This window comes from Chryseobacterium vietnamense, from assembly GCF_031454475.1.
Taxonomy (GTDB): Bacteria; Bacteroidota; Bacteroidia; order Flavobacteriales; family Weeksellaceae; genus Chryseobacterium; species Chryseobacterium vietnamense.
Genome location: NZ_JAVDQX010000004.1, coordinates 57672 through 115342 on the forward strand (window position 1 = coordinate 57672; position 57671 = coordinate 115342).

The window sequence follows — 57671 nt, forward strand, 5'->3', positions numbered from 1 at the left end:
CTTTTAACAAATTCTATCAGCTCTTTTACACGCTTAGGATTGTTATTGTATCGTTTTATGGTATCGAAATAGTATTTTCTATCCTTTTCATTGGCTATTTTCAGGGTATGAATCAAAGGCAGTGTCATTTTCTGTTCTTTAATATCAATTCCTACAGGTTTACCGATCACGTTAGAACTTAAATAGTCGAAAAGGTCATCTTTGATCTGGAATGCCATTCCGGTAAAAGTACCGAAATCCATCATCTTCTTGGCAAGAGCTTCATCTGCATTGTTGGAAAGAACTCCTATTTCGCAACATGCAGCAATCAGAGTAGCTGTTTTCTGACGGATAATTTCATAGTATACATCTTCCGTAATATCCAGTTTTCTGGCTTTCTCCAGCTGAAGAAGTTCTCCTTCAGACATTTCACGGATCGTTCTGGAAATAACCCCAAGCAGATCATAATCTTTGTGATCTGTAGAGAGTAAAACTGATTTTGACAAAAGGTAGTCCCCTACCAAAACTGCAATTTTATTTTTCCACAGCGCATTGATTGAGAAGAAATTACGGCGTTTAAAGCTTTCATCCACTACATCATCATGTACCAGAGTAGCCGTGTGGATCAGCTCGATCATTGAAGCACCGCGATATGTTTTTTCCGTCACCTCACCTACCAGCTTGGCACAAAGAAACACAAACATAGGACGCATCTGCTTTCCTTTGGTGGTAACAATAAAACGGGTTACTTTATCCAATAAAGCTACTTTACTCTGCATTGATTCATAAAACTTCTGTTCAAAAAGTTTCATTTCATCATTGATCGGTCGTTTAATCTCTTCTACTGTATTTGCCACAATCTGCGATGCTGGGTGAATAATTATTAATTCTCACAAAGATAATTTTTTTCGCTCAATTTTAAGGCAAATTAATCTTTGAGTTGATTTTTCGGAATAAAATAAAATGAAGGTTTTGCAGTTCCCAGTGGAGACCTGAACTTTTCTCCTGAAATATAAATTCCTGTTTCATCTACACTTATTCCCTCAATCTGTGCCAATGAAAGCGCAGACCCAAGGTAATAATGCCTGGGTTTTCCTTTAAAAAATATTCCGGGTTCTGTTTCCGTAAAAATATCTAAAAAGACTTCTGTTTTCTTGGTATATCCTATCAAATAAAGTTTTTTATCAAAATAAGAGGCATCGGTAACTACAAAACCGGTTTTATAAGTTTCTATTTTCTCTGCCTGTTGCAGTTCTGAAATTTCAGGATCTACGGTATAATGTGAGGTTGCTTTTGAGGCCCATTCTTTGGTAAATATATGAAGCTTTCCATTCAGATAAATCATGGCTTCTGCATCAAAGTCGTTCCTGGTATTTTTAGAAATAAACTCAGTCTGCTCCGGATAATAAAAAAGAACCTTTGTTCCGTCTAAGGCTCTTTCTGAACCGGGAATTTTAATGGCATTAGACTCATCCAGACGTTGGTATGGGACTTTGTAAATCATCAGATCCTTTCTTGTTCCGGTATTATTCCCGAAATCTCCGATATAAAAATTTTCTCCATCATTGGCTAAGGCTTCCCAGTCCGTATTGATTAAATTGGTTTTCAGAGTTCTTATAATTTCTCCACTTTTTTTATCAATCTCAAAAAGCTCGGCAGCATTTCCACTGTCATTGAATGTATACAGTTTTCCATTGAAAATATTCAGTCCTGAAGTTTCTTCAATCCTGTCATCAAGATAATTAACTCTGTATTTTTTTATTTTCAGAAAATCAGTCTGCTGGGAAAATGCAGGTTGGATAACAAAAAGAGCAACAATCAGGAGGATTTTTTTCATAAGACAAAAATAGGGTTTTATTGTGAGTTTGAAGATTGGTGGGTTTGAGGGTTTGAGAGCCTGAATGAGATACTAGATTTTAGGTTTCGGGATTCGAGTTTGAGGTAAAATCTAGATTCCTACAGAATGGACAAAGTGTTGTTGCTACTTTAAAAAAGTCTCCTTCAAAAATAGAAAAACGGACTAAAGCAGCCCGTTTTTCACTTAGATTTCTATTGGTTTTAAATCAGAAGTTAAGCCGTTTTCTGCTCTTTCTGATTTTGCTGTTGTTCTTTCTTTTGTGCCTGTCTGGCAAAATACTCTTTCTGATATTGTCTTACCGTCTTTCCGGTTCCGTCATGTCTCCATCCCGGAGAATTGAAAATATAATTGATTCTGTCTGTAAATTTTAATCCCGGCTGCTTCAGATCTTTCCAGATTTTTCTCCATTCATAAAAAAGTACAGTATCCGGTCTGTTATCCGGCATTTTTGGATAGATTCCATATTTTACAGGTACATTCGGATCTTCTTTTTGGAAGGTTCCAAATATTTTATCCCAGATAATGAGACACATTCCCATATTTTTATCCAGATATTTCACGTTACATGCATGGTGCACACGGTGATGGGAAGGTGTTACCAGGATATATTCCAGGAATCCCATAGTTTTCACAGTCTGCGTATGTACCCATGTTCCATACACCTGTCCGATAGCGTATGCTACCATAATATGCCATGGATTGAATCCTAAAAATGCAAGCGGTGAAAAATATAAATATCTGTAAAGAGGCTGTAATACGGGACTTCTGAATCCTGTTGTCAGGTTAAAATATTCTGAACTGTGGTGCGTAATATGAACTGCCCAGAACGCTCTGGAGCGATGGTCTACATAATGCAGCACATAATAAGCAAAGTCTGTGATGATAAAACAAGCCAGCAAATACCATACACTAAGATCCCATGTAAAAAGTCTGTGATGGTAAAAGAAAAACATCACTCCCATGGCAAATGCCTTCATGATAAGGTCAAGGCCAAAGTTCATCAATGCAAGATAAACATTGGTGGCAAGATCTTTCCCGCTATACAATTTAGCTTCTGAAACGTGGCTGTAAATCATTTCAGCTAAAATAACAGTAGCATGCAATGGGATCGCCCATGCATACACATTTTCCAGCCCGTCCTCGCTCATAAGAAAATCCATCATCACAAAATAATTTGTGCAAAGGTAGGGTTTTAACCTATTTTTTAAGAAAGTTTTAGGCTTTTTTTAAGGAAATTTTAATCTGTTGTTTTGTTGGCTAACTGTCCGCAAGCGGCATCAATATCACCTCCACGGCTTCTTCTGACCATTACCGTTACTCCTGCATTTTCAAGTTGACGGATGTAATTTTCTTCCGCCTGTTTATTGCATTGATCGTATTTTCCATCCCCGATCGGGTTGTATTGAATCAGATTTACTTTTGAAGGAACCTGTTTGCAGTATTTAATTAAAGCTTTAATATCTTCATCACCGTCATTGATTCCTTTCCATACGCAGTATTCAAAAGTAATAACAGAACCGGTTTTCTGATACCAGTACTGAAGAGCCTCCATAATATCCGTTAACGGGAATTTATCAGAGAAAGGCATGATCTCATTACGTTTGGATTCGATAGCAGAGTGAAGGGATAAAGCCAGCTTCACACGCAGTTCGTCATCTGCAAGCATTTTGATCATCTTAGGAATACCGGATGTAGAAACGGTAATTCTTCTTGGAGACATTCCCAAACCTTCCGGCTGGGTGATTTTTTTGATGGCTTCCACTACGTTTTTGTAATTCATCATCGGCTCTCCCATTCCCATAAATACGATATTGGAAAGCGGTCTGTCGAAATACATTCTGCTCTGGCTGTCAATCAGGGCTACCTGATCTACAATTTCAGCGACTTCAAGGTTTCTCATTCTTTTCAGTCTTGCTGTAGCACAGAATTCGCAGTTTAATGAGCATCCTACCTGTGAAGATACACAGGCTGTAGTTCTTGTTTCTGTAGGAATAAGAACAGATTCCACCATCAGTCCGTCGTGAAGTTTCACTCCGTTTTTGATAGTTCCGTCAGCGCTTTTTTGAAGAAGGTCTACGGAAACAGGATTAATGGTATATTCTTCCGAAATTCTCTCACGAAGTGATTTTGAAAGATTCGTCATTTCGTCAATCGAATGGAGGTTTTTACTCCATAGCCAGTCATAGACCTGTTTCGCGCGAAACGGCTTTTCTCCTAAAGACACAAAGTAGTCTTTAAGCTGGTCTAATGATAATGTACGGATATCTTTCATAATATTAAAGAGCCAAGTTAAAAGTAAAAGGTTTAAAGTTTAGTATTGTTAACTATTGCAGCCAAAATGTTTTTCAATTCATTACTTTCATTCAATAAAGCTTTAAATTCCTCAGAATCATAACCATCTAATCCTTCTAAAACCCGAAGCCAAAAATGACTTTCTCTGGCTTCTCTTAAAGCAATTTTTACTTTATTTTTAAAATCTGCTTTAGAGGATCCTGCTTGGGATTCTTCATAATTAGCGCCTATTGAAGTAGCTGATTTTCCGAGCTGAAATCTTATTAATTTACTTTCAGAATCATTGGGAAGCGTTCTTAAAAACTTAAGACAATCAACCCCAAATGTAAAAGTTCTTATAAGTAAATCATTTTGTCTCATTTCTACTTGTATTACCTTTAACTTGGCTCTTTTTACTTTTTTTTATAGAATTAACATTGCGTCACCGTAAGAATAGAATTTATACTTTTCTTTTACGGCTTCTTCATAAGCGTGCATTACGAAATCTCTTCCCGCAAATGCAGCAATCATCATGATCAGAGTAGACTTCGGCGTGTGGAAGTTCGTGATCATTGAGTTCGCTACTCCAAAATCGTGAGGAGGATAAATGAATTTATTTGTCCATCCGTTGAAAGCAGAGATTTTTTTGTTTGAAGAAACAGAAGTTTCCAGTGCTCTCATGGTAGTAGTTCCTACTGCACATACTCTTCTGTGAGTTTCAACTGCTTTATTAATGATGGCAGCATTTTTCTCATCGATGATAATTTCTTCAGACTCCATTTTGTGTTTGGAAAGATCTTCTACCTCAATCGGGTTGAATGTTCCCAATCCTACGTGAAGGGTAACTTCAGCAAAATTGATACCTTTGATCTCTAATCTCTTCATCAAATGCTTTGAGAAGTGAAGACCTGCTGTAGGTGCAGCTACTGCTCCTTCTACTTTTGCATAGATCGTCTGATATCTTTCTGCATCTTCAGGTTCTACTGCTCTTTTGATATATTTTGGAAGCGGAGTTTCTCCCAACTCTTTTAGTTTTGTTCTGAATTCGTCGTAAGAACCGTCGAATAAGAATCTTAATGTTCTTCCTCTTGAAGTTGTGTTATCAATAACCTCAGCTACCAAAGACTCATCTTCTGTGAAGAATAATTTGTTACCAATTCTGATTTTTCTTGCCGGATCTACCAAAACGTCCCAGACTCTGGTTTCTTTATCAAGCTCTCTTAATAAGAAAACTTCAATTTTAGCACCTGTTTTTTCTTTATTTCCGTAAAGACGTGCAGGGAAAACTTTTGTATTGTTGAAGATGAACAAATCCTCTTCATCAAAATAATCCACAACATCCTTGAATAATTTGTGCTCGATAGTTTGTGTTTTTCTATCCAGTACCATTAATCTCGCTTCGTCTCTGTGCTCTGATGGGTGTTCTGCTAATAATTCCGCAGGAAGATCAAAATTAAAATCTGATGTTTTCATTTTTTAAATTACGGTTTAAAAATTATTGAAATTACAAGGTGTAATTTTCGGAGTGCAAATATACGACATTGAACACCCCTTTGTCAAGTATTATTTACAATCAAATATAAAACCGTGATTTTACGGGCAGTTTCAAGGTATAAAAAGAGTATTTTTGGGAAAATTAAAATTCAATATGGAATCTGTAAGCAAAATATACTTCATTGATAATCCGTATCCTGAAGGTCATGCAATTGAAAATTTCAGCTGGAGCGGGCGGATTGATGAATATGGATTTATCTGGTTTGATTTTCATTTAAAAACTGAAAATTATTATGCCAATGACGATGAAAACAATGAAGACGAGGACGAAGATCTGTCCGACTGGGACTCCAAAATCGTATGGAGAAATTATCACGCCTGTACACTTTCTTCCAATTATTGGGGTGAACAGAGAGGCATCAGAATTAACAACCTTGATGAAAAGCTGGATTTCGATGCTGTTGTTAAAAATGACCTTTTCAGTAATGATCTCCCTTCTGAACAACATTCTGATGATGATGATCTTGCTTTCAACATCTACCTGCTGGGACATGACAGCTGTGCCGGGCATCAGATCCGGTTTTCAGAAACAGATCATAATCGGTATAATATTACATGGACGGGCAAAATAGCGCTTACCTACGCAGGCGATCATGAGTTTGCACATGATTTCAAAGCCAAAATTTTCAATGCTGAATTTGAAGGCTTTCACTATCCCAAAACCTGGTCGCTGGAAAAAGCAACTGAAATGTTCAAAGCCAGACTTGCCAATTTTGAAGAGTACGAATTTGTAGATCTGAATCCTAAAAGTAACAAAAGGGAGTATAAACTCGACAAACTGAAATAATAACACTATAAAAGCAACAAATAAAAATATATCATTATGAGCAAATATTCGATAGAAGCATTTATCAACGAAACGAAGGAAAACCCACAACAAAGAGATTATTTTGAACTGGAAACAAAGCATCTTCTGGAAATCAACCTTAACAATCAGGCAGTGTGGACGAAAAGAGGAAGCATGGTAAGTTATGTGGGAAATATCAATTTTGAAAGACAGGGAATGCTGTCCGGAGGACTTGGAAACCTTTTAAAGAAAGCTATCAGTGGTGAGGGAGCCAGACTGATGAAAGCAGAAGGTACCGGAAAACTATATGTGGCCGATTCCGGGAAGAAAGTCCGTATTTTATATCTGAATAATGAATCTGTTTGTGTAAACGGAAATGATATTCTTGCTCACGAACAAAGTGTGAAAAGTGATATCACCATGCTAAAAAGTATCGCAGGAATGATGTCCGGAGGTCTTTTTCAGGCAAAACTTTCAGGAACAGGACATATTGCCATTACCACCCACGGAGATCCTCTTACGCTTTTGGTAACTCCGGATACTCCTGTTTTCACAGATCCTAATGCTACTGTTGCCTGGTCCGGAAACTTAAGCCCGGAACTGAAAACCAATGTTTCTTTCAAAAGCCTTATCGGAAGAGGAAGCGGAGAAGAGTTCCAGATGAAGTTTTCAGGACATGGATGGGTACTGATTCAGCCTTATGAAGAGGTATACTATATGGAAAAATAAAACAGACATAAGCTAGAAGTGATTTAGAATTTTCGTAATAATTAAGATTTGCAGCCCATGAATATCCTTATAAAGCTATTTTTTGTGATCATCATACTACCTAACGTAATGATAGCGCAAACTTCAAAGAAAAATTACGAATACACTATAGATCTGCTTCATATGTCCAATGATGAAGTCCGGGTATCTTTTTCACCTCCAAAGAGTAATCTTAAACAGGGAAAATTTATCATTCCGAAACTGGTACCCGGATTTTATCAGGCTATGAATTTCGGACAATATGTTTCTGATTTCACAGCCACTGATAAAAACGGTAAAAAAGTAGTAACCGAACGTCTGGACAAAAACAGCTGGATGGTACACGATCTCAATCGGGTAAAGAAAATATCTTATCAGGTAGCTGACGGATGGGACTCTTTGGAAAAAGAATCTAATGAAGCCCGATCTGCTGGCAGTATGTTTATAAAAGACAGCATTTTTGTCATCAACTATAATTCTTTAGTAGGATATTTTGAAGAAATGAAAGATATTCCTTATCGGATTACGATTACAAAAAACAAAGATTTTTATGCTTCTTCCGCTTTAGATTATCAACAGAAAAATAAGAATACGGATATAGTACGGGCAAAGGATTACCGCGAACTGGTAGATTCTCCTGTTTTATATTCTGTTCCCGATACAACATGGCTCAAAATAGGGCACACCGATGTGCTTGTATCATTCTATAATAAAAAGGAAAGGCATTACTCCAAAACAATTGCTCACGAACTAGAAAACATTCTGAAAAATCAGCAGGCGTATCTTGGTGGAACATTACCGGTCAACAAATATGCATTCCTGATCTATTATGAATCATCCAACGAGAATGGATTTTTGGGAGACGGACTTGAGCATTCCCACTCTACGGTCTGCCTGTACCGTTCCGGAAGTATGAAGTTTCTTCCCAATGCATTACACAGGGTTGCTTCCCATGAGTTTTTCCACGTTGTTGCCCCACTCAATATTCATTCAGGAGAAATTCAGCATTATGATTTTCTGAATCCTGTCATGTCTGAACATTTGTGGCTCTATGAAGGGATGACAGAATATGCGACCATTCATATGCCTGTCAAACAAAAAATGATCAGTCTGGAAGATTTTGAAAGAAGTCTGGAAGAAAAGATCAAAGGCATGAAAGAATTTGACAACACTCTTTCTTTTACAGAAATGAGTAAAAAATCCATGGAAAGACAGGACCAGTATATGAACTTTTATATGAAAGGAGCATTGCTCGGGCTTTGTTTAGATATACGGCTAAGAGAACTTTCTCATGGGAAAACCGGAACCCAGGATCTGATGCAGATGCTTATGAAAAAATATGGAGCAGGTAAATATTTTAATGATAATGAACTTTTTGACGAAATTACAAAAATGACCTATCCTGAAATACGTACATTTTTCACAGATTATATAGAGGGTACCCAACCTGTTCCTTTGAAAGAATACCTGGAAAAGGCAGGATTCAATTATGATGAAACTACTGGAAAAGTAACTGCCGTATCCCATCCTGATTCAAAACAAATTGCATTAAGAAAAGCCTGGATCAATCAATAATTTTTCATGCAGATAACAAATATTAAAAAAATATAAATGAGCAAAACCGATAAAAAAGTGAAAATTAACAACCTGTAATTCAATAACTCAAAAACCATTCAACTTTAAAATCCACGAACCTGCAAATTCTTACAAACGCCTCCATTACTTCATTATCATATTGCCCATCACTTTATCGGGATTTAAAAAAAGTTTTAATATATTTAAAAAAAAATATTGATGAACAATAGTAACTCCCGCAGAACCTTTCTTAAGACTGCTGCTTTAGCAAGCTTTGGAGCATTGGTTTTACCCAATTCTTTATTTGCTTATTCCAATGATTTTAAAACAGATAAAAAAGTCCGCGTTGGTTTTATCGGCGTAGGTCTTCGTGGTCAGGAGCATGTGAAATTGCTGGCAAAACGTAATGATGTAGAAATTGTTGCGTTTGCAGATCCGGAGAAACGAATGCTTGCCGCGTCTCAAAAAATACTTAAAGACAACAATAAACCGGCTGCCCAGGAGTTTTCCAATGGGGAATACGACTATCGGAATCTTTTAAAATTAAAAACAATAGATGCTGTTGTTATTGCAACGCCATGGGAATGGCATCTTACCCAAGGTGTGGAAGCCATGCGCGCTAAAAAAATTGTAGGCATGGAAGTTTCCGGAGCTATTAAGCTTCAGGACTGCTGGGAGTTTGTAAAGGTATATGAGGAAACAAAAGTTCCTATCTTTATGATGGAAAACGTGTGCTACCGCAGAGATATTATGGCCATCCTGAATATGGTGCGTAAAGGAATGTTCGGGGAACTGGTACATGGAAGAGGCGGTTATCAGCATGATCTGAGAGGTGTTCTCTTCAATGACGGGGTTAATCCATACAATTCCGGTGCTGAATTTGGAGAAAAAGGATTCAGTGAAGCAAAATGGAGAACCGAACATTATGTAAAACGTAACGGGGAGCTTTATCCTACCCATGGATTAGGCCCGGTTGCCATGATGATGGATATCAACAGGGGAAACCGTTTAACAAGGCTTTCTTCATTCTCTTCAAAATCCGTGGGACTTCATAAATATATTGTTGAGCATCCCAAAGGCGGGGAAAACCATCCTAATGCCAAAGTAAAATTCAACCAGGGAGATATCGTAACCACTCAGATTGCCTGTGCCAACGGGGAAACCATTCTTCTTACTCATGATACGAGCTTACAAAGACCTTATTATCTTGGTTTCAGAGTTCAGGGAACAGAAGGATTGTGGCAGGATTTCGGTTGGGGAGATTTTAACCAGGGACATATTTATTTTGAAAAGACCATGAATCATACCCACCGTTGGGACAATACTGAAAAGTGGATGAAAGAACACGATCATCCGATGTGGAAGAAGTTTGAAACTACCGCTGCAGGCGCCGGACATGGCGGAATGGATTTCTTTGTGATGAATACTTTTATTGAATGTATTAAACGAAACATAGAATTCCCGATGGATGTATATGATCTTGCCCTGTGGTATTCGATTACCCCATTGAGTGAAGAGTCTATTGCCAAAGGCGGTCAGGTAGTTGACATCCCTGATTTTACCAATGGAAAATGGAAAACCCGCAAACCAGTATTTGGAATGACCGATGAGTTCTAAGAAAACATTACTCATATTGGCAGGCGGATTGGGCAGCAGATATAAAGGACTCAAGCAGATAGATGGAATACTTGATAACGGTTCGCCGATTCTTGAGTATTCTATCTTTGATGCGCTGGAAGCCGGTTTCCAAAAAGTAGTTATTATTGTCAACAAACTGATTCCTGAAAGTTATATTGAAAGACTCAATCAGATTTCAAAAGCTAAAAACTTTGAATTGCACTGGGTATATCAGGAGAAAGATACTATTCCTATTTCTCTGGAAGGTTTTGATTATCCTGATCGTGAGAAACCATGGGGAACTGCCCATGCCGTACTTTGTGCCAAATATTCAATACAGGAACCTTTTGTGATGATCAATGCTGATGATTTCTATGGAAAAGAAGCCTATCAGCTGGCTGCCCATGAAATTAATCATCACCATATTTCAGATACACAATTAGGGATGATTGCCTATCCTGTGGGTACAACATTGAGTGGAAATGGTGCTGTAGCAAGAGGAATCTGTACGCTGGATGCTGAAAATTATCTGATTAAAGTAGAGGAACAAACCTCTATCCAAAGAATCAACAGTTCAATTATTTATGTTGAAAATGGAGAAAATATAAAATTAGATCCCGAAACATTGGTATCCATGAACTTTTTTATTTTCCATCCTCATATTTTCTGTTATCTTGAAGCCTATTTCTATGATTTCATAGAATCTGATCCGCTGCCTAATCAGGAATTTTATATTCCTTCTGCGGTACAGAGAATGATGGACGAAAACAGAGTAAAGGTAAAGGTGAAAGCATCTCCGTCCCGATGGATGGGGGTTACCTATGCTGATGATAAAAAGGAAATTATAGATTTTCTGATTTCAGAGATTAACCATAACAGATACCCGGAAGATTTATGGAGATAAATGCTATTGTTGCTGAATTTATTACTACGGATAATTATAACCTTACTCCTATTACTGATGGATTAATTAATACAACCTATCTTTTGGAGGATAAAGATCAGAGCAGAAAGTTTATTCTGCAGAAAATCAACAATCATGTTTTCAAACAGCCGGAAGTGATCGTAAATAATCATTTGTTAATTAACGAAATTCTCAGGTCAAATGATTATCATTTTCAGATTATCGAACCTGTCAGGTCTCTGGCCAATAAACTTCTGGTAGAAGATATAAATGGCGAACCGTGGCGCATGTTAAGTTTTGTAGAAAATAGCGTTACATTCCTTACCGCTCCATCTTTACAGACGGCTTTTGATGCTGCTAAAACCTTCAGTTATTTTCTAAACACTGTTAATACTGAAAAACTGCCTGCTATTGAAGATTCTCTTCCCAACTTCCTTAATTTTGAGAAAAGGGTTGCAGATTATAAAGACTCACTAAAAAACGCAGCGCCTCATTTAAGAGAAAACGCTAAGGCTGAAATAGAAATCACCAACCAGCTTCTGTCCTTGCCTGATCACTGGATCAAAATGGAGAAAAACAATCAGATTCCTAAAAGAATTATTCATGCAGATGTAAAAATCAGTAATATTCTTTTTGATCAAAAGCATAACCCATTAGCTGTAATTGATCTGGATACTATGATGATTTCTACCATTTTATATGATTTCGGAACGATGATCCAGTCTTATACCAATACCACACAGGAAGATGATGGAACAGCCCGAAACAATTTCAATCCTGAAATGTATAAGGTTGTAAAAGAGGGATTTTTATTCTACTTAAAAGAAAAACTGACACCCGAAGAATCTGATCATCTTGATTATGCAGCGCAAGTCGCCATTTATATTCAGGAACTTCGTTTTTTGACGGATTACCTTAACGGAAGCACCTACTATTTTATCACGCATCCTGAACACAATCTGGACAGAACCAAAAACCAATTAGAGCTATTGAAAGGACTGAGGGAATATCTGGGAACTAGTTGAGAGTTGGAGAGTTTGAGAGCTGGGTTTATAAAGTGCATAGATTCCTACGGAATGACAAGGTGTATGGATAAATAAAGCGTACCACTTATCCATTCCGCAGGAATTTATTCGTTTACAATTTCAGCACTATAACCCTCAAACTCTCCCACTCTCAAACCCTCCAACTCCCCACGACTCTTCTCACCCTAAAAACTCCAGAACTTTCTTCCACTCTTCCAGTTTTTTTTCAAAGGAAACCGTATGAAGCGGACTTGTAGAAGGCAATAAAAAAATGGGAAGTTTATAATTTTTACCAAGAAGTTTCAGCAAGTTTTTATAAGATTTTCCACCATTGCAAAATATGGCTTTGATGTTCGGATGTTCTTCAAGCAATTCTTCAATTTGATTAGCTTCTTCATTCCTGATTTCAGAATCCAGGCTTCCTTTTCGCTCGCAAGAATCAATCACATCCCAAAGCGCAATATGATGTTTCTTTATCGTTTCAATTCTTTGGATATAATCATCAGTAAAATCCTCATTCAGCAATTCAAAAATGATTTTCCAGAATTTGTTTTGTGGATGCCCATAATACTGCTGCTTTTCCAGTGATTTTACTCCTGGAATTGATCCTAAAATCAGAATCTCAGACTGAGCGTCAATAATGGGTGAAAATGAAGAAATACGGTTTTGCATACCCAAATATAGAGATTTAATTTATTTTAATCAGGTTGGAAGCTGGGAGCCTGAAGAAGGAAGTTATTGAAGTTATAAAAAACGGGTTGACCATATTTTCATCTTTCTAAACAATGATATCATTAATTTATAACAGTCTCTATAAATGTTAAGATTAACAGCTACTTCCAGCTTCCAATAGCCTGAATTAAATTCCTTTAACCAACGTAGTTATTTAGGTTTTAGCTAAAGCTATTGGAATTTTTAATCATAAAAAAACGGGCTAAAGCCCGTTTCTATTGATGTTTTATATTATTGTTCTTATAAAGTTTCCTTCAGCCAATCGAAGAATTCTCTCTGCCATACCAGTCCGTTTTGCGGATGAAGTACCCAGTGGTTTTCGTTCGGGAAGTATACCAGTTTAGATTTTAATCCTCTTAATTTTGCAGCCTGGAAAGCTTCCTGCCCCTGCTCGTAAGGAACACGGAAATCGATTCCACCCTGAACAATCATGATAGGTTTGTTCCATTTTTCTACAAAGTTGCTTGGGTTGAATTCTGTATATGCTTTTGGAAGTGGTTTTTCCCATGGAGAACCAAGATCCCAATTCGCAAACCAAAGTTCTTCGGTAGTCAGGTACCAGGATTTCATATCAAATAATCCATCATGAGTGATGAAAGTTTTGAATCTGTTCTCATGGATTCCTGCCAGCATAAATACACTGTATCCTCCGTAGCTAGCTCCTACAGCAGCTACTCTGTCTCCGTCTACGTATGGTAAAGTTTTTGCAAAGTCTGTTGCTGCCAGATAATCTCTCATTGGCTGTCCTCCCCAGTCTTTTGAAATTTCTTCATTCCATTTTGTTCCCCAGCCCGGCATACCTCTTCTGTTTGGAGCTACCACAATATAATCGTTGGCTGTCATTAAGGCAAAGTTCCATCTTACACTGAAATATTGAGTAAGCGCAGACTGCGGACCTCCCTGGCAGTATACCAGCGTTGGGTATTTTTTGTTCGGATCAAAGTTCGGTGGATAGTGGAACCAAACTCCCATTTCCTTACCGTCTGAAGTTTTCACCATTTTAAGTTCGGATTTCCCCTGAGCTAACTTAGCGTATGTTTCTTTGTTGGCTTCAGTTACCTGCTTCATTTCTCCGTTTTTAACGTTTACAGAGAATAATTCTGTAGCATGGTTCACGTCTGTTCTTCCTACTAACAGTGAAGTTTTATTGTCTGTAAAGATTTCGTTTACGTCAAAATCTCCTTTGGTAATCTGCTGTACTTTTGCTGATTTTGAATCCAGCGAGAAAAGTTGTTTTGTTCCTCTGAATGCCGCTGTAAAGTAGATTGTTTTTGAATCTGCTCCCCAAAGCACATCTCCTGAAACACTTTCATCCCAGCCTGAGGTAAGATTAGTGGTCTTCCCTGACTTCCAGTCCAGGATTTTTACATCATTCTTGTCTGCTTCGTATCCATCTCTGGCCATACTCTGCCAGATTAAAGATTTTCCGTCCGGGCTGAATTTTGGGTTTACATCATATCCTTTATTTGCTTCTGTAAGGTTTTTGGTTGTACCTGATGCCAGATCGTAAGCAAAGATATCTGTATTGGTGCTTGTAGAATATTCTTTACCACTTTTAGGTTTGGTAACATATAAAAGCTGTGCAGAATCCGGGCTCCAGATAAAATCTTCTGCACCCCCGAAAGGTCTTTGTGGGGAATCCCATGTTTTTCCTTCCAGCAGGTCTTTAGCTGATTCTGCTTTATCAGAAGTATTCACCACAAATACATGGTTATATTTCCCTTCATTGAAATAATCCCAGTGTCTGTGGTTCAGGTCTGTATACACCTGAGCCGTTGTTTTAGGAGTATCACTGAATTTATCTTTGCCCATTACTTTCTCTACCAACACCTGCTTACTGAAGGCAATTTTCTTTCCGTCAGGAGAAATGACAACATTATCAGCTTCCCCGATGGTATAAAATTCCGTCCAGGTTTTTCCGGCATCTTTAGAAAGATAGATTTTATCACCTTCCTGAGCATAGATCCCGTTTTTATCCCACTGAATAAGTGCTTTTTTACCGAAATCAATTTTGGAAGACTGATGATTAAGAACATTTAGAAAATAGTTCTCATTTTTTGTTTTCTCTGTTTTCAGATCAACCTGTCCTACTTTATAGATAAGGGAACCCTGATCCGGTGAAACTGCCTGTACTCCAACTTTTTTCAAAGTCCAAAGAATTTCAGGCGTCATTACTTGTTGTGCATTCATTAAAAGCGGAGCTGCCAAAGCCAGCAGACTGTACTTAAGTTTCATATGTTGATATTCATTTTTTAACGGATGTACAAAATAAACTGATCTCCTACATCCTTTTATTAAATTCAAAGATTGCCAAAGTTAATATTTAAAATAAAAACGGACGAAAGAATTAACATTAAGTTTTAAAGTTGATAAATAATTGATTTATGTATGGCAAAAGTTTATTAGTTTTACAAAAGACTAAACTAATACCCATTCTTATATGAAAAAATTTATACTTTTTTCTTCACTCTGTGTATCTTCATACTTTTTTTCACAGCTTACGATGAGTCCTTTTCCAAGTCATTATGATAATCCTTATCTGGCCACCATCTCAGGAAACGGAACAATTTATTATACAACCGATGGAAGTACCCCGACACTGAACTCAGCCTCAGCAACCAACAGCGTACAAATCCTTATTAATCAGAATAAAGAAATCAAAGCCTTTCTTGTTAACGGACAGGGAAATTCTTCTGCTGTCATCAGTAAAAAGTACTACACCGGAGTGATTCCCTCTGCTGTCATTTATTTTAAAGCACCTTCCACATGGACGTCAGGAAGCTGTGTCATGGTGGATTTGGTTAACCCCAATGCCGTTAACGGTTTTGCTATGGATACCTTCTGGCCGGGAATTACTATGCAGCCTGCAGGATGTGAGTCGTGGTATAAAACAACCAGAAATTTTGAAAATGCCAATCTGCGTTTTAACAACTGTACTCTTTTTGAGAATATCCCTCAAACTATCAGCACCAGTCTGATTCCGGCGGGAAGCACTATTTACTACGATTTTACAGATGGTGTGATAACAACTCCGCCTTCCTGCTTATTTTTGGCAAGCGGTGAAACACCATCAAAAAATAAAAATGTTTTAATCAAGGTGTATCCGGATCCTGTTTCAGATATTTTAAAAGTACATACCGACCGACAGTTCCAGGACTATGAAATTATAGATGTGAGTGGAAAAGTCCTTCTTAAGGACCGGTTTACCAAAGAAATTGTGATCAGTCATCTTGTTTCAGGAAATTACTTTCTAAGAATGAAAGACCAACAAGGCGATTTGGTTGTAGTAAAATTCATTAAGAAATAAAAAATTCCGCTCTGAAAAAGGGCGGAATTTTTTTGATTGTTTATCATTTATTATTCTCCATCTGAGAACATAGAGTTCGCCAGAGAAGTTACGACTGACAATAATATACTGAAGATAAATGCCCACCAGAAGCCATCTACGACCATGCTGTCTATGAAATAGTCTGCAATCAGGACAATTGCGGCATTAATTACCAGGGCAAAAAATCCTAAGGTAAGAATGGTCAGCGGAAGACCAAACAGACTTAAAATAGGCTTTACAAATATGTTCAGAACCCCAAGTACAATAGCAAAGATAATGGCTGAAGAGAATCCTTCAAAATGTACTCCGGGTAAAATTTTGGTTAAAAGGTAAGCGACAATCGCGGTAATAAAAAGTCGGATAATTAAGTTCATTGTGATATTTTTTAATGTTTATGGGGTTTATGGAGCAAAAGCCATTCCATTCCGCTAAAAAGAATTCTCTGAAACCCTTTATTGAAGGAATATTTCGACTTTTATTTCCTTTAAATTCCTATTTTATTTTCATCATCGTGACCAATGAAGTTGCCACATGGCTTTCTGAATCAGATCCTTCGGTCTGGACATAGATTTCCGTTCTCACTACAATAATTTTTCCACCTCCTTTGATGACATAAGATTTTGAAACCAGGGCGTCTCCCATTGCCGGGCGAAGGTAATTCACTTTCAGCTCAACAGTCACTACATAACAGTCTTCCGGATAGTGGCTCACAGCGGCGTATCCTGAAGAAACGTCTACCAGAGAGGCGATCATTGCTCCGTTGAACATTCCTGCTTTTCGGGTCATCATTTCCATTTTAGGAATCTTCATGGATATAAAATCGGTTTCTACTTCCAGCAGTTCTGCTTTATAAAACTGTAAGGTTTCCGAACGGCCGAAGCTGTCTGTAATGAGTTTCTTTTTTTCTGGTGTCATGAATTTTATTTTAAACAAAGGTAAGCGCTACAACGTTTTTGATCTCCATGATCTTATATTTTTTCATTAAAAAACCGTTTCAACACTCGTGAAACGGTTTCTTTCTGGCTTTTTAAACCTTCTTACACAACAAACGATAACTTTTCAGATGAGTCTGACGCTTTCAGATGATGATCTTCTTTGATCATATCGGCTGCTTTTTCACCTATCATAATGGTAGGTGCATTGGTATTTCCGGAAACCACATCCGGCATAATGGATGCATCTGCTACCCTTAATCCTTTTATTCCATATACTTTCAGTCTGGGATCTACTACAGAATAGCTGTCGGTTCCCATTTTACAGGTTCCTGTCATATGATGATAGGTAGAGCATGATTTTTTAATATAATCAATGACTTCTTCTTTTGTTTTTCCTTCTCCGGGATAGATTTCACCGTCATTCCATTCTTTCATAGCTTCTGTTCTTCCCATTTCACGACATATTTCGACACATTTGTAAAGAGCTTCCAGATCGGATTCTTCAGAAAGATACATCGGATTGATTTCCGGTGAAGCTAAAGGATCGGAAGAAGTAAGTCTGATATATCCTTTACTGGCAGGTCTTATAAATCCTGCGCAGAATGTAAAAGCGTTTTCCGGTCCTGTGAATCCTGGGCTGTAATAAGGAAGTCCCATGAACAAAGGCTGAAGATCAGGGAAAGCCATTTCTTCTTTGCTCTTCCAGAATAACTGGGCCTCCAGGAGATTGGCTTCCGGAGCAGGAATTTCTTTTTTAGCTTTAAAAATAACACTTGTCAGAAGATGATCCTGAAGGTTTTTCCCAACTCCTTTCAAATTTTTTACCACTGGTATTCCAAGTGATTCCAGTTCCTTTTGATCACCAATTCCGGAAAGCATCAGAAGTTTGGCAGATTCTATGGTTCCACAGGATACAATGACTTCTTTTTCGGCTTCTACTTCTACTAATTCACCATCTCTCAAATACTGAACTCCAATACATTCGTTTTCTTCAAAAATTAATTTCTGAGCCAGCGCATTGGTTTGGATATGCAGATTGGAACGTGATTTTACAGGATCCAGAAATGCTTTTGCCGTAGAACATCTTTTGCCATCTTTTCCTACACTAAGGTGGTTAAGACCTGCTCCCCAGATTTCTTTATTAAAATCATCCGTCAAAGGATAGCCCAGTTCTTTACAGGCTTCAATAGCACTTACTGAAATGGCATTCGGCCGTTTGATCCTGCTAACAAACAGTGGTCCTGCCCCTCCATGAATATCATCTTCACCCTCTTCATGGGTTTCTGATTTTTTAAAATAGGGCAAAACACTTTCCCAGTCCCAGCCTACACATCCTTTATAAGCCCAGTTATCATAATCCTGCTGATGTCCTCTGATGTAAATCATTCCATTGATGGAACTTGAGCCACCCAATGTTTTACCGCGGGGCCAGTATCTTGTATTTCCTCCTGCATGTTCCTGCTCAACGGTATGATAGGCCCAGTCCCTCTCCGTATTCCAGATAGCGGGCCACCCTGCCTGTTCCTCCACTTCAGCCACTTTATCATCGGGACCTGCTTCCAGCAGGAGTACATTTATATTTTCGTTCTCACTTAATCTGTTGGCTATTACAGCTCCTGCCGAACCGGATCCGACAATTATAAAATCGTATTTCATGAGTTCTACCTTTATTTTTTAATGCTGATTACTTTAGGAACTGTGACTGCTTTCAATCCTTCAATTCCGAATTCTACTCCATAACCGGATTGTTTGGCTCCTCCGAACGGTACAAAAGGATGAATAGCTCCATGCTGATTAATCCAAACGGTTCCTGCTTCCAATTGTGCGGCTACTCTCTGTGCTTCATCAAGATTATCACTCCAAACGGAAGCTCCTAATCCGTTTTCAGAATCATTGGCTTTACTGATGGCTTCATCGACTGTTTTATATGTAATGATCGGCAGTACCGGACCGAACTGTTCCTCATCTACAATTCTGTCTCCGTTATCTACGTTTCCGATAAGTGTTACCGGAATGAAATATCCCTCAAGATCGGGTTTCTGACCTTTGAAAATAAAGTCTGCTCCAATATTTTCGGAATCACGAATCAGATCCTGAATTTTATCATACTGCATTTTATTCTGGATTGGTCCCAGAACAATACCCTCATCGGCTCCGTTCCCCATCGGAATATGGGAAGAGTAATCAGCCAAAGTCTTAACGACTTTTTCATAATCGTTTTCATGAACATATAATCTTTTTAAGCAGGCGCAGGTTTGGCCCATATTCAGGAAAGCGCCCCAGAAAATTCCTTCAATATGTTTTGCAATATCAAGTCCGGGTAAGATGATTCCGGCATCATTTCCACCGCATTCCAGCGTTAAACGGGCCATGTTTTTGGCAGAAGCCTCAATCACTTTCTTCCCTGTGGCAATAGATCCTGTAAACATAATTTTTCCGATTTCCGGATGTGACGTAAGGTAACCTCCTACTTCTCCTCTTCCGGTAACCACCTGTAAAATATCTTCAGGAAGCACACTGTTGATTACCTTTATCATTTCCAGACTGCAATAAGTTGTATATTCCGAAGGTTTGATGATGACCGCATTTCCCATTCTCAGTGAGGGAATAATCTGCCAGATGGCGATCATCAGAGGCCAGTTCCAGGGAGCAATAGCGGCCACTACTCCAATCGGATTTCTATAGACAACATCTTTACGGGTTTCGTCTTCAAAAACAATTTCTTCAGGTAAATCCAGTGATGCGGGCACCTGTGTCCAGCCCACGCAGCCCTGCATTTCAAAATTGGCACCCGGCCCGTTAAGCGGTTTCCCCTGTTCACGGGTAATCCATTCTGCCAGGTGTTTTGAGTTTTGCTGAAGCGCTTCTGCAACTTTTAATAAAATCTCTTTTCTTTCTGCATCGGGCCTTGCTGCCCACAGTTTCTGGGCTTTTTTTGCTTTCTCAATTTTAGTATCAATCTCCTCACGGGAAGTGTTGGTAACTTCCCCTATAACCTCTAAAGTAGAAGGATTTAAGGATAAAAACTGAGTATCGGGAGTATGAGTTTCTTGAGCTACTGATGTATTTTCCATTGTTTTAAATATTTTGTATTTTACGTAGTACTAAAATGGCAATAACATGATATAATTCATTTACTTATTCTCTATTTTTTTTAACCTAAACTCTACCTATCATGGAAAAGATCGAAGAAAGAACTGTTTTCAGCATTCCTTTCGGTGAATTGAATGTATTTGAAACGAATGTAGATTGTCATGATTTTCCTTTCTTTTTTGAAAAGCCTGTAATCACGCTGATGCTAAGTGGCAATAAGATCATCCGCAGTGAGGATGGAATTTTTGAGTTTAATGAAAGAAGGGTGTTTATTCCGCCTTGCAACAAGGAATTGAGCATAGATATCCATCCTGTTTTCAAAGAACCTACCAGGTGTCTTGTATTGAATATAGAACAGGAATATATTGACAGTGTATTTTCTGAAGTAATCGAAAACTGGCATCCGGACTGGGACAGAACAGGAATTATGATGAAGGAAAATGCAACGGAAAAGTTTGTAAGTTCAGATGAATCTTTGTGTAGAAGCCTTACCAATCTTTATAACAGAAGAATTGACGGAAATCTTCATGGTACCTCAGATTTTCTTTTAAGTTTAAATCTGAAAGAATTGATTTATGAACTGATGAAAACCAATGCAAAAAATATCCTGCTGCATTCTGACAAGAAAGAAAATATACAGAACGGACTTCAGGAGGTGGTTCATTTTATCAAAAACAATTACAGAGAACCGATTACCATCAAGAAACTTACTGTGATCGCAGGAATGAGCGAAGCCAATCTGTTCAAAAAGTTTAAGCATTCTTACTGCTGTACTCCGGTAGAGTATATTATCCAACTGAGAATAGAACATGCCAAGCAATTGCTGATCAGCAATCCTGAAATTGGGATTAAAAATATATGTTTTGAATCGGGTTTTAATACATTGGAGTATTTTTACAGAAAATTTACCCAGATCACCGGAAAGTCTCCGAAGAAGTTTAAGGTAGATTGATATCATTAGGGCTGGAAGATGGAAGCGAGAAGATGGAGGTTAGTTCCCGCCTTTTTATTTCTGAAAGTTGTCTTCATTTAATAAAATAATCATTCTATGTATCATTGTAAAAAAGTGTTTATTGTTTTAGGTCTTCTCTTATGCTGTGTCTTTCATGCGCAAACTCTGCATCTATATGGCGGCGCGGATCAAAAAGAATATCTGGGATGCTTAAACTGTGATAATTTTGATAAAAATTCAATATGGAATAAGTTCAGTGATTATGGAAATGTCTTCAGCTCAAAATCAATCTGGAACGCTTATGGAAACTATGGGAGCACCTATGGTCCCTATTCTCCATGGAATGCTTACGCTTCTTATCCTCCGGCGATCGTTGACCAGGATGGAAATTTCTTTGGATTTCTTACTTTGAATTCTTATCTGGCCGACAGATCTGAGCTGGAGCTGGCTGTGATTTTATGTAAGCATCATGAGGAGATTAAAAGCGATGTTGGCGGTTGGTATGAGAAATTGTTCCGGTAAACCACCAGTCAAAAAAAGTGTAAAGCCGGATTTCTTCGGAATGACAAATACGACGTGTAATTTATCCATAAAGCCATAGTTTGGTTGGAAAACGCAAAGTCGCAAATTGTTGCCAAACTATATGTTTTTAAGGCCTAAGATTTTATCTCCGATAAAATGTAGTTTTGCTTTACATTTACAGTGAAAATTTATTTAACTTTTCCTGATTATTGAATTCAAAAATTCACGAACTCCATTATGCTGAATGATTACAAAAAACATGAATTGTTTGGGAAAACCCTGATACAAAAAATTGATATGTCAGGAACTTTCAGATATGACTTCCCGGTTTCTGAGCAAGCCTGTTTTCTGTATGTGCTTAAAGGTGAGTTTCAGTATACAACAAAGGAACAGGAGTTTGATGTTTCTGCAAATTATTCTCTGTTTCTGAACTGTATCAGCTCCGGAAAACATATTCAGAATTCAAAGTCAGAAGATCATTGTGAAATTGTGATCGTCACTTTTTACCCGGATATCCTTAAAAAAATATATGACAGGGAATTACCATTATTGCTGCAAAAGCCGGCCAATATCGTTTCAAACCAATCCAATGAGAAAATAAATAATGACTTTCTGATTCAGAAGTATGTAGAAGGGCTGCTTTTTTATTTTGAAAACCCTTCCCTTGTAAATGAAGACATATTAGTTTTAAAACTCAAGGAAATCATTTTGCTGCTGGCTCAGTCACAAAATGCTGATTCTGTTCAGCTGATCCTGTCACAGCTTTTTTCTCCCACCACTTATTCTTTTAAGCAAATCATTGAAGCGAATTTATTCTCACAGCTTACCATCGAACAACTCGCCGGACAAAGTAATCTAAGTGTTTCCTCCTTCAAAAGAGAATTTACAAAACATTACAACGATACTCCCGCTAATTATATAAGGAACAAAAAACTGGAGAAAGCCGCCGAATTACTTTTAATATCGGATGAACGTATCAGCGATATCGCATTCGACTGCGGATTCAATGATCTGGCCACTTTCACAAAAAACTTCAGCGATAAATATCTTGTCGCTCCTTCAGGCTATCGTCAGGAACGGAAAGAAAAATAATTGAACCTATTTTATGATACGGCCATTCCTTATTTCGATAAGGAATGTTTTTTTTGGACCAAAACCTCAAATTCTTGAACTAAATCCCAAAATCTTTTCTTTGATTCTATCGCAAATTTGTACCATCAGTTTCAGGCAATACAAATATACCTGTTGCTCCAACTGAATAAGTATACATTTAAAATAAAATCAATATGAATCTATCAAGTTTAGGAATTTTTCATACCATTATTGGCATCACAGCACTGTCTGGTGCAATTATAGGGTTTATCAAGTATGGTAAAATCAATCTGGCTCAGCCGTCAGGAAAAGTCTATTTTTATGCGACTGCCATCACTTCACTTACAGCGTTGGGTATCTCCAAAAACGGAGGTTTTAATGCAGGGCATGTGTTCTCATTATTTATCCTTGTTTTGATTGCTGTGGCTTACTTTCTTTCTGTCAGTAAAAAAGAAAGTAAGAAAGCCAGGTATTTTGAGAATTTCCTGCTGTCATTCAGCTTTTTTCTGTCGCTGGTTCCTACTGTAAATGAGACTTTGACACGGGTTCCGCTTGGCCATCCTTTGGCTAAAGATATCAAAGATCCGGTCATTGGACAGACTCTTCTTGTTATTTTTCTGCTTTTTATTGCCGGATCTGTTTTTCAGTTTATCAAGCAGAAAAAAGAGAATGTTGGGATTTCCTGATGATTACGTGTTCAGAAAACGTATAACCACCCCGTCAAAAATTCTCTGAATTTTTACCACCCCTCCGGTGGAGGGGAATTTTTACGTCTTCATTTGGGGTATTTGTAAATAGGGTAACTATTCTAATTCTATAGATAAGTGTATGGTTGGGTTCCTGCTGAATGACAAATACAATGTTTAGTCTATTCGTAAAACTTATCCTTACGTAGGAATCTCGGTATAATTTGGTTGGAAAACGCAAAGACGCAAGTTATTTTCTAAACTGTTTTTTTAAGGCGCTAAGATTTTATCTTCGATAAAATAGGATAATGTCAAAATTAGATTAGCTAAGTTGTGTCTGAAAGTCATCACTTAAAGTCAGAACACCTTCTATAATGGCTTCCGGATGTGTGGTAAAGCCCTTTAATTTTGAAGTTTTTCCTTTTAAAACAAGATCAAGAAGCTGTTTATCTGATAATTTTTTGCCGAAAATTTCAAAGGTGATTTTAAAGCCGCAGTTTTTGAAATCGGAACAGCCTACGGCGGTTTTTCCTTTGATCAGGTTGTGGTCTTTACATTTCGGGCATTTCGTTTCTTCCCAGGACTGCAGTTCTTTTTTCTGTGCAGGTTCTCTTTTTTTCTTCTCCTTCACTTCTTCTTTTTCTTCCTCCTGAAGGGTAATCACTTTTCCTTTTCCGTAGACTACTTTTTCAGTCAATTCTGTCACCATCTGGATCAGTTCTTCTTTGAAAAGGTTAGCTTCGTACTCTCCTTTTTCAATTTTACGAAGCTTGGATTCCCATTCTCCGGTCAGTTCCGGGCTTTTTAACAGCTCATCTTCGATGGTATCGATCAGCTGGATTCCGGTTTGGGTAGCAATCAGATTTTTTCTTTTCTTCTCGATGTATTTTCTTTTGAAAAGGGTTTCAATGATATTGGCTCGGGTAGATGGTCTTCCGATACCATTGTTCTTCAACATTTCACGCAGTTCTTCATCTTCAACCTGTTTTCCGGCTGTTTCCATCGCTCTCAGCAAAGTTGCTTCGGTATAAGGTTTTGGAGGTGTTGTTTTTCCCTGGTGAATCATTGGATCATGTGGTCCCGTTTCTCCCACAACAAACTCAGGAATCGTTTGTTCTTCCTCTTTTTCTTTTTCCTTATCGGTGGCCTCCTCTTTAGGTTCTTTGGCGTAAACGGCTCTCCATCCTGCTTCAAGAACCTGTCTTCCACTGGTTTTGAAAGGAATGGTTCCTACTTTTCCTTCTACCAGGGTATTGGAAATTTTACATTCCGGATAGAATACAGCAATGAAGCGCTTTGCGATCAGATCATAAATCAGTTTTTCTTCCCTGCTCAGGTTCTGGGAAGGTGGAATTTCCGTAGGAATGATGGCATGGTGATCGGTTACTTTCGTATCGTCGAAAACCGCTTTTGATTTTGGAATCGGAGCTTCCAGCAACGGAGCGATCAGATCCTGATAAGGATACATCTTCTGAAGGATTCCAGCAATTTTCGGATATAAACTGTCTGATAAGTAGGTGGTATCAACACGCGGATAGGTTACATGCTTCTTTTCATAAAGACTTTGTACATAATTCAATGTATTTTCTGCTGAATATCCGTATTTTTTATTGGCTTCCACCTGAAGTCCGGTCAGGTCGAAAAGTCGTGGATTTTTTTCTTTTCCTTCTTTAATTTCGAAAGAAACGATTTCAAATGGATTGACTTTAAGGTATTCCAATCCTTTTTCTGCCCGTTCCAATGTCTTTAAACGATCGATCGCTGCACTGAAAAGGACGTCACGGTATCTGGTTTTCAGCTCCCAATATTCTTCTGTGGTAAAGGCATCAATTTCTTTCTGACGCTGCACCAGCATCGCCAAGGTAGGAGTCTGCACTCTTCCAATGGAAAGAACTGCTTTATTTCCTCCGAATTTCTTGGTAAAAAGCCTCGTAGCATTGATTCCCAACAGCCAATCACCTATCGCTCTGGCATTTCCGGCCAGATACAGATTTTTGTAATCTTCAGCAGGCTTTAAACTGGCAAATCCTTCTTTAATAGCATCTTCCGTCAATGAAGAAATCCATAAACGCTGGATAGGTTTGTTGCATTTTGCTTTCTGCAATACCCAACGCTGAATGAGTTCTCCCTCCTGCCCGGCATCCCCGCAGTTAATGACCTCATCACATTCTTCCACCAATCTTTCAATTACTTTAAACTGGTTTTCAACACCTTTATTCGGGATCAGCTTGATTCCAAAGCTGCTGGGAATAATAGGCAGTGAAAAAAGGTTCCAGGATTTAAACTGCGGACCGTAATCGTGAGGTTCTTTCAGGGTGCAAAGATGTCCGAACGTCCATGTTACGCAATAGCCGTTCCCTTCCATATAGCCTTGTTTAGGCATGGTAGCGCCCAATACTTTGGCGATATCTCTGGCAACACTGGGTTTCTCGGCAATACATAATTTCATGAACTCGGGTTTATTGAAGGAGTGCAAAAATCGGGATTTTTTTTGACTTTTCAAATTTCGTTGAGGATTGAGGTCTTAAAGTTGAGAAAGAGCAAATTACGTTTTTATATTCTAAAGAACTAAAGTTTTACAACATATGTAAACGCAAAGTTTATTGGATTCTATTATTTATTTGAGGGAGCAAAGAATTGCGACTAAAGTCGCTGATGGAGCAGAAGGATAATCCATAAGCTTGGAAAGAATCAATTTCATTGATTCCATCTTTGCTTCCTTAGAAATTTAAAAAAGGGATATTAAACTTTGCGTTTAAAATTACTTGTCAGATATGTAATCGTGATCATATTTTTTTATACAAAAAGCCCCCTAAAAAAAGGAGGCTCAATCAACAATGTAATGAAACAAGGTTCATTATTTCTTTTATTTAAAATGGCATTGGCCATTCAATGTAGAATAATTTTAAAGCGTCATAGGTACATCCATTACAAGGATTTCTGTGCCTTCTTTAAGGGATTTGATATCGAGATCCTGAATATCCCATACTCCGAAGCCGTCGCGTTCTTCCAAAGTCTCACTGCCTATTTCTGCGCTTCCCTTCAAAATGAAAACATACACTCCGTTTCCTTTTTTTCTGATCTGATAACGTGTTTCTGTATTCTGGTCAAAAGTTCCCAGGTGAAACCAGGCATCCTGATGGATCCATACTCCTTCATCATCTGCATTGGGAGAAAGGATCTGCTGAAACTGATTGTGGCTTTTCGTTTTGTCTAAAGTGATCTGATCATATCTTGGCGTCACATTTCTTTTTTTCGGGTAAATCCAGATCTGAAGGAATTTTACAAGCTTATCGCTGTTTTTGTTGAACTCGCTGTGCATAATTCCTGTCCCGGCACTCATCACCTGAATATCTCCGCTTCTGATCACTGCTGTATTTCCCATGCTGTCTTTATGTTCAAGATCGCCTTCCAAAGGAATACTGATGATTTCCATATTGTCGTGAGGATGTGTTCCGAAACCTCTTCCTGCTTCTACTTTATCGTCATTCAGAACTCTCAGAACTCCGAAGTGCATTCTCTCAGGATTGTAATAATTGGCAAAACTGAAAGTATGGTTGCTCAACAGCCATCCATGATCTGCTTTTCCTCTTGAGTCGGCTCTGTGAATGACGGAGTTTTCTTTTATTTTTGATTCTGTATTGGGAAGATGATTGTATCCGATCGGTTCTAATGGTTCGATCTCATCGATGTCATTTTTCATAGCGCTGGCCAAAGAAGCTGATGCTACAAACATTCCTGTTCCCAATAATCCTTTCTTTAAAAAATCTTTTCTGTCCATATCAGATTGTTATTTGTTCTTGTTTGACAGGACAAATTTAGGGTAATGGGAAACCCTGCACATTTAACTAGTTTAATAAATGACTTTAAAGCAAAAAAAAATTAGGAAACTTTTGTATCTGGGAGTGTGGTTATATGATTCTAATTGTGAGGAGTAAATATTTGCTTGTTCTTTTACCTTGAAGCAAAAGAACCAAAAATTCAAGACTTAGAAACTTCCGCTAAAAATGAAGTCTGTTCTCTAAAAACTCTAAACTCGTGCGGAATCAATGTATATTTACAATCACAATTTCATCCGCACTCAAACATAAGAGTTTTCTTAACGTTCACAGAATTCATTTTTTTAACGCTCCATTTTCTCAGGTCGTAAATGCTCGCGTGATGTAATAAAGTTATTTCTCTTTTGAAGCAAGCCGTTTTCTGATGGTACTTACAAATTCTTTTGAAACCCCAAGGTAAGAAGCGATATAATACTGTGCTACTCTTTGCGGGATGGAAGGGTAAACTTTGATAAATTCAAGGTATCTATCGGATGCCGTTTTGGAAATAGTGTCTACCAACCTGCTTTGCAGGGTTGCAAGATTCCGTTGAACCAACATTCTGAAAACTCTTTCGAATTTTGGGACTTCCTGCAGCAGTTTTTCTTTTGTTGCCGGGTTCAGCATATAGATTTCAGAGTCTTCCAGCGTTTCGATAAAAACCTTAGAAGGCTTCTGCTCCTGAAACGATGCGATATCACTGATCCACCAGTCTTCAATGGCAAACAGCAATGTCACTTCGGTTCCATCATCATCCAGACAATACATTCTCAAACATCCTTTCTGAATATACCCTTCAAACTGGCAGATTTCTCCTTCCCTCAGTAATACTGTTTTTTTGGGAAACGTCTGGCAGGACAACAGACCGGTAAATGCTTTTTCTTCTTCCTGGGTAATTGAGATAAATCGTGAAATATTTTTAATGATATTTTCAAACATAATGCAGAGTTTACCCCTGCAAATTAGGAAAAAGACTGTAAACTTCGTTCTTTAAAAGTCCACTTCCTCCTCCATAATGGTCAATTACTTTCACCTCTTTATCCAAACCGGCACAAAATATTTTTATATCTTTCTCAAAATCATCTCCTAAGCCAGAGCTTAAAAGGACAATATCCACTGTATTTTCTTTTATATAATCATAGCAGAAATTTTCATCACTTTGTATTTCTGCTGTCCAGCCTTCATTATTTTCTATAATTCTTTTTAACGTATCCAGAATTTCCTGGTTCTTTCCAATCACTAAAAAATGTAATGTTTTCATCTTGTTTAAGGTTTAAAGTTCAATGTTTAAGGTTTAGATTGCAGAAGTAAAGGATAAAAAGAGTGGAATAGGTTTAGAAAATAAAGTAGAATTACTCTGATACCCTCCGACTCTCAAACACATCAACCCGCATCCCGAAACCCTCACCTCGCTCTACAAGTGCTTATTCCCTGTAATTTTCAGTTCATTCAGATCCAGCTGCGATTCTGCTTTTCGGATCTCATCATCGCTGAAGAGCTTTTCTCGTTTCATTTTAAAGAGTTCTTTTCGCTGTAAGGCAAATATATCCAGCATCACTGTATGATATTCGGCCATATCATTTCGCCTGTTCGTACACATTTCAATTGAATTTAAATGATTCTGGTGAAGTTTGATATCACTTTCCAGTGCTTTTTTAAGATTTTCCAGCAGGCCATTGCTATTTACAGCTTCGTTGTATTCGCTGTCGAGTTTATGAACGGCAAGTTTATCGAGTCTCATCTGAATTCCGGCCTGCTGTTCATGGGAAGGAAGGATATGATCGATCTCTCCTATTTTTGTTAATTTAATAATCAAAGGTAATGTCAATCCCTGAAAAACCAATGTCACAAAAATGACGACAAATGTGATAAAAATAATCAGGTTTCTCATGGGAAATTCGGCCTGACTATTCATCATTACCGGAATAGACAGGGCTGTAGCCAAAGAAACCACTCCTCTCATTCCTGCCCATCCTATGATTAAAGGATTTTTCCATCCGGGACTCGGATCACGGCGGGCTTTTTCACTGAGCCATCTGGGAATATGAGCTACGGGATAAATCCATAACAGACGTACTGCAATGACGATCAGGCTTATTATTAAACCATATTTGATTCCTTCCATTACTGAAATTTCCCCTAATCCATTAATAATGTCCGGAAGTTCAAGACCAATTAATACAAAGACTAAAGCATTCATCACAAAAATCAGCGTGTTCCAGACTCCTGTCATGTTGATTCTTGTGGTTCCGGTTTTGAAAATTTCATGCGCACGGAAAGACATAAACAGTCCTCCGCTCACCACCGCCATCACTCCTGAAAAATGAAAATGCTCTGCTGAAAGAAACAGAATGTAGGGCGTCATTACGGTAAGTGCTGCATCAATCGCTGGTGTGGTTGGTAAGAAACGATGAATGGCATAAAAAACATGAGCGCCCACAATTCCTACGACAATTCCCATTCCTGCTACCAGAAAAAACTGCCCGGTAGCTTCATGCATTGAAAAAGTACCTGTCATGACTGCTGCCAGAGCAAATCTGAAAACAATCAGTGAAGAGGCGTCATTAATCAAACTTTCCCCTTCCAATATGGCAATGGTACGTTTCGGTACTTTTAATCCTTTTAAAACGGTAGTAGCAGCCACAGCATCCGGTGGTGAAACAATTCCTCCCAATAAAAATCCTAATGCCAGGGTAAATCCGGGAATCAGCATCTGTGAAGTATAGGCAACCACTAGAGATGTCAGAAATACCAGTCCAAAAGCCAGCAGACTGATGGGACGTTTCCATTTCCAGAAGTCGTTCCATGAGGTGTACCATGCGGCTTCGTATAAAAGTGGGGGCAAAAAAATCAGAAAGATAATCTCCGGATCCAGTTTTAAAACAGGAACTCCCGGGATAAGACTGATTCCCAATCCGGCAAGCACTAAAAAGATAGGGTAAGCAATCTTAATCCGCTGTGCCAGCATGACCAGCATCATGACGAGTAATAAAAGACCGAGGATTAAAAGGAGTTGTTCGTGCATAGTTTTTCAGAAGTTAGATCTCAGATTCTGAGTAGTTAAGTTTTGGCTAAAGCCAGTAGTATTTTTATTTTTTAAAGGTGGGCTAAAGCCCACCGCTATTGAATATCTAATTAAATACTTAAAAGATCATTAAAAATTACAAATAATTCAAAGTTAAAAGTACTTACTTAAAGATAACCGAGTTGGCTAATTCAATTTCTTCTTCATTAATAGAGTGTCCGAAATTGGCATATACTTTCTCTGTTACCTCAGCATTCATTTCTCTTAAGATATTGGCTGTTGCATATACTCTTTCTACCGGAACATGAAAATCGGGATTGCTGGTTCCCAGAAAGACGGGGGTTCCGGCAAAATCTCCTTGATAATTTTCACGATTGATCTTATCTCCTATCACTCCGCCAATAATGGCAGCTGCTCCACCGAACTTCTGAGCATTGCGGGCCAGAAACTCAAGGGTAAGACAGGCTCCCTGGGAAAATCCGAAAAAGTAGATATTTTCATGTTTAATTCCTGCATTGACAGCAGCTTTTACTGTTTCGCCAACCATTTCAAGGGCTGATGATAACCACGGTTCGTTTTGTTCTACCGGAGCAATAAATGAAAAAGGGTACCATGTGTGATTCAAAGCCTGTGGAGCCAGTAATGCATAGTCTTTTACATTCAAATGCTGGGATAAACTTAGTATATCCTGAGCACTTCCTCCGCGCCCATGAACCATGATTAAAGCTTTTCCTGCCTGATTTAATGGAATTCCTGCTGTTTTTATATTTAAAATATGACTCATTATTTTTATCTGAATTTTTCTGTTGGATAATCAATTTTGGGAAGAACTTCTTTCAAGCGCTCTCTTCTTTTTTCAAACTGTAGGGGCAATTGCAGATCCTCTCCTAAAAATGCTGCCTCTTCATCTACATCGAAACCTGGGCCTGACGTGGCAATTTCAAATAAAACGCCTCCCGGCTCTTTAAAATATACGGAAGTAAAATATTTTCTGTCTTTCACTTCAGTATGCTCCAGTCCGTATGCATTCAGTCTTTTTACCATTTCAAGCTGGGATTCCGCATCGGGAGTCGCAAAGGCTACATGATGAACGGTGCCTCTTCCTGCTAAACCTTTTAAAGCATTTGGGGTAGAAAGCAGATCTACATATTTCCCCGGCATATTGTCTGTTCCCAATCTCAATCTGTCAGGACTTTCTCTGATCACTTTATGATCCATCTGAGTTGTCAGAAGGGCCGCTGTTCTTTCATAGGCATCCTGCCAGATTTCTACGTGATGGATTCCTTTGATGGCATAATCTTTAGGAATATAGCCATTGTAATACCCTTTTCTTTCGTCTTTATCATTAAAAACCAGTTCCAATCCTAACCCGTCAAAATCTTCTAGATAAATAAAAACTTCATCAGAAAACCTTTGCTGCGGCTGTTTGAAAGGAATATTAAACTGTTCCAGACGGTTCATCCAATAATCCAGGGCATCTATAGAAACTGAAAAAGCAGTGGTATTGAGCATTCCTTTTCCATGTCTGCCATTGATCAGGTCTTTACCATAGGGAAAAGTTGTCATAATCGTTCCCGGTGTTCCGTATTCGTCACCGAAATAAAAATGATAAACATCTGAATAATCAAAATTGACTGTTTTTTTGACCAGTCGAAGTCCTAAAACTCCTGTATAAAAATCTATATTTTCCTGTGCATTGCCGGTAATTGCCGTTACGTGATGCAGTCCTGTGATAAGTTTCATTGTGATAAAATTGTTAATTGGTTATTATGATGGGATGCGAGATTTCGGGATGCGGGATTCGGGTTGATAAGTTCGAGAGAAGCTGTATGAATTGTTTGGCTTTCACTTTTGTTTTTTAGCCCGGACTCTCAAACCCTCTTACCCTCCGACTCTCAAACTTGAATCTCGAATCTCAAAAACCCGCATCCCGAAACCCGACTCTCAAACTCACTAGAGTTCTTCCTTCAACCATACATCATTATATTCTTCCGGATGACGTTTGAACTGTGCGTGAACATACGGACACAGCGGTAAAATCTTTAAGTCGTTTTCTCTTGCATAGGAAACCAGTCTTTCCAATAAGATTTTAGCAAATCCTTTTCCTTCATATTCCGGATTTACTTCCGTATGATAAACCGTCAGCTTTTTTCCAATGACTGAAATATCCATTTTACCTGCTTTATGATCGTCTGAGAAAAGCTGAATCTCTCCCTTTCTTCCTTCTAAAACTATTTCTGTTCTTTCCATTTTTTTTATTTTTTTGGTATTAAATCGTGTTTTTTTAAAGCAAAGATTTAATAATAATCCTTCATATTTTAAGTTGACTTAAGAATGGAATCAACATGTTGATTCTATGAAACGTCCTGTTACAATAAGTTTATATTCCGGATGTTTAAATCTTTATTCAAAATTAGCATCTTTATAAAATATGACCGATGATCTATGATAAGTTCGGCAATACTCCTTCTATTTTCTCACGCATTCCTTCGTATTGAACAGGAAGTTTAAGGTTGGTCCCCAACTCATTCAAAGGTTCATCTACAGTGAATCCCGGATTGTCGGTTGCAATTTCAAATAAAACACCTCCCGGCTCGCGGAAATATAATGAATAGAAATAATCCCTGTTGATTTTCGGGGTGATGCTTAATCCTGCAGATAAAGCTTTCTCACGATATTCCATTAAAACATTGTCATCTTTTACTCTGAATGCAATATGGTGATTGGTTCCCGCTGCATTTCTTCCTGCAGGAATTTTATCATTTTCAATAATATCAACTAGATTAGCAGTATCTATAGCATCAGTAGCCAATCTGTATCTTTCACCTTCCTGTTTCTGCAAATCGTATCCTAAGATATCTGTCAGAACTTTGATGGTAGGATTTGCTTTTGTCAGGGTTAAAGTTACATTATGGAAGCCTCTTAATGCATTTTCATCTTTGATATCGTCTGTTGTCCATACTTTTCTGTTGTCTTCATTTAACGGTTCTATCAACTGTAACTGAAGACCGTCCGGATCTTTAAAAGAAATCATTTTTTCTCCGAATATTTCTCCTTCTTCTGTAGCTACGTTGAAGCTTTGTAAATGATTTTTCCAGAATTCAAGACTTCCTTTCGGTACTGAATATCCTATATGAGTTGCCATACCGCTTCCGTTGTTTCCTTTTCCTATTCCCTCCCAGGGAAAGAATGTAAGAATTGTTCCCGGTGTTCCTTCTTCATTTCCGAAATAGAAATGATACGTTCCCGGGTCGTCAAAGTTCACGGTTTTCTTTACCAGTCTTACGCCTAACACTTTGGTATAAAAATCTAAATTTCTTTTCGCGTTGTCTGCAATAGCAGTAATATGATGCAGACCTAAAATTCTATTGTCCATTGTCTTTTTATTTTGATGCTAAATTACAGTGAACAGAAATCCTGTACATTTAACTAGTTTAATAAATGCAGGAATTCAATTTTGCAGCATCATTTTTACAGGAAATGAACATTTGCATAATTCTCATCAATTTCACTTTATATTGCCTTTTTCATAACGCCTATTTTAGGGGAAATATGATCTTCTTTTTCCAAAAAATTCTAAAACCAATCTATTCAATACTTTAAATTCAAAATAAAACAAATTATAAAACACTGGTTTACAAATAATTAATCTATTAATGATAATTTAATATTCAAAAAGCCTACTTTTTTAGTGGACTAATAAAAATTATATTCTATATTTGCAAACGTATTCAGGAAATAAAACAAAATGAAGGCAGAATTAAAATATAATTCAATGAGAAAACATAGCATCAAAAATATGATGAAGGATATGTGTATGCCTGTACATCAAAAATACTGTGGTTGACCTTACTTTTATTTAGATATATTTTCAAAGGCTTTACCACGTAGTAGAGCCTTTTTTCATTAACACAACAACATTAAAAATATAAAAATGAGCAATTCTAAAAACAAATGGTTGATTCCATTGGCTTTTACAAATATCTATGTGATATGGGGAATTACGTTTTTAGCTATATCATTTGGCTTAAAAGGTTTTCCGCCTTTCATTCTTTCGGGATTAAGATTTCTGGTTGCCGGAATTCTGATGATAGGATATCTACTGTCTAAGGGAGAAAAAGCCAATTCTCTGATCAACTGGAAGAAAAATGCAATCACCGGCATTCTTATTCTTACCGGAGGAACCGGTCTAGTAGCCTGGGGAGAACAATATGTGACGGCTTCTGAAGCTGCAATTTCGATTGCAACCGGGCCATTCTGGTTTATTGCTATCGACAAAAAGAACTGGAAATATTATTTTTCAGATAAATTCATTCCGATAGGATTGGTGATCGGTTTCGTAGGATTGATTATGTTTCTAAAAGGAAGTGTAAATTCTAATGCTCATACATTGGCAGATGGAAACTTACGTATTACTGCGTTTGTGGTATTAGGATTAAGCTCCATTGCCTGGGTACTCGGCTCATTATATTCAAAGAAAAATCCGGCTTCTCAATCTACCTTCATGAATATTGCACAACAGCTTATCGTAGCAGGATTAGCCTCTTTTCTAATTGCTTTTTTCAGAAAAGAATGGACTGGTTTTTCAGTTTCAACTGTTCCGTTATCGGCATGGTTTGGGGTTCTATTTTTGATCTTCTTTGGATCGATAGTCGCTTATTTGTCGTACATTTGGCTTCTGTCCGTAAAACCCGCTGCTTTGGTAAGCACCCATACCTATATCAATCCTATTGTAACAGTGATTGCAGGCTGGATTGTTGCACACCAAAGCATCAATGGAGGTCAGCTGTATGGTTTATTCGTCATATTGCTGGGAGTACTTCTAACAAATGTCACCAAGTATTTCAGACTTTCAAAACGGGCCAAGGTCAAAATCAGAAGAGTAAGGAGATTTTTAAACAGAACAGGCAGACCTTATCAGCCTATTTAAAAAGTATATAAAATCAGAATGATAGAAATCAGAAACATATCAAAAACATTTCATCAGAAAAAACAGTCTTTCAAAGCACTGGATAAGGTGAGTCTTACTATAGATAAAGGAGATATCGTAGGAATTATCGGTTTTTCAGGTGCAGGAAAAAGTACACTGATCCGCACCGTCAATCTATTGGAAAGACCGGATGAGGGACAGATTATTATCAATGGAAAGGATTTTACAAAGCTCAGTTCCAGACAACTGGCTGAGGAACGTAAAAAAATCGGAATGATCTTCCAGCATTTCAATCTTCTTTCTTCAAGAACTGTTTTTGATAATGTAGCGCTTCCATTGGAACTGGATCATACCAGCAAGGACGAAATCAACAGAAAAGTAAATGAACTTCTGAAGATTGTAGGACTTGAAGATAAAGCCAACGATTATCCCAAAAGCCTTTCCGGAGGACAGAAACAGAGAGTGGCCATTGCAAGGGCTCTGGCCAATGATCCTCACCTTCTGCTTTGTGATGAAGCAACCAGTGCACTGGATCCTGCTACAACACAATCTATCTTGCAGCTTTTAAGAGATATCAATCAGAGACTGGGAATTACCATCCTTTTAATTACCCACGAAATGGAAGTCATCAAAGCGGTCTGCAACCATGTTGCCGTGATCGACAAAGGAAAATTATTAACAAAAGGAACGTTGAGCGAGATTATTTCGGATAAAGAGAATCCGATCATCCGCCAGTTCATTAATTCAGACATCATGACCCTGCCACAGGAACTCATCAGCAGACTGCAGAAAGAACCCAAAGAAGGTTTATTTCCGCTGGTCGAAATAGAACTTAACGAAAACATCAGTGTTGAACAAATTCTTTCAACGCTGTACAATCAATATAAAATCCCTTATAAACTGTTAAAGGCAGATGTAGAATATTTCGGAAATTCCAATTTCGGTAAACTACTTTTGCAGCTTCAGGGGGAAACTGAAGAAAATCAACAGGCGATCTATTATTTCAACCAAAATAAAATTCAAAATACAGTAAAAGGATATGCTTAGTGATACGGTAATTGCCCTTTTGGCAAAAGGAACCTGGGAAACGGTTTATATGACATTTTTATCCGGATTTTTTGGATTTGTGCTGGGACTTCCGGTAGGAATCATGTTATTTTTAACCAGAAAAGGCCAACTGCTGGAAAATGTGGTCTATCATAGAGGATTATCTATTCTGGTTAATATTTTCCGTGCTATTCCTTTTATTATTCTGATCGTGTGGATGATTCCTTTTACCAGAGTTCTGGCGGGAACTTCTATTGGAGTAAATGCAGCTTTGGTTCCGCTAAGTGTGGGAGCAGCTCCTTTTATTGCAAGACTCGTGGAGAACAGCCTGATTGAAGTTCCTCATGGTCTTATAGAAACGGCAAGAGCTTTGGGAGCTTCTCCATTACAGATCATTAGGAAAGTATTGCTTCCTGAAGCCCTTCCATCCTTAATCAACAATGCTACTATCACTTTGATTACGCTTGTAGGATATTCTGCAATGGGCGGTGCTGTAGGAGCAGGTGGACTTGGACAGGTAGGTTACCAGTACGGATATATCGGATATGATATTGTTATTATGAATACGGTCTTGATCCTGCTTGTTCTTTTGGTTTTCATCATCCAGTTTATGGGCGACAGATTGTCAAAAAGATTTGATCACAGATAGTTTTTGGGTGAGAGGGTTTGAGATTCGGGGTGAGAGTTTCGGGATATGGAAAAGGTAAAAACTTTTTGCTCTTTTGCTTCAATGGTATTTAAATAAAAAAATAGAATGAAAAAAATAAAGATTTTTGGTGTATTGGCTGCAGGAATATTGCTGTTCAGTGCCTGTTCAGGAAGAAAAGATGATCCGAACTTTATCCGTGTAGGAATTACTTACGGTCCGGAGCAGGAAATTGCAGAGGTAGCCAAAAAAGTAGCGAAGGAAAAATACAATCTTGAAGTGGAACTGATCCCTTTCAATGATTATGTAGTTCCCAATGAAGCATTGACTAACGGAGATATTGATGCCAATGCTTTCCAGCATATTCCTTATTTAACAGAACAGTCGAAGCAGAGAGGTTATAATCTTGCCCCTGTAGGCAATACATTTGTTTATCCTATTGTAGCCTATTCAAAAAAGATTAAAAATGTCGGTGAATTACAGGCAGGCAATACGATTGTTATTCCCAATGATCCTACGAATGGAGGACGTTCTTTATTGCTTCTGCAAAAAAGCGGATTGCTGAAATTGAAAGCTGGCGTAGGACTTCTACCGAAAGTAACAGATATTACAGAAAACCCGAAACAACTCAAAATTATGGAGATTGAAGGTGCTCAGATTCCAAGAGTGTTGGAGGACAGAGATGTTGTTGTGGGAGTGATTAATAATAATTTTGCGGCTCAGGCAGGTTTGAATCAGGAAAAAGAAGGAATTCTTGTGGAAGATAAAGACTCCCCTTATGTGAATGTGGTGGTTGCGAGACAAGATAATAAAAACAGCCAGAAAGTAAAAAACTTTGTAAAAGCCTACCAATCTCCCGAAGTGGAAAAGAAAGCTAAAGAAATTTTCAAAGGAGGTGCTGTGAAAGGATGGGATTGATGAGAGAGTTTGAGAGTGTGAGGGTTTTAGAGTAGTAGAGTTGAGAGAGAGGATTCGGGATTCGGGATTCGGGTCGGGGTACGAGTTTTCGGGATGCGAGTTGGAGGGTTGGAGAGTAAGAGGGTTTGAGTTTAGATTCCTTTGGAATGAACAAACTACACGCTATACCTATACGTCCGTCTTGTCATTCCGTAGGAATCTAAACACTGTGTTAGGAGCATTGTAAGATTCGAGGTGTTGAATGAAAGTATACGGGAGTAGCTTCATTCGTCTTTTATCATTTTGAATTTCGCTTTTAGCCTTTTCACTTTTATGTTTCCCATCAACTTCTCTTCAGTTTTTTCACATGTACAAATACAATATTGAATAAAAGCTGTCCGCCAATAAGCAGGCAGTTTTTTTATTTGCTAAATTTTATTTTCTCAATTTGAGATAATAAAAAATTTTCTTTATTTTTGTTTTTAATCAAATAGAAAGGCATTATGTTAAAGAAAACCGTCATTATAAGTTTACTCACCTTTATTTCTGCTTCTTATATGGCTCAGACAAATACTACCATCCCCGTTTATTTAGATGAATCCAAACCTGTAGAACAGCGTATTCAGGATGCACTATCAAGAATGACACTGGAAGAAAAAGTAGCTATGCTTCACGCACAGTCGAAATTCAGTTCACCGGGTGTACCAAGATTGGGAATTCCTGAATTCTGGACCACAGATGGTCCACACGGGGTTCGTCCTGAGGTAATGTGGGACGAATGGGATCAGGCCGGATGGACCAACGACTCTATTATCGCCTACCCTGCCCTGACTGCTTTATCCGCAACCTGGAACAAAAAAATGTCATGGAACTATGGGAAAGCATTGGGTGAAGAAGCCCGCTACAGAAAAAAAGATATTCTTCTGGGACCTGGAGTTAATATTTACAGAACTCCATTAAACGGAAGAAACTTTGAATATATGGGTGAAGATCCTTATCTGACTTCAAAAATGGTTGTTCCTTATATCAAAGGCGTACAATCTAATGGTGTGGCAACTTCTGTAAAACATTTTGCACTAAACAACCAGGAAATGTTCCGCCATACGAGCAATGTGAATGTAGATGACAGAGCCCTTTACGAAATTTATCTGCCTCCTTTCAAAGCAGCAGTAACAGAAGGTGATTCGTGGACAATCATGGGTGCTTACGATATGTACAAAGGCCAGTACGCCAGCCAGAATCAGTATCTTTTAAATGATATTTTAAAGAAAGAATGGAACTATAAAGGGGTTGTAGTCTCTGATTGGGGAGCTGTCAACAATACAGAACAGGCCATTCATAACGGTCTTGATCTGGAATTCGGATCCTGGACCAACGGACTTTCTGCCGGAACTAAAAATGCCTATGACAACTACTATCTGGCAAAGCCTTATCTAGATCTGATTAAAGCAGGAAAAGTAGGTACCAAAGAACTGGATGACAAAGTAACAAGATTACTTCGCCTTGCTTATAAAACGACGATGAACCGCAACAAACCTTTTGGAAATATTGCTTCTGAAGAGCATAAAGCCGTTGCGAAAGAAATTGGTGAAGAAGGGATTGTTTTATTAAAAAATCAAGGCAATGTTCTTCCGATTGATATTAATAAGGCTAAAAAGATAGCGGTTATCGGAGAAAATGCCATTAAAATAATGACTGTTGGCGGAGGGTCTTCTTCATTGAAAGTAAAATATGAAACCCTTCCTTTAGACGGAATCAAATCCAGATTTGGAAAACAGGCTGATGTACAGTATGCAAGAGGTTATGTAGGTGATATCGGAGGTGAATACAATGGCGTAAAATCCGGACAGGACCTAAAAGACACCCGCTCTGAAGCTGAATTACTGAATGAAGCAGTAGAATTGGCTAAGAAATCAGACTACGTCATTTTTGTAGGAGGATTGAATAAAGCAGACTTCCAGGACAGTGAAGGAAACGACAGAAAAAGCTATGGACTCCCTTACAATCAGGATCACGTGATCTCTGCTCTTGCCAAAGCGAATAAAAACCTTGCTGTTGTTTTAGTTTCAGGAAATGCTGTAGCAATGCCATGGATTAAAGAGGTTCCCACTATTTTACAGTCATGGTATCTGGGTTCTGAAGCCGGAAATTCTATTGCTGCAATTTTAGCAGGAGATGCCAACCCATCAGGAAAGCTTCCGTTTACTTTCCCTGTAAAACTTGAAGACAACTCAGCACACCAGCTTGGAGAGTATCCGGGGCAGAAAGACGAATTTGCCGCAGGAAAGGGGAAAGATCAGAAAAATCCGATCAATATTACTTACAATGAAAGCATTTTTGTAGGCTACCGCTGGCATGATACTAAAAATATAAAACCGTTGTTCAGTTTCGGACATGGATTGAGCTATACCACTTTTGAATTCGGAAAAGCGAAAGCAGACCAGACCACCATTTCACAAGACGGCAGAATCACGTTTACAGTAACGGTTAAAAATACAGGTAAAAAAGCAGGTGCTGAAGTGGCTCAGCTTTACATCAGTGATTTAAAATCATCTGTTCCCCGTCCTTCAAAAGAACTGAAAGGTTTTGAAAAAATATATCTGAATCCGGGAGAACAAAAGGAAGTGAGTTTTACTATTGATAAAACGGCTTTAAGCTATTTTGATGCTCAAAAACACGATTGGGTGGCTGAACCGGGAGACTTTGAAGCACAGATTGGAAATTCTTCCGATGCTATTAAAACGAAAGTGAAGTTTACCCTTAAATAAAACTGAGAGTTAAGAGTATAAACTCTATTTATAATTATTTGATAGAATGCAAACAGATTCCAGATTGGGATCTGTTTTTTAATTTATTTAAATGCAAAGATTATTGAATTCGATCTATTATCTGAGGAAGCAAAGTGAAGCGACAATGTCACAGATGAAGCTAATGGATCATACGAACGCTTAGAAAAAATCAATCTTATTGATTCCATCTTTGCTCCCTTTAAATTCAAAAGTATCTTAATGTAAAACTTTGCGTTAAAATAAAAATCCTAAGTCTGCTCAAATATTCAATCTTATTTTTTAAACCATTAAGGAGTTTTTAAGTGATGAAGAAAAATTAAGATTCAAATAAATTTGAATAAAGCGTTGCATCTGATAAATGTCTTTAGACATTCTCTTAATAATCTTAACAACTTAATATTTTCTTAATGGTTCAAAAACTTCAGTGTAGATTTTTTGCTATAGCATAAATATTTTAGGAAAATAAAAAGCAGACTCCAAATTGAAACCTGCTTTTATTTTTACCTGACAAATCTTGAATTATTTTCCGCCACCGCCGTTTTTCTCAACATCGGTTTTTGTATTTTCTTTTACCTTCTGGTTTCCGAAGCGCTTCACAAACGTAAGGGAAACTCCGTACCAGTCCCATTTTGAATACTCTCTGAAAGTTCCATCCGCACTATATGTTGTGTTATCACCGTAAGGTCTTTTAAAAATATTCATCAGCTGCATACTCAGCTCCATTTGAGTTTTCGGGAATATTTTAGTCACTGAAATATTATGGAAGACATTGGTATTGTTTGCGTATGAATTTCCGTTGTTCTGATTGGCCAGTTCCACCCATGCACTCAGGTTAATATTTTTATTGAAAAGGTTCGTATAAGATACATTTGCAGAGGCTCCCCAATAACTGATATAGTCTTTGGCACCCAGTTTATTTTTCTCATTAAAATCTTTATTATTAATATAGTACCATCCGAATCCTGCATTCACATTCAGTTTATTTTTCAGGAAATTCTGATTGGTATTGGCAAAAAGGTAATATTTTTCAACCTTTCCGTCAAAATTTCCGGGTAATGAAACCGTCCTTCCGTTTTCCGTTACATAAGTAGTCCAGTAATCCTGATTGGTGTGCATATATCTGGCAGAAATAAAGTATTTCTTCAGAATTCCGAATTTCATATAAACCCGGTCATTCGGGTTGGGATTCAGATAAAGGTTTCCTCTGGAATAGGTACCATTAATTTCAGGCATCAGGAAAGGGTTAAACTCAGAATACCATGGTCTCCAGATGCTTCTGTTATAGGTAAGACTCAGGTCAAATTTCTCTGAAAAGCTATATTTCAGCAATAAATTGGGAAGAAAGGTTCCATAAGAATCTCTCCTCTCTGTACCTGCAACTTCCTGTCTTACTTTATAATCAATATATTCGTATCGGATTCCGATTCTCGTTTCCAGTTTTTCAAAAAATGTTTTACTATAATTGGCATATAAGGAGCTCAGATGATCTTCATAATGGAATCTGTCATTTTTGGATAGATTAGCAAATTCCGGGGTAGGATTATTCATGCTGAATCCATAAAGGCTGTTGGAAATAGCATGGTTATTAATTTCCGTTTTACCGCCCATTTCCATAGTGCCGCCCGATTTACCGAAAGGATGTGTATAATCCACTTTCAGATAATAATTACGCATCTGGTTGGAGCTGATAACGCCAAGCTGCTGAGTGGTTTTCACTCCCTGTTTATCAATTAATTTATCAATCAGGTTATCATTGTTATCACTGGAGTAATTGGTTCCCAAATTAATATCTAAAATCCTGTTCTTTTCTTTATCATAGTATTTATAGAACGCATTAGTTCCCAGATTACGGCTGAATCCCCAATTGTTCTGGCTTTGGAGGAAAGATTCTCCCGGATCTCCATCTTTTGACGTCATCCCATCAGATTCTGCGGAAAGTAAATTCCTGTTTTGTGAATATTCCAGAACAAGTCCGAAATTATTTTTGTCATTAATTTCAAACTCTGAAGTAGAAGAAATGGAAGGGCTTTCATTTCTCATTACGTTTTCCAGGTTGAAGCGGGTAAGCTTATTATTTTCATAACGGTTATCCCAGGTTTGGGTTTTCTGTACATAATTTCCGTTATTGTATCCTCCAATAAAGGTTTGGGTAAACTTTTTCTTATGGTAATTCAGGTTGAAGTTCGTGTATTGTGAGTTCTTCGTACTTTGTCTGTTATTGAGGGAGATGCTTCCTTTTAGTCCTTCGTCATCCCTTTTTTTAAGAACAATATTGATCACGGATCCTGAAGTTTCATATCGGGAAGAAGGGCTGGTAATGACTTCAATTTTCATCAGGTTATCAGCTGGAATTGTTTTAAGGTATTCCTTTAATTCTTTCCCTGTAAATACAGATTTCCTGTCGTTGATGTATACGGTAACCATTTGTCCCTCGGCTTTTACCTCATCATTGTTATCAATACTTACCAAAGGCGTCATTCTGAGAACATCCCATGTTGTATTTCCCGCCAGAATTGCACTATTGGCTACATTGAATACAGTTCTGTCTATTTTTGATTCTACTGTTGGCTTTCTGGCAACCAGAGTAACAGCTTCTATTTCTTTTGCATTTCCCTTTACAGTATCGCTGGCTGCCGGAGCTGGAGTTTGCTGTGCCATTGCTAATGAGCCTGTTAATAATGCTATTGGAAATAATAGTATTTTCATGTGAGATTATAGTTTTATCTATAAGACCACTATCTTCATAATTTTGTTACATCAAAAAAGAAAAAAAATAAAATAAACACTTAATTACCAATCATATATAAGTATTTAATTTAAACATAAATTCAAAAACAATACATATTTTTCAACAAAAGAACGTAATATAAATCACTATCATAATAAATATTCTTAAAAAAGCATTTTATACACAATCTAAATTTCAGTTAAAAAAGTTTTAAAATGAATAGTAATTTCATGAATATTTTACACTTAATTAATGTCAAGCAATTTTATACAGGATTTCCAGCAGGTTTATCCATAAAAAAACCCGGATCTCACCCGGGCCGCTAGCAATAGCAAATTTACAAGGATTAATATTAAAAAATATATGCTAGTTTAAATTTTCAAAATAATGGATAACGCCTACTTCAGGCAAACGAAGCGGATCTTTATTAAAATCAGATTCTTTATTGTTACTGCTTTCCAGAAATGAATTACTGAAAAGGGCATAAGAAGGCTGTTCTGCTACTCCGTTTTTCAAAAGCTGATGGGCTTCCACAATCGTTTTTCCATATAGCTTTCTGAAGTTTCCAATATTGTATTGTGAAAAAGATCCATAATGAACAATAAACTTGAGGGCCAGATCAATTTTTGTACTTAAGCTCTTACTGAGCTCCTCTATTTTCCTGTTGAAAGCACTTCTCATCTTCCAAAGCATTGTTGAAATACTATGGTAGGATGGATTTTCATCATAACGGTAAAATAAAATAGCATCGCCCTCAATCTCGGAAATTTCAAAATACTGATCGTTTACATCAATCAGTGTAGACAATAATTGCCGTACAATATACTCGCCTGTGTACAATTTTGTATTGAACACAAATTCGGTAAATCCGCTGAAATCCGGAATGAGAATGATCCCCTCTTGTATATTTGTCTTCATAATGATAATGGATTAGAAACCTGCTTCATCATTACAGACGAAGCAGATTCAATTTTACTTTATTGCCATCCGCCTCCTACAGAGCGGTAAAGTGCTGTAATGGCATTCAGTCTCTGGGTTTTCAGAGAAGCCAGTTCCAGTTCTGCCTGCAGTTTATTTGTTTGTGCAATAATCACTTCTACATAAGTAGCTGAATTATATTTAAATAACAAATCCGCCTTCTTTACTGCTTCTCCGGATTTCACAGCCAGTCCTTCTGCAATTTTCTGCTGTTCTTCCAGCTTTTTAATCTGCACCAATGCATCAGAAACTTCAGCTACCGCTTTTAAAACGGATTGCTTAAAGTTAATTTCTGCCTGATCAGCCAATACTTTAGACTGTTCATACTGGGTTTTCAACTGTTTCCCATTCAAAACAGGCTGTGCTACAGCACCCGCCACCATTCCGAAAAGTGATCCCGGAACACTGAACCATTTGCTGATCTGGAAGGCATTCACTCCGCCCTGCGCAGTAATATTCAATGAAGGATACATACTCATTTTTGCCACATGAATGGCCGCTACACTTTTTCTGACTTCAAATTCAGCTGTTTTAATATCCGGTCTGTAGCTTAATAATTCCGAAGGAATACCTGCTGCCAGATGATCCGGAGACTGTACATTGTTCAGGCTTGCCCTTCTTTCAATTTTTCCCGGCATAGAACCCGTTAACAGGCTCAAAGCATTTTCCTGAGTGATCACAGAGCTTTCAATCGCCGGAATTGATTTCAGAATCTGATCTTTTACAATTTCCTGCTGCTGTACTGCCAACGCAGTTGTCAAACCAAGTTCCTGCTGTTTGGTCAGAAACTTCAAAGTATTATCCGCATACGCCAGATTGGATTTTGTAATTTCCAGCTGAGTATCCAGCATTAACAAGTTGTAATACCCCTGCACCACCGCAGATACAACCTGTGTTTTTACCGCTTTTGCCGCTTCCTGTGTTTTAAGATATTCCGCCAAAGCCTGTTCTTTTCTGCCTTTAATTTTACCCCAGATATCCGCTTCCCATGAAAAACTCAGAGAAGTTGTATAATCTTCCATATACCTTTTTCCCATAAACTGTCCGGCCATCATCCCGTTCATACTATTGTCGGAAGGACGGTTGATATTGGCATTGGCCGAAGCACTGACTGTTGGTATATTTGCCCATTTGCTTTGGTTATATGCTAATGATGCAAATTCTATCTGCTTTAAAGCCACCTGAAGATCATTATTCTGTACCATTGCTTTATCAATTAACCTTACCAGAACAGGATCTTTGAAGAAATCTTTGTAACTTATTTTAGCAATATTCTCCTGAGAATCCACCACCATACTGTCAGCTCTGAAAGCTTCGGGCATTTTTATTTCAGGTTGTTCATATTTCTGAACTTTACAGGAGATTGCTGTTCCGGAAATAAATGCGATGTATGCTATATTTTTAATTTTCATTTTTAAAATCATTTGAATTAATATTCCCAATCTGCATCGGTTACCACTCTTCCGTTGATTCTTTCATGCAATGCCTGGAATACCACAAAAAGAACAGGAACTACAAAAATCCCCAGAATGGTTCCGAAAAGCATCCCTGAAATGGCTGCATATCCGATGGAATGGTTACCCATCGCTGAAGGTCCTACCACGAATAATAATGGAATCAATCCGGTGATAAATGCAAGGGAAGTCATTAAAATAGGACGTAAACGCGCCTTTGCTCCTTCTACTGCAGATGCGATAAGACTTTTCCCTGCTCTACGCCTTTGAATAGCAAATTCCACGATCAGGATACCATTTTTTGCTAACAAACCAATCAACATTACCAGAGCAATCTGTACATAAATATTATTGGAAAGTTCTGCAAAAGTAATTCCCACAAATACTCCTGAAAGACCTACCGGAATAGCGATCAATACAGCTAATGGAAGAATATAACTTTCATATTGGGCAGACAAAAGGAAGAATACAAACACGATACATAATCCGAAGATCATAACAGATTGTGAGCTTGAACCTGCTTCTTCACGGCTCATTCCTTTATAATCATAAGTATATCCCGGAGGAAGTACCTGCTTGCTCACTTCTTCAATGGCTGCCATAGCCTGTCCGGTACTGTATCCCGGAGCAGCCATTACCGTTAAATTGGATGAATTAAACAGGTTAAAACGATCTACCACTTCAGCTCCCGTTACCTGTTTCAGACTTACCAGTGTGTTGACAGGAACCATCTGGCCCAGATTATTTTTAACGAAAATCCCGTTTAAGGATTCTTTATCCTGTCTTGTCTCCGGAGTAGACTGCACGAGAACTCTGTAATATTTCCCAAATCTGTTGAAATCAGAAGCCTGAATACTTCCGTAATATCCCTGCATTACTCCTAAAACATCAGAAACATTGACTCCCAGCTGTGCGGATTTCACTTCATCCACAAGCACTTCAAACTGAGGATACGTAACATCAAACGTGGTAAATGCCACTGCGACTTCCGGTCTCTGCATTAAAGCACCCATCATTCCGTAGGAAATATTTCCCAGGTTCTGAAGTTCTCCATTGGTACGGTCCTGAAGCACAAGCTCCATCCCACTCGTATTACCGAAACCATCTACCGTTGGGGTGTTGATCACAAGGAAATTAGCTCTTTTATCCTGAGAAAGCATTCCCTGGGTTAGTCCGATGATATCATTGATATTATTCACAGAGCCTCTCTCGCCTCCTTTTTTCAATTTGACGAAAATAGAAGCTGCTGAAGATGACATGGAACCACTGAATAAGTTCAGTCCATCTACCGAAATCACTTTATCCACGGCCGGATTTTTCATTAAAAGATCTTCCGTATCAGAAACGACTTTGGAAGTTCTGTCCTTTGAAGCTCCGGGAGCAAGGTTAGCCGTTACAATGATAAAACTCTGGTCTTCATCCGGAATAAATCCTTTAGGCGTTGTCATAGACATCCACGCAAATAATCCACCGAAAGCCATAATAATAATCAAAGCCACCCATTTTCTTTTTAAAAGAAATAACACGGCTTTTCCATAACGGAAAGTCAGTTTATTGAAGCTTGCATTAAATCCTGCAAAGAAACGGTCTTTGAAATTCATTTTTTCATGCGTTTCCGGATGATGTTGCTTTAAGAATAAAGCACATAAAGCCGGACTCAACGTCAATGCATTCACCGCTGAAATCACAATAGCAATGGCCAGTGTTAATGCAAACTGCTGGTAGAACAATCCCGTAGAACCACTCATAAAAGCCACCGGAACGAATACTGCAGACATAATCAACGTAATCGAAACAATTGCTCCTGTGATCTCACTCATTGCAGACATCGTAGCGGCTCTCGGGTTGAGTTTTTTATGTTCCATTTTAGCATGAACAGCCTCTACAACCACAATCGCATCATCCACCACAATACCAATGGCGAGCACCAGTGCAAACAACGTCAGGATATTGATAGAGAATCCGAAAACTTTCATAAAGAAGAATGTTCCCACAATGGAAACCGGAACGGCAATCGCCGGAATTAAAGTAGAACGGAAATCCTGAAGGAAAATATACACCACAATAAACACCAGGATAAATGCTTCTATCAAAGTATGAATTACCTGTTCTATGGATTGATCCAGCGCGTCTTTTGTAGCATAAGGAATTTCATAATCCATTCCTGCCGGAAAGGATTTTTCCAGTTCTTTCATTCTTTCCTGAAGAGCGATCTGTACTTCATTGGCATTGGATCCAGCCATCTGGAAGATCGCCATCGTTACGGATGCTTTTTTATTATAATTCGAAGAAACGGTATAACTGTACGCTCCGAATTCTACTTTGGCAATATCTTTTAATTTCAAAACAGAACCGTCATTCAATGCTTTGATTGTTATATTTTCATATTGCTCAGGCTCTGTAAATTTTCCTTTGTAGCGAAGCACGTATTCCATGACTTCTTTACTTCTTTCTCCTAATCTTCCGGGTGCTGCTTCAAGGTTTTGCGTCTGGATAGCACGCGAAACATCAGATGGCGTAAGATTGTATGAAGTCAGTTTATTGGGATCCAGCCAGATACGCATGGAATAATCTTTATTTCCGTATACCATGGCATCTCCTACTCCTTTTACCCTTTTCAGCTCCGGAACGATATTGATTTTTGCATAGTTTTCAAGGAAAAGATCACTCATTGACCCATCTTTACTGGTCAGCGAGACCATAGCAATCATACTGTTCTGTCTTTTCACCGTAGTGATTCCCGCCTGAATTACTTCTGCAGGAAGCTGGTTGGTTACCTGCGCTACCCTGTTCTGAACGTTAATCGCAGCCTGATCGGGATCTGTTCCCAATTTGAAAATAACCGTAATACTTAACGTACCGTCATTACTCGCTGTAGACGTAATATAATCCATATTTTCCACACCGTTGATGGCATTTTCCAATGGCGGTGCTACAGACCTTGCAATAGTCTCAGCATTGGCTCCCGGATAGGCCGCTGTTACCATAACGGTAGGAGGCGCAATGTCCGGAAATTTTGTAATCGGAAGACTTACCATCCCGACGATCCCCAGTATTACAAGCAATACGGAAATAACCGTTGCCAGTACGGGTCTTTTTATAATTTTCTTTAACATGATTTCTTTTTAGGATTTTTTCTGTTGAGCATTTTTCTTCTGTGCCACGACAGGAGTTCCCGGCTGTAATCGGTCAAAACCGCTGGTGATATATTCATCGCCAGCTTCAAGTCCTTTGGCTACAATGAAATTGTCTCCAGCCTTTCCATTCACTTCTACAGGCAGCATAGCTGCTTTCCCACCCTGAATAGTGAATACAAAAACTTTATCCTGAATGGTTCTGGTAGAAGCAATGGGAAGTAAAACAACATTGCTGTAGAACTGATCAAGTACAATTTTCCCGGTGTTTCCGCTTCTCAAAAGATTGTTGGGATTGTTGAATTTTGCTCTTAATGTGATTGATCCGGTCGTTTTGTTGAACTGACCTTCCACCGCATCAATTTTTCCTGTTTCTGCATATTTTTCACCACCTGAAAGCAATAATGACACTGCCGGTGTATTTTTGATCACTTCAGCAATACTGCTTCCTGTATACTGTTTCTGGAAATTGTTAAAATCATTTTCGCTCAGGCTGAAGTAGGTATACACCTGATGAATATCTGATAATAAAGTAATCGGCTCCTGATTACCCGGCGTCATCAAACTTCCCAGACGATAATTGAACCTTCCGATAAACCCGCTTACCGGAGCTTTGATGGTAGAGAAATTCATATTGATTTTTGCAGATTCAATGGTAGAAGCAGACTGACTTACTGCTCCTCGTGCCGCATTATAAGCTGCTTCAGCTTCTTTTACCTGAATTTCTGAAACCATTTTATTTCTGAACAGTTCTTTTTTTCTGTCCAGATCAATTTTAGAAGTGGAAAGATTCGCCTGAGCGGTAATCAAAGAGGCCTGAGCACTTTTCAGCTGCTCACGGAAAACCTGATCTTCAATTTTGAACAAAGGCTGCCCCGCCTTCACAAAGTCACCTTCATCAACAAAAATTTTGCTTAAATATCCTGTTACCTGAGGTCTGATTTCCACATTGGAGATCCCTTCTACAGATGCTGCATATTCTCTGGAAACAGAGGCATCTCCCTGTATCACTTTTGCTACAGGCAATTCCGGTGCCTGCTGCTGATAGCCCTGGTTTTGATTGTTTTTCCTACACCCTGCCAATACGATCAGTGAGAGGAAAAGTAGAGTCGATTTTTGAATAAAAAATCTTTGCATAACATTAGTCCTTTTAAATTTTCCGCACAAAAATCGAACGAAAAAAATTCAATAGGATTATTCGAAAAACTCCTTATTTTGTCAAAAAGACTCCTTATTTGAAAAAACATGAGAAATATCATTCATAGAGAATATAAATGACAATATTTACTATTTTAAATCAAAATAATAGTTAAAATTTGGTAAAAAGACGTCTTAAAAAACACAAAACACTGATTATCAATACAAATCATCTTTCTTGTATTCCAGAGGAGATCTTCCGGCGTGTTTTTTGAAAAATTTACTGAAGGATGCCTGATCTGAAAAACTCAGCTTTGATGCTACATCACTGATATTCAGATTGGGATTTTTCAATAGCAGCCTGGCTTCTACCGCCAATACCTGATGAATGATATCTCTGGGAGATTTAAATACCGTTTTATTGATTACTTTCGTGAGGTATTTACGGCTGATAAAAAGTTTATCGGCATAGAACTGAACATTGTGTTCTTCTTTGAAATGATCCTGAACAAGTTTGAAGAAACTGGTGGTCAATTCATCTTCTCTATGGGTAACCGGATGGGGCTTTTCGGTTTTCTTGAAATAATTATCAATTTCGTAGATCACCAGCGAAAAGTGATGCCAGATCATTTCGTTGAAATAATAATTTTCTTTTTCCTTATCATTTAAAACCTTCAGCTCATAGAGATGGAAATTTACTTTCCTGTACACATCCGGCTCATTTCTGATGATATGAGTAGGATCTGAAGACAAACTCTTCAGAACATTGTTTGATTTGTAATTAAAGCCTGCATCGGATATAAAGTTCAGTGAAAAGAAAATATATTTAGCATTGTAATCTTCTGTAATTTCATCCAGCCAAAACGTTTCCAGCATGGGACAAAAAATAATATCGCCTTTGGTCACGCTATAGCTCTTATCATCCAACCTGAATGTAACACCTCCTTTCTGGACCATAAAAATGCAGAAATAATCGGAACGATAAGGCATATTGGGTTGTATGATGTAGTTTGCCTTATCAATTTCCATCACCACAAATTCCTTGATTCTAAGATCAAACTCCACTTGCTGAAGCACTTCATCGAAGGCCAGCTGGGAAACAAAATCAAGTTTTGACTGGGATTTTTTAGGCATTGAAAGAAAATTAAGTACGAAGGTAGTGGAAAAAGGAAAAAATGCCAAGAAGCCCCATCATCAAATTGTACTTTTTATTGCTTGCTAAACAACAATCAGCAATTCCTTATCATATCCATTGTACTTTTCATCGATATAGCCGTGAGGATTACAGATGATTTCCGTTGCTTCGATCTTATATCTGCACGGCGTATGGATGTGCCCGTGAATCCAGTACAACGGCTGATATTCTTTAATAAAATCTTCCAGATCAGAAGCATAGGCCGCTGTTAAAGGATCTTTTTTGTAATGTCCGGGAACAGATTGTATGCTGGGTGCATGATGGGTAACCACTATATTTTTAAGTCCTATTGAGTTTTCAAGACTTTCTTTTAACCATTGCTTTGAAAGCTGATGAATTTTAAAAGTATCCAATGTTCTCATTTTCGAATAAGAAGGATCTCTTCTGATCATTTTATAGTCGTTCATCTTTGGCTGGCAAAGCATTCCGTACTGAACCGGATTCCCAAAGATTGAAAAATCCGTCCACAAGGTTGCCCCATGAAAACGAATACCGTCTATATCTACAAATGAATTTTCCAGCACATGAACATTGGAGTCCAGCGCTGCTTCTCTGATCTTATGGAGTGTTTTAGGGTAAGAACCTTTATAGTATTCATGATTACCCAAAACATAGATGACAGGTTTATTGGGTATTGCTTCTTTAATCCATTCAATTCCTTTGGTTCCCAGATTGACATCGCCTGCCAATACAACCACATCTGTGTGATCAAAATATAATTCCGTAGTTCCAAATTCCTGATGAAGATCGCTGATGACCTGTATTTTCATGATTTCCCGTAAACAGCAAAGGTAGTGAAGAGAAACAGAATATAAAAAATCAAAAAGAACCGGCACCTAAGCACCGATTCTTTCCTCATATAGTTTGTGTATTTTTAAGACCGCTTATGAAACGGCTACTTCTGCCTGCTTCACTTTTACGCTTTTCAATATAAAATAAAATAACATTCCGAGAGCCAGTAAAGCGTAACTGATCAAAATAATCAGATTCAGGCTTCCTACAGAAAGTTCTGACGGAAAGATCTGACTCATTAACGTCATGAATGACAATCCAATACCCGCTCCCAAAAAGTAACTTGTAGAACTCAGACTTGATGCCAATCCGTAATATGCAGGTTCAACATCCTGGATTCCCATTACTGAAAGTGCGGTAAAGCAAAACGTCATTCCAACTCCGGAGATGCATGCTGCTCCCAATAAAACTACGGTTAGCGGATGTCCTGTGTAAACTGAAATCAACAGCAACAATCCTCCAGCCAGCATAAACAGCCATCCTAAAACACCCATTTGAGAAGAACTCAGACGTTTTGATATGTGCGGCAGAATGAATTTAGCCGTTAAAGCAGACAGAATACTGAACGGAACAAGCATTAATCCTGCAGACGCAGCGCTGTAATCCATATCTTTCTGAAGCATCAGTGAAATCAGGAATAAAAATCCGATAAAAAATGCTCCCAGGGTAAAGAATACCGCATTGGAAACTACCAGGGATTTATGTTTAAATAATTTTAAATCTACCAAAGGCTCTGCAACGGATTTTAAACGGTAGTACACCATAACAAGCAGTACTAATGCTAAAACCAAAGAACCTGTTATCAGGAAAGGCTGTTCTTTAATATGAATCAATTCATGGGTTCCGTAAGTAAGACTTAAAAGTCCTAATACCATCAATATTCCTGAAACCAGATCTGTTTTCTGAGCCGTTTCATTTTTCTCATCTGTCGGCAGATAATAGTACGACAACACCAATGTGATTAAAAGAATGGGAACATTGATCAGGAAAACCCAATGCCAGCTCAGGTAAGTACTGATAATTCCTCCTACTGAAAGACCGCTTCCTGAACCAATGGCAGCAAATGAACTGAAAATTCCGATAGCACGGTTTCTCTCCTGTTCTCCTCTGAAGGTATTGGTCACGATAGACAATGCTGACGGCATTACCAATGCAGCTCCCAATCCCTGCAAAGCACGGAAAACAGCCAGCACTTCAAAGTTTTGGGATAATCCTGCCCCTAATGAAGTGAGCATAAAAATCAGCGCTCCCCACAAAAACATTTTCTTTCTTCCAATCTGGTCTGAAAGTTTTCCCCCAATAATCAGAAATCCTCCAAAAAACAATACATAGAGTGTCTGCAGCCACTGTACGGTCTCGGCACCAATCTGAAACTGCTGCTGAATAGAAGGAATAGTTAAATTAATAATGGCAATATCCAATGCCTCTACAAATGTTCCTACCGATGCTAAAATTAATATTAAATTCTTCCTTGTATCCATGTTTCAAATTTCCTGCAAAATTAAAATTAACAGAACGTATTTGAAAATTTAACCTTAAATTTGGAACAATATTGAATATTTAAAATACACAAAAGAACAAAACACCTGATACATCAGAAAAAACCTATAAAAACAGAACAAAATGGCAACTGAAAATTATATTCCAGATGAAAAAGACTTATCCATCCTCCGTCTTCTTCAGAAAGATGCGAAGATGAGTGTCCGTGATATTTCGGCAAGGATCAATTTGAGTCCTACGCCTACGCATGAGCGTATCAAACGTATGGAAAAACAGGGAATCATTAAAGAATATACGGCTGTAGTAGACCGCAAAAAGGTCAATAAAGGAATGATGGTGATCTGTATGATTGCTTTGAATGTTCACAACAAAAAAACAGCAGGAAAATTTATTGAGGAAGTGGGTAAACTGAAGGAAGTGGTAGAGTTTTACAATATCAGTGGGGATTTTGATTTTATGCTGAAGATCCTGGCTCCCAATATGGATGAATTTCATGAGTTTTTTGTCAATAAACTGTCAGAAATTGAAGGAATTGGACAGACCAAGAGTATTTTTGTGATGAACAGCATCAAGGAAAGTGCGCAAATCGTTTAAGCTAAAAAGCAGCCATGTACCATACACGGCTGCTTTTTTATTTTGAACGGAATATTCCGGATCAGCTTATTTTTTCATTTCCAGTAATTCCAGACTGTGCCGTCAAATACCGCCAGTGTTTTGCTGGTTGTATCATAGCACATCATCCCCGGATAAGGATTTTTTACATTAAGATGTGGTGTGGCTATCTGAGGAAGAACCATTGCTTTATTCTGAGATTCCAGAACCAATACGCCATCAGCAGAACTTGTAGCTTCACCCATAATGACTCCTTTTCCTGTTTCTACAGAATTATTGGCAGCAATTACACTTGAACTTCCGGCATCTGATAATGATTTCCAGACATCATTTTCGTAGACCTTCACTTTGTTATCGGTGACATCAAAGATGAATGTTCCGTTCACTAAAGATCCTGTAGGAAATCCGGAGGTAGCGGGAAGAATTAAGCCTTTTGTATTTCCCAATACATTATCAAAATCCAATACGGTACTCTTTCCGTCTATCGTCTGTTTACCAATCGCAACCTGAGCGAAAAATGTATTACAAACAACTAAGGCAAATGCTATACTTATATTTTTTATATTTTTCATATCCTTTATCGGTTAAATTAATCATTACAGCTTCTTTGTACACATTTCCATTCAGTACCGTTATAAAGCTTCACGCATTTATCCTGAATATCATAGAGAAGCATTCCTTCTTTCGGTTCTGCGATGGCATCTCCGGGCTGTGGAGTCTGGCTTACATGCTGAACTCTGGTAATAACAAAACCTTTATTTTTTGATTCCATAGCCAAAAATCCATTAGGGATATTTTCAGGCCATGCATCGCTTTTCTGCTGTATGGTGATCCCAAATTTGGTATATCCGTCAGGGGTCCCTGAAATTCCGGGTTTTGTACAAAATCCATCGATCTCATCAATAATCAGGGGTGCATTTCCACAACTTGTTTTATCTTCAGACAATCCTTCTGGCCAAAGAGAGGGACACATTGCTTTTGTTGCATTGGGCCCGCAGAAGCTTGAATTCCCCATTCCCAATCCTATAACAGATCCCATGGCAATGGTTACAATCTGGCTGTCATCACTGATGATGGAAGCTCCTCCTCCACCGCTTACGTCTGCTTTAGCAATACAATAGGCTCTTCCGGTAGGAACACCTACATATTCAACAGAAGGATAGGTTGTAGACTGTTGGGTAAATGTTCCACAAATCTCTACTACACTGCCTGTTCCCATTTCAATAACTGAGGTTGTTCCGGGATAAAAACCACCAAAACTCGGGTCTTCCTGAACTACCGATCCTACAAGAGATAGGAAGGATTTTGTTCCTAATTTAATTTTTGAATTTTTCTGAGATCCGAAAGTTCCTACTTTCACTGTTCCTGTTGACTTAACACTTGCCCCATCACTAATTTCCAGCACGCCATCCACCTGGATACTGTTAGACTGCAATTGTCCGGATTGTATGATAAGGGCTGCTCCGTTCGGGATGCTGATATTGGTACTTACACTAAGATTTCCGTTGAGACAATAGGTATTTCCGCTTGTGATCGCCTGTCCGGTATAAGGAATACATTGCGCATAGGTCATTGTACTGAAGACAAGCATTAATAAAAAAGATAATTTTTTATTAATCTTTAAAAAAAATAGGTTATTCATATACATTTATAATACTTTAACAAATTATTACCGTTTTAATAATAAATATTTAAATTTTCAACATCAACGACCCCACTAACAACAATTAACATACCAAACAATTGTTTAATTTTTTACTCCATACATGACATTTAACCATCATCCATCACTGTCAAGTTTATTAAAAAACACTGATCAATGTTACACCACAGCAAACTACACCTTTCCCATTCTGTTTATATTCAACAGAATTATTTTTTAAAATTTTATATTTCAAATGGTGTTTTCGCTCTATGTTTAATAGAAATAATTCTGCACTTATTGATATAGCAGGTACATCTTTTATACAACAAGCCTCTCAAAACATAGCCTGTTTTAAATCTTCGCTGTTTTTAACTGAATACAACAATAGATAATCTGAATAACAGACGCCCATGAAAATTCACATTAAAAACCGTAAATTTGCAGCATGAATAACGATACGATATGTGCACTGGCTACTGCCAATGGAATAGGTGCTTTAGGCATCATCCGTGTTTCAGGAAATGAAGCTTTATCTGTAGTTCAGAAAAGTTTTCCGGCTAAAAATCTGGAAAAACAGAAATCCCATACCATTCATTACGGTTATTTTATGGATGAGGAGGAAGCTATTGATGAGGTGATGCTTTCTATTTTTCTGGCACCAAAAAGTTTCACTACTGAGAATTCTGTGGAGATTGCTTTTCACGGTTCTCCGCATATCGGAAAACGTATTCTTGAAACCCTGATCAAAAACGGAGCGAGAATGGCTAAAGCAGGAGAATTTACTCTTCGTGCTTTTATCAACGGTAGAATTGATCTTTCTCAGGCGGAAGCGATTGCTGATGTGATCGCCTCTGAAAATGAAGCTTCGAGAAAAGTTGCGATCAACCAGCTGAAAGGAGGAATTACCAATGAAATCTCTGTATTAAGAACTGATCTTTTAAATTTCGTTTCCTTAATTGAACTGGAGCTTGATTTCGCTGAAGAAGATGTGGAATTTGCCGACAGAAGTGCCCTGAGTGGATTATTGGATAAAATTGAAGTCAAATTAAATTCGTTGATTGAAAGTTTCCAATACGGAAATGCCATTAAAAACGGGACCGCCGTCGCCATCATCGGAAAACCGAATGCCGGGAAATCTACGTTATTGAACTCCCTTTTGAAGGAAGAAAGAGCGATTGTGAGTAATATTGCCGGAACAACGAGAGATACGATTGAGGAAGTTCTTCATATTAAAGGCCATGCCTTCCGATTAATTGATACTGCCGGACTTCGTGAAACGGTGGATGAAATTGAAGCAATCGGGGTAAAAAAAGCTAAAGAAAAAGTAGAAAACGCCAATATTCTGGTGTATCTGGCAGATGCTGCTACCCAGGATTTTTCTGAGGATATTGACATGATTCAATCCTTATTAAGAGAAGATCTGAAGCTGATTATCTGTGCAACAAAAATTGATGAAGTTATTCCAACAAAATACGAAACGGTAGAAGATATTTTCAGAAACGCTATTTCTCACGAATTTGATTTTATCAAAATCTCAGCAGTTGAAAATCAAAATATTCAGGATCTGAAAAATGAACTTTCCTCTTATGTGGAGCATTTGAAAACTGAAGAAAATAATGTTGTCATCACGAATCAACGACATTTTGAAGCCTTAAGAAAATCCATGGATGCCGTTGATAAAGTGAAA

The 57671-nt window shown here is 38.0% G+C and carries 49 protein-coding genes (2 of these 49 cut by a window edge); 18 read left to right on the top strand and 31 right to left on the bottom strand.

Features of this window, described 5'->3' with window-relative positions:
- The 6 genes from J2786_RS17370 to queA form a co-directional block, all read right to left on the bottom strand.
- A protein-coding gene (locus tag J2786_RS17370) for a polyprenyl synthetase family protein (RefSeq protein WP_047433724.1) crosses the window boundary here: on the bottom strand, nucleotides 1-836 show its 5' portion. Its footprint begins 142 nt before the window's first position; 836 of the gene's 978 nt are visible here — the first part of the coding sequence; its start codon is at nucleotides 834-836; the stop codon falls past the left edge of the window.
- Between the two features lie 71 nt (nucleotides 837-907).
- Complete coding sequence (locus J2786_RS17375) at nucleotides 908-1816, bottom strand: YjiK family protein (protein WP_047433725.1); 909 nt, start codon at nucleotides 1814-1816, stop codon at nucleotides 908-910.
- Nucleotides 1817-2049: 233 nt separating this feature from the next.
- Entirely contained in the window at nucleotides 2050-3000 is a 951-nt protein-coding gene (locus J2786_RS17380) for a sterol desaturase family protein (protein ID WP_047433726.1), read from the bottom strand.
- Between the two features lie 74 nt (nucleotides 3001-3074).
- On the bottom strand, nucleotides 3075-4109 hold the full coding sequence (gene rlmN / locus J2786_RS17385; RefSeq protein ID WP_047433728.1) for a dual-specificity RNA methyltransferase RlmN: 1035 nt from the start codon (nucleotides 4107-4109) through the stop codon (nucleotides 3075-3077).
- A 32-nt stretch (nucleotides 4110-4141) separates the two neighbouring features.
- The gene (locus J2786_RS17390; RefSeq protein WP_047433729.1) at nucleotides 4142-4489 is read right to left on the bottom strand and encodes a four helix bundle protein; all 348 of its coding nucleotides are present in this window, start codon (nucleotides 4487-4489) and stop codon (nucleotides 4142-4144) included.
- A gap of 42 nt (nucleotides 4490-4531) precedes the next feature.
- Nucleotides 4532-5581 carry a tRNA preQ1(34) S-adenosylmethionine ribosyltransferase-isomerase QueA gene (gene queA, locus J2786_RS17395; protein WP_047433731.1) on the bottom strand — a complete coding sequence of 350 codons (1050 nt, stop codon included), beginning with the start codon at nucleotides 5579-5581 and terminating at the stop codon, nucleotides 4532-4534.
- 154 nt (nucleotides 5582-5735) lie between these two features.
- Between queA and J2786_RS17400 the strand changes: the two genes are divergently transcribed.
- The 6 genes from J2786_RS17400 to J2786_RS17425 all read left to right on the top strand — a co-directional run bounded on the left by J2786_RS17400 (nucleotide 5736) and on the right by J2786_RS17425 (nucleotide 12317).
- The gene (locus tag J2786_RS17400) at nucleotides 5736-6449 is read left to right on the top strand and encodes a hypothetical protein (RefSeq protein ID WP_310026054.1); all 714 of its coding nucleotides are present in this window, start codon (nucleotides 5736-5738) and stop codon (nucleotides 6447-6449) included.
- A gap of 36 nt (nucleotides 6450-6485) precedes the next feature.
- Nucleotides 6486-7178, top strand: a complete 693-nt coding sequence (locus J2786_RS17405) for an AIM24 family protein (RefSeq protein ID WP_047433734.1) — start codon at nucleotides 6486-6488, stop codon at nucleotides 7176-7178.
- A gap of 84 nt (nucleotides 7179-7262) precedes the next feature.
- Nucleotides 7263-8771, top strand: a complete 1509-nt coding sequence (locus J2786_RS17410; RefSeq protein WP_310026057.1) for a M61 family metallopeptidase — start codon at nucleotides 7263-7265, stop codon at nucleotides 8769-8771.
- A 219-nt stretch (nucleotides 8772-8990) separates the two neighbouring features.
- Entirely contained in the window at nucleotides 8991-10388 is a 1398-nt protein-coding gene (locus J2786_RS17415) for a Gfo/Idh/MocA family protein (protein WP_047433736.1), read from the top strand.
- Complete coding sequence (locus J2786_RS17420) at nucleotides 10378-11292, top strand: nucleotidyltransferase family protein (protein WP_047433738.1); 915 nt, start codon at nucleotides 10378-10380, stop codon at nucleotides 11290-11292. Before J2786_RS17415 ends, J2786_RS17420 begins: the two co-directional genes overlap by 11 nt.
- Nucleotides 11283-12317 (top strand): phosphotransferase enzyme family protein, encoded by a 1035-nt coding sequence (locus J2786_RS17425; RefSeq protein ID WP_052187107.1) that lies wholly within the window; start codon nucleotides 11283-11285, stop codon nucleotides 12315-12317. The genes J2786_RS17420 and J2786_RS17425 overlap by 10 nt, the downstream gene beginning before the upstream one ends.
- A 180-nt stretch (nucleotides 12318-12497) precedes the next feature.
- Here J2786_RS17425 and J2786_RS17430 read toward each other — a convergent pair whose 3' ends face one another.
- Both J2786_RS17430 and J2786_RS17435 read right to left on the bottom strand, forming a co-directional pair.
- On the bottom strand, nucleotides 12498-12989 hold the full coding sequence (locus J2786_RS17430) for a DNA-deoxyinosine glycosylase (protein ID WP_047433740.1): 492 nt from the start codon (nucleotides 12987-12989) through the stop codon (nucleotides 12498-12500).
- Between the two features lie 300 nt (nucleotides 12990-13289).
- Nucleotides 13290-15284, bottom strand: coding sequence for a S9 family peptidase (locus tag J2786_RS17435; RefSeq protein ID WP_047433742.1), 1995 nt, complete (start codon nucleotides 15282-15284; stop codon nucleotides 13290-13292).
- A 205-nt stretch (nucleotides 15285-15489) separates the two neighbouring features.
- On the opposite strand from J2786_RS17435, the gene J2786_RS17440 reads away from it, so the two are divergent.
- A complete protein-coding gene (locus J2786_RS17440; protein ID WP_047433744.1) occupies nucleotides 15490-16356 on the top strand; it encodes a chitobiase/beta-hexosaminidase C-terminal domain-containing protein in 867 nt (288 codons plus the stop codon).
- A 50-nt stretch (nucleotides 16357-16406) separates the two neighbouring features.
- Here J2786_RS17440 and J2786_RS17445 read toward each other — a convergent pair whose 3' ends face one another.
- From J2786_RS17445 to J2786_RS17460, 4 genes are all read right to left on the bottom strand, one after another.
- On the bottom strand, nucleotides 16407-16751 hold the full coding sequence (locus J2786_RS17445) for a phage holin family protein (protein ID WP_047433745.1): 345 nt from the start codon (nucleotides 16749-16751) through the stop codon (nucleotides 16407-16409).
- A gap of 118 nt (nucleotides 16752-16869) precedes the next feature.
- The gene (locus J2786_RS17450) at nucleotides 16870-17292 is read right to left on the bottom strand and encodes a PaaI family thioesterase (RefSeq protein WP_047433747.1); all 423 of its coding nucleotides are present in this window, start codon (nucleotides 17290-17292) and stop codon (nucleotides 16870-16872) included.
- A 122-nt stretch (nucleotides 17293-17414) separates the two neighbouring features.
- Entirely contained in the window at nucleotides 17415-18968 is a 1554-nt protein-coding gene (locus tag J2786_RS17455; RefSeq protein ID WP_052187108.1) for a GMC family oxidoreductase, read from the bottom strand.
- Between the two features lie 11 nt (nucleotides 18969-18979).
- The gene (locus J2786_RS17460; protein ID WP_047433749.1) at nucleotides 18980-20386 is read right to left on the bottom strand and encodes an aldehyde dehydrogenase family protein; all 1407 of its coding nucleotides are present in this window, start codon (nucleotides 20384-20386) and stop codon (nucleotides 18980-18982) included.
- A gap of 101 nt (nucleotides 20387-20487) precedes the next feature.
- Between J2786_RS17460 and J2786_RS17465 the strand changes: the two genes are divergently transcribed.
- From J2786_RS17465 to J2786_RS17480, 4 genes are all read left to right on the top strand, one after another.
- Nucleotides 20488-21357, top strand: a complete 870-nt coding sequence (locus J2786_RS17465) for a helix-turn-helix domain-containing protein (protein WP_047433751.1) — start codon at nucleotides 20488-20490, stop codon at nucleotides 21355-21357.
- A gap of 96 nt (nucleotides 21358-21453) precedes the next feature.
- Nucleotides 21454-21879, top strand: coding sequence for a hypothetical protein (locus J2786_RS17470; RefSeq protein ID WP_047433752.1), 426 nt, complete (start codon nucleotides 21454-21456; stop codon nucleotides 21877-21879).
- 237 nt (nucleotides 21880-22116) lie between these two features.
- The gene (locus tag J2786_RS17475) at nucleotides 22117-22971 is read left to right on the top strand and encodes a helix-turn-helix domain-containing protein (RefSeq protein WP_047433754.1); all 855 of its coding nucleotides are present in this window, start codon (nucleotides 22117-22119) and stop codon (nucleotides 22969-22971) included.
- Between the two features lie 194 nt (nucleotides 22972-23165).
- On the top strand, nucleotides 23166-23657 hold the full coding sequence (locus tag J2786_RS17480) for a hypothetical protein (protein ID WP_047433755.1): 492 nt from the start codon (nucleotides 23166-23168) through the stop codon (nucleotides 23655-23657).
- Nucleotides 23658-23979: 322 nt separating this feature from the next.
- Here the strand turns inward: J2786_RS17480 and J2786_RS17485 are convergent, their stop codons facing one another.
- The 9 genes from J2786_RS17485 to J2786_RS17525 all read right to left on the bottom strand — a co-directional run bounded on the left by J2786_RS17485 (nucleotide 23980) and on the right by J2786_RS17525 (nucleotide 33876).
- A complete protein-coding gene (locus tag J2786_RS17485; protein ID WP_047433757.1) occupies nucleotides 23980-26106 on the bottom strand; it encodes a type IA DNA topoisomerase in 2127 nt (708 codons plus the stop codon).
- A gap of 456 nt (nucleotides 26107-26562) precedes the next feature.
- On the bottom strand, nucleotides 26563-27438 hold the full coding sequence (locus J2786_RS17490) for a pirin family protein (RefSeq protein WP_047433759.1): 876 nt from the start codon (nucleotides 27436-27438) through the stop codon (nucleotides 26563-26565).
- A gap of 391 nt (nucleotides 27439-27829) precedes the next feature.
- Complete coding sequence (locus J2786_RS17495; protein ID WP_047433760.1) at nucleotides 27830-28414, bottom strand: Crp/Fnr family transcriptional regulator; 585 nt, start codon at nucleotides 28412-28414, stop codon at nucleotides 27830-27832.
- Nucleotides 28415-28424: 10 nt separating this feature from the next.
- Nucleotides 28425-28736, bottom strand: a complete 312-nt coding sequence (locus tag J2786_RS17500) for a hypothetical protein (RefSeq protein ID WP_047433762.1) — start codon at nucleotides 28734-28736, stop codon at nucleotides 28425-28427.
- A gap of 153 nt (nucleotides 28737-28889) precedes the next feature.
- Nucleotides 28890-30500, bottom strand: a complete 1611-nt coding sequence (locus J2786_RS17505; RefSeq protein ID WP_047433765.1) for a Na+/H+ antiporter — start codon at nucleotides 30498-30500, stop codon at nucleotides 28890-28892.
- Nucleotides 30501-30663: 163 nt separating this feature from the next.
- Nucleotides 30664-31284, bottom strand: a complete 621-nt coding sequence (locus J2786_RS17510) for an alpha/beta hydrolase (protein WP_047433767.1) — start codon at nucleotides 31282-31284, stop codon at nucleotides 30664-30666.
- Nucleotides 31285-31289: 5 nt separating this feature from the next.
- Nucleotides 31290-32243, bottom strand: a complete 954-nt coding sequence (locus J2786_RS17515) for a ring-cleaving dioxygenase (protein WP_047433768.1) — start codon at nucleotides 32241-32243, stop codon at nucleotides 31290-31292.
- A 210-nt stretch (nucleotides 32244-32453) separates the two neighbouring features.
- On the bottom strand, nucleotides 32454-32750 hold the full coding sequence (locus J2786_RS17520; protein WP_047433770.1) for a GNAT family N-acetyltransferase: 297 nt from the start codon (nucleotides 32748-32750) through the stop codon (nucleotides 32454-32456).
- Nucleotides 32751-32943: 193 nt separating this feature from the next.
- The gene (locus J2786_RS17525; RefSeq protein ID WP_047433772.1) at nucleotides 32944-33876 is read right to left on the bottom strand and encodes a ring-cleaving dioxygenase; all 933 of its coding nucleotides are present in this window, start codon (nucleotides 33874-33876) and stop codon (nucleotides 32944-32946) included.
- 558 nt (nucleotides 33877-34434) lie between these two features.
- Between J2786_RS17525 and J2786_RS17530 the strand changes: the two genes are divergently transcribed.
- The 5 genes from J2786_RS17530 (at nucleotide 34435) to J2786_RS17550 (ending at nucleotide 40788) form a co-directional block, all read left to right on the top strand.
- Nucleotides 34435-35430: an EamA family transporter gene (locus J2786_RS17530; protein WP_052187109.1), complete on the top strand. Its 996-nt coding sequence runs from the start codon at nucleotides 34435-34437 to the stop codon at nucleotides 35428-35430.
- 18 nt (nucleotides 35431-35448) lie between these two features.
- Complete coding sequence (locus J2786_RS17535; RefSeq protein WP_047433774.1) at nucleotides 35449-36477, top strand: methionine ABC transporter ATP-binding protein; 1029 nt, start codon at nucleotides 35449-35451, stop codon at nucleotides 36475-36477.
- The gene (gene metI, locus J2786_RS17540) at nucleotides 36470-37126 is read left to right on the top strand and encodes a methionine ABC transporter permease MetI (RefSeq protein ID WP_047433776.1); all 657 of its coding nucleotides are present in this window, start codon (nucleotides 36470-36472) and stop codon (nucleotides 37124-37126) included. Before J2786_RS17535 ends, metI begins: the two co-directional genes overlap by 8 nt.
- A 105-nt stretch (nucleotides 37127-37231) precedes the next feature.
- Complete coding sequence (gene metQ, locus J2786_RS17545) at nucleotides 37232-38041, top strand: methionine ABC transporter substrate-binding lipoprotein MetQ (RefSeq protein WP_047433778.1); 810 nt, start codon at nucleotides 37232-37234, stop codon at nucleotides 38039-38041.
- 536 nt (nucleotides 38042-38577) lie between these two features.
- Complete coding sequence (locus J2786_RS17550) at nucleotides 38578-40788, top strand: glycoside hydrolase family 3 C-terminal domain-containing protein (protein ID WP_374710525.1); 2211 nt, start codon at nucleotides 38578-38580, stop codon at nucleotides 40786-40788.
- Between the two features lie 540 nt (nucleotides 40789-41328).
- On the opposite strand, the gene J2786_RS17555 is transcribed toward J2786_RS17550, so the two are convergent.
- From J2786_RS17555 to J2786_RS17590, 8 genes are all read right to left on the bottom strand, one after another.
- Nucleotides 41329-43515 (bottom strand): outer membrane beta-barrel protein, encoded by a 2187-nt coding sequence (locus J2786_RS17555; RefSeq protein ID WP_047433781.1) that lies wholly within the window; start codon nucleotides 43513-43515, stop codon nucleotides 41329-41331.
- Nucleotides 43516-43903: 388 nt separating this feature from the next.
- Nucleotides 43904-44455, bottom strand: a complete 552-nt coding sequence (locus J2786_RS17560) for a DUF2652 domain-containing protein (protein ID WP_047433783.1) — start codon at nucleotides 44453-44455, stop codon at nucleotides 43904-43906.
- A gap of 59 nt (nucleotides 44456-44514) precedes the next feature.
- Nucleotides 44515-45927 (bottom strand): efflux transporter outer membrane subunit, encoded by a 1413-nt coding sequence (locus J2786_RS17565; protein WP_310026078.1) that lies wholly within the window; start codon nucleotides 45925-45927, stop codon nucleotides 44515-44517.
- A gap of 17 nt (nucleotides 45928-45944) precedes the next feature.
- On the bottom strand, nucleotides 45945-49085 hold the full coding sequence (locus J2786_RS17570) for an efflux RND transporter permease subunit (RefSeq protein WP_047433786.1): 3141 nt from the start codon (nucleotides 49083-49085) through the stop codon (nucleotides 45945-45947).
- Nucleotides 49086-49094: 9 nt separating this feature from the next.
- Nucleotides 49095-50240, bottom strand: a complete 1146-nt coding sequence (locus J2786_RS17575) for an efflux RND transporter periplasmic adaptor subunit (RefSeq protein ID WP_047433788.1) — start codon at nucleotides 50238-50240, stop codon at nucleotides 49095-49097.
- 219 nt (nucleotides 50241-50459) lie between these two features.
- A complete protein-coding gene (locus J2786_RS17580) occupies nucleotides 50460-51374 on the bottom strand; it encodes a helix-turn-helix domain-containing protein (protein WP_047433790.1) in 915 nt (304 codons plus the stop codon).
- An 84-nt stretch (nucleotides 51375-51458) separates the two neighbouring features.
- Nucleotides 51459-52205 (bottom strand): metallophosphoesterase, encoded by a 747-nt coding sequence (locus J2786_RS17585; protein ID WP_047433791.1) that lies wholly within the window; start codon nucleotides 52203-52205, stop codon nucleotides 51459-51461.
- A gap of 114 nt (nucleotides 52206-52319) precedes the next feature.
- Nucleotides 52320-53708 carry an MFS transporter gene (locus J2786_RS17590; protein ID WP_047433793.1) on the bottom strand — a complete coding sequence of 463 codons (1389 nt, stop codon included), beginning with the start codon at nucleotides 53706-53708 and terminating at the stop codon, nucleotides 52320-52322.
- A 142-nt stretch (nucleotides 53709-53850) separates the two neighbouring features.
- Here J2786_RS17590 and J2786_RS17595 point away from each other — a divergent pair, with 142 nt between their 5' ends.
- A complete protein-coding gene (locus J2786_RS17595) occupies nucleotides 53851-54321 on the top strand; it encodes an Lrp/AsnC family transcriptional regulator (RefSeq protein WP_034696927.1) in 471 nt (156 codons plus the stop codon).
- A 74-nt stretch (nucleotides 54322-54395) separates the two neighbouring features.
- On the opposite strand, the gene J2786_RS17600 is transcribed toward J2786_RS17595, so the two are convergent.
- A complete protein-coding gene (locus tag J2786_RS17600; protein ID WP_052187110.1) occupies nucleotides 54396-54911 on the bottom strand; it encodes a phage tail-like protein in 516 nt (171 codons plus the stop codon).
- A 17-nt stretch (nucleotides 54912-54928) separates the two neighbouring features.
- Nucleotides 54929-55981 carry a phage tail-like protein gene (locus J2786_RS17605; protein WP_047433796.1) on the bottom strand — a complete coding sequence of 351 codons (1053 nt, stop codon included), beginning with the start codon at nucleotides 55979-55981 and terminating at the stop codon, nucleotides 54929-54931.
- Nucleotides 55982-56429: 448 nt separating this feature from the next.
- On the opposite strand from J2786_RS17605, the gene mnmE reads away from it, so the two are divergent.
- Nucleotides 56430-57671: the 5' portion of a tRNA uridine-5-carboxymethylaminomethyl(34) synthesis GTPase MnmE gene (gene mnmE, locus J2786_RS17610; protein ID WP_047433799.1), read on the top strand. The gene runs 144 nt beyond the window's last position; the window shows 1242 of its 1386 coding nt (coding positions 1-1242); the start codon lies at nucleotides 56430-56432; its stop codon lies off the right edge, out of view.

Bases quoted from the DNA above. Each gene is read 5' to 3' on its own strand.
- J2786_RS17500 (WP_047433762.1), bottom strand. From the start codon at position 28,736: ATGAAAACATTACATTTTTTAGTGATTGGAAAGAACCAGGAAATTCTG.
- J2786_RS17580 (WP_047433790.1), bottom strand. From the start codon at position 51,374: ATGCCTAAAAAATCCCAGTCAAAACTTGATTTTGTTTCCCAGCTGGCC.
- J2786_RS17485 (WP_047433757.1), bottom strand. From the start codon at position 26,106: ATGAAATTATGTATTGCCGAGAAACCCAGTGTTGCCAGAGATATCGCC.
- J2786_RS17450 (WP_047433747.1), bottom strand. From the start codon at position 17,292: ATGACACCAGAAAAAAAGAAACTCATTACAGACAGCTTCGGCCGTTCG.
- J2786_RS17585 (WP_047433791.1), bottom strand. From the start codon at position 52,205: ATGAAAATACAGGTCATCAGCGATCTTCATCAGGAATTTGGAACTACG.
- J2786_RS17530 (WP_052187109.1), top strand. From the start codon at position 34,435: ATGAGCAATTCTAAAAACAAATGGTTGATTCCATTGGCTTTTACAAAT.
- J2786_RS17415 (WP_047433736.1), top strand. From the start codon at position 8,991: ATGAACAATAGTAACTCCCGCAGAACCTTTCTTAAGACTGCTGCTTTA.
- J2786_RS17445 (WP_047433745.1), bottom strand. From the start codon at position 16,751: ATGAACTTAATTATCCGACTTTTTATTACCGCGATTGTCGCTTACCTT.
- J2786_RS17375 (WP_047433725.1), bottom strand. From the start codon at position 1,816: ATGAAAAAAATCCTCCTGATTGTTGCTCTTTTTGTTATCCAACCTGCA.
- J2786_RS17435 (WP_047433742.1), bottom strand. From the start codon at position 15,284: ATGAAACTTAAGTACAGTCTGCTGGCTTTGGCAGCTCCGCTTTTAATG.
- metQ (WP_047433778.1), top strand. From the start codon at position 37,232: ATGAAAAAAATAAAGATTTTTGGTGTATTGGCTGCAGGAATATTGCTG.
- J2786_RS17535 (WP_047433774.1), top strand. From the start codon at position 35,449: ATGATAGAAATCAGAAACATATCAAAAACATTTCATCAGAAAAAACAG.
- J2786_RS17595 (WP_034696927.1), top strand. From the start codon at position 53,851: ATGGCAACTGAAAATTATATTCCAGATGAAAAAGACTTATCCATCCTC.
- J2786_RS17550 (WP_374710525.1), top strand. From the start codon at position 38,578: ATGGCTCAGACAAATACTACCATCCCCGTTTATTTAGATGAATCCAAA.
- J2786_RS17555 (WP_047433781.1), bottom strand. From the start codon at position 43,515: ATGAAAATACTATTATTTCCAATAGCATTATTAACAGGCTCATTAGCA.
- J2786_RS17405 (WP_047433734.1), top strand. From the start codon at position 6,486: ATGAGCAAATATTCGATAGAAGCATTTATCAACGAAACGAAGGAAAAC.
- J2786_RS17570 (WP_047433786.1), bottom strand. From the start codon at position 49,085: ATGTTAAAGAAAATTATAAAAAGACCCGTACTGGCAACGGTTATTTCC.
- J2786_RS17380 (WP_047433726.1), bottom strand. From the start codon at position 3,000: ATGATGGATTTTCTTATGAGCGAGGACGGGCTGGAAAATGTGTATGCA.
- J2786_RS17510 (WP_047433767.1), bottom strand. From the start codon at position 31,284: ATGAGTCATATTTTAAATATAAAAACAGCAGGAATTCCATTAAATCAG.
- J2786_RS17515 (WP_047433768.1), bottom strand. From the start codon at position 32,243: ATGAAACTTATCACAGGACTGCATCACGTAACGGCAATTACCGGCAAT.
- J2786_RS17460 (WP_047433749.1), bottom strand. From the start codon at position 20,386: ATGGAAAATACATCAGTAGCTCAAGAAACTCATACTCCCGATACTCAG.
- J2786_RS17565 (WP_310026078.1), bottom strand. From the start codon at position 45,927: ATGAAAATTAAAAATATAGCATACATCGCATTTATTTCCGGAACAGCA.
- J2786_RS17575 (WP_047433788.1), bottom strand. From the start codon at position 50,240: ATGCAAAGATTTTTTATTCAAAAATCGACTCTACTTTTCCTCTCACTG.
- metI (WP_047433776.1), top strand. From the start codon at position 36,470: ATGCTTAGTGATACGGTAATTGCCCTTTTGGCAAAAGGAACCTGGGAA.
- J2786_RS17525 (WP_047433772.1), bottom strand. From the start codon at position 33,876: ATGGACAATAGAATTTTAGGTCTGCATCATATTACTGCTATTGCAGAC.
- J2786_RS17430 (WP_047433740.1), bottom strand. From the start codon at position 12,989: ATGCAAAACCGTATTTCTTCATTTTCACCCATTATTGACGCTCAGTCT.
- J2786_RS17390 (WP_047433729.1), bottom strand. From the start codon at position 4,489: ATGAGACAAAATGATTTACTTATAAGAACTTTTACATTTGGGGTTGAT.
- J2786_RS17470 (WP_047433752.1), top strand. From the start codon at position 21,454: ATGTATCATTGTAAAAAAGTGTTTATTGTTTTAGGTCTTCTCTTATGC.
- J2786_RS17475 (WP_047433754.1), top strand. From the start codon at position 22,117: ATGCTGAATGATTACAAAAAACATGAATTGTTTGGGAAAACCCTGATA.
- J2786_RS17420 (WP_047433738.1), top strand. From the start codon at position 10,378: ATGAGTTCTAAGAAAACATTACTCATATTGGCAGGCGGATTGGGCAGC.
- J2786_RS17590 (WP_047433793.1), bottom strand. From the start codon at position 53,708: ATGGATACAAGGAAGAATTTAATATTAATTTTAGCATCGGTAGGAACA.
- J2786_RS17560 (WP_047433783.1), bottom strand. From the start codon at position 44,455: ATGAAGACAAATATACAAGAGGGGATCATTCTCATTCCGGATTTCAGC.
- J2786_RS17440 (WP_047433744.1), top strand. From the start codon at position 15,490: ATGAAAAAATTTATACTTTTTTCTTCACTCTGTGTATCTTCATACTTT.
- J2786_RS17505 (WP_047433765.1), bottom strand. From the start codon at position 30,500: ATGCACGAACAACTCCTTTTAATCCTCGGTCTTTTATTACTCGTCATG.
- J2786_RS17600 (WP_052187110.1), bottom strand. From the start codon at position 54,911: ATGAAAAATATAAAAAATATAAGTATAGCATTTGCCTTAGTTGTTTGT.
- J2786_RS17495 (WP_047433760.1), bottom strand. From the start codon at position 28,414: ATGTTTGAAAATATCATTAAAAATATTTCACGATTTATCTCAATTACC.
- J2786_RS17465 (WP_047433751.1), top strand. From the start codon at position 20,488: ATGGAAAAGATCGAAGAAAGAACTGTTTTCAGCATTCCTTTCGGTGAA.
- J2786_RS17490 (WP_047433759.1), bottom strand. From the start codon at position 27,438: ATGGACAGAAAAGATTTTTTAAAGAAAGGATTATTGGGAACAGGAATG.
- rlmN (WP_047433728.1), bottom strand. From the start codon at position 4,109: ATGAAAGATATCCGTACATTATCATTAGACCAGCTTAAAGACTACTTT.
- J2786_RS17480 (WP_047433755.1), top strand. From the start codon at position 23,166: ATGAATCTATCAAGTTTAGGAATTTTTCATACCATTATTGGCATCACA.
- queA (WP_047433731.1), bottom strand. From the start codon at position 5,581: ATGAAAACATCAGATTTTAATTTTGATCTTCCTGCGGAATTATTAGCA.
- J2786_RS17425 (WP_052187107.1), top strand. From the start codon at position 11,283: ATGGAGATAAATGCTATTGTTGCTGAATTTATTACTACGGATAATTAT.
- J2786_RS17455 (WP_052187108.1), bottom strand. From the start codon at position 18,968: ATGAAATACGATTTTATAATTGTCGGATCCGGTTCGGCAGGAGCTGTA.
- J2786_RS17605 (WP_047433796.1), bottom strand. From the start codon at position 55,981: ATGAATAACCTATTTTTTTTAAAGATTAATAAAAAATTATCTTTTTTA.
- J2786_RS17520 (WP_047433770.1), bottom strand. From the start codon at position 32,750: ATGGAAAGAACAGAAATAGTTTTAGAAGGAAGAAAGGGAGAGATTCAG.